This is a genomic window from Nostoc sp. NMS9 (assembly GCF_017114995.1).
Classification (GTDB): domain Bacteria; phylum Cyanobacteriota; class Cyanobacteriia; order Cyanobacteriales; family Nostocaceae; genus Nostoc.
This window is the reverse complement of sequence record NZ_JABXKL010000097.1, coordinates 1-57,671: the sequence shown is the minus strand read 5'-3', so window position 1 is coordinate 57,671 and position 57,671 is coordinate 1. Positions and strand designations below refer to the sequence as shown.

Genomic DNA, 57,671 nt, shown 5'->3' with positions numbered 1-57,671 from the left:
ATACCCTGCCGGATTGCCTGTTAAGCCACCTAGCGACAAAGGCGACTTTTTGGCGGTAGTCGGTGATACAGAACATTTATCTTTGCTGAATGCCTTTCAAAACTCACAAAATATCCCCTCAACCGCCCTGAATAAACAGGAATCAAATTTGCCAGCAGTTCTAACACTGCCAATTCCTTTTAAAGGTTTACTGACACCAGACACCCTACGCAGCGACCATGCGCCGTTTTGGTACCAGGGCGTGGGCGCTGTGCTGGTGACAGATACCGCAAATTTACGCACTCCGCACTATCATAAACCTAGCGATGTGCCAGCGACTATTGAGCGATCGTTCTTCACAGGAGCAGCACAAATTGTAGTTAATGCGACTAGTGCCTTGTTAGAGAAAGACCAGGTTTTGGAAACTCAACCACCAAGCTAACTTATGAATTATGAATTATCTTGACCAAAAACGAAAAGGATACAAGCCCCTAAATTTATTTATGGGGATCATTAATTTTGAATTTTGAATTTTGAATTTTGAATTCGGAGCGTTCGTGCAGCGTCTCGTAGAGAAGCGACGTGACTGGCTTTTGGTTCAGGGAAAGTCAACGTCCAATTATTTTTATCATTTACCTGAGAATACAAACCTTGGAGAATGAGCCGTAGAGTTTTTCGAGTTCTAATAGGCTTCTTTACCAGATAAGTTCCTGGTTGAGCAAAAATATCATCAAAGTTTTGTTTATGACCAAATTGTTTTGAACAGTAACTACCAGCACCTTGGACTGTTAACACAAAAAATGGAGCTTGTTTGTATTCATCAGGAATCATAAAGATTCCATATACATGGTGACGACCACGCCACGGCTGAACAATAACCTTAGTAGCATGTACTTGGAATTTTGTAGTTTTTGATGCGATAAAAGCCTCAAAATTGCAATCAGAATCATTCACAGGCCACCACAGTGTAATAATACTCAGGGAGAGCAGCAAAATTAAAATATATGGGAGTCTGCGACGCATAAAGCCAAGAAAAATTGTTGATGCGGCTGGTAGAATTTGATGAGTAATGATAGTGCAGCTACAGCAGTCAGACTATTCACCTGCAACACCTCTGCAAGACGTTTTAAAGCGCAAAGACAAAACATTAAGCAGTCGGTTAAATTTTCCTGTCAAAAAAAATTGCAGATTGTAGATGCGATCGCTTCCCCTGTTCTAGTAGCTCCGTTACAGTATTAAACCTAGCTGAGAAACAATCGAGCTTTTGTGGCTGTTAACACTGATTTATGCTCAAATTTTTAGCTGTGATGAATTCTACAATTCGTTACTTTTGTTATGCTTGTAATATGGCTGTGTTTGCATCAGCAGATGCTTTGAGGAGATTAGAGCATAGGCGTAAGCCCGCACTTCTCTACGTTCGTGCAGCGTGTCGCAGACAGCCGCTCTTGCTAGCTTGCTTCCACCAAGTGGTACGACAAAGCTCAGTGACTATCGTAGACATTGCCAGCAAGTTAAGATAAAATTTACTTTTATTTCTAAGCAATTATTTGGGTAGTCAAATACACAAATATCCGTTATATTCCCGTAAGTAACAATTGGTATAAAAGTTTATGGGAAAAATTTGGAGAAGTCTTAAGACAGTTGCGGGTTTATTTAGCGCCATCGCACTTACACAGTTCGGGGCAAATACTTCGGCCATTGCTGCTGAGACGGTTGTTGTGCGTTTGGGTTTATTTACAGAATCCATTTCTCTTACTGAGTTGCAAAAGGCTGTAAAAACAGGGAAATTGCCTGGGAGTTTACACTCTTTATCTGAAGAACAACGCCGCTTCTTCTTGGGGGCGCTGGGCATGAATATACCGATGAATGTTGTCACACTTGATAGGTTAATTAATACCCAGATTGGTACAACTATTCTCAATGACTTTGCTACAGCCTTAGCCCGAAAGGACAAAGCTGGGGTACAAGCACTGAGAGCAGGATTGGTATTAGGTTCTACTGCACCGCAAGGTCTTTCTATACTGAGTTTTATTGCTGCTTATCCCAGTAAACGCTTAGAAATTGATTTGCCAAAGGCTTTCGTTGTTGCAGGAAATTTAAATACAGCTTTTTGGCGTACCCAGCAATTCATGTTAGCGTTGACGCGTAGCGGCTTGTCGTCAGACATCGCTTCCCAACTCGACCCTATAAAAGCACATCCGAGAACACCGCAGATTTCTTTCCCTTTTGATCCCAGCCAACCAGGAAGCGCTCAAGTAAAAATACTCAACTTAAGTCTCAACGATCAAAAGCGCGACCGCAAAATCCCAGTTGATATTTACTGGTCAACTGCTGCAACTCCCGACAAACCCGTAATTGTCTTTTCTCACGGCTTCGGATCAGTCCGCACCGACTTGCGTTACCTAGCAGAACATTTAGCATCCCACGGTTATGTAGTAGCAGCTTTAGAACATCCCGGTAGTAATCAGGCAAATGCTAACTTAGCATTACAAGGCAAAACCAGAGTCATGAAGCCTCAGGAGTTTTTGTATCGCCCTCAAGATATTAGTTTTGTCCTCGACGAATTAGCAAAGCTCAACCAAACAGCTAATCATCCCCTGCAAGGGAAACTTGCAACCACAAACGCGATGGTTGTTGGCTATTCTTTTGGTGGTGGTACAGCTTTAGCACTTGCTGGAGCCGAGTTGCAACTAGAACATCTCAAACAACGCTGTAAAAAGAACCTGACTATCTTGAGTTTGGGGGAAAATATGCAATGCATCGCTCAAGAACTACCAGAAAATAGTTATCAACTACGAGATACCAGAATCAAACAGGCGATCGCTCTCAATCCGACAACTTCTCTGATTTTTGGCGAAACTGGGTTAACTAAGATACAAGTTCCTACCATAGTGTTAGCAGGTTCCGCCGATAAAACCACCCCAGCTTTAACTGAACAGATTGTGGGATTTGAAAAAATCCCATCCCCAAAATCGCTAGTTGGTATAATTGGGGGTACTCATCTAAGTGTAAAAGACCCCAGCACCACATTAGATCAGATCGGACAACCAAATACACCGATTAGTGGCGGTGAAGTTGTCGGTGAACAAGCAGCAGATGTTCGCAAGTACGTTAAAGCTCTAACCTTGGCCTTTGCTGCACAGATGACTCCAGAAGCTAAAAACTATGCTATCTTCCTGACACCAGACTATGCCCAGTTTGCTTCAACTGCCGCATTTCCATTTCGTCTAATTACGCAGATTCCTCCTGATGCTATGGCAGTGGTGAAAGAATTTGTTGAGAAATAAGGGACTTCCAATTAAACAAATATAGGACTTACGTATCATACATATTGACTATACTAATTTTGGGATTTTGAGCCATTTCTAATCCCCAGGCAGCAAAATCGGGGTTGCAATCAACACCTGAAATATAAATTTGACTTATGCATATTATGGTTAATTGGTATAGTACGTAAGTCCTAAAATATTTAATTTTGTGAGTAGCTTACTTAAGAATAGGAGTATAGGGAACGGTAGAAGTTGCTGCTCATTCTTCCTCTCCCTACGATTTTTATTTTTAGAAAAAATAAAGCCTACACTACCGGTATTTGCTGCAAATACCTGACGTTGAGATCAACCTAATCGAAAATACAGTACTTTTCATCTAAGTGGAGTAACTACCCCACCCGCTCTATTAGGCATCTTCCCCAATGTATGTGGGAGAGTGTACTTTATTAATTTGTAATCTGCCGTAAGTAATATACAGCTTATGAAATTGGTCTTATACCAAATTCTATGTAAATTTTTTATTTGCTAAAAGTATATTACCTTGATAGTAGCCCTAAAGTTGCTGTTAAATCTATACCAAATTTTTATACTAAAAATAACTATTTACACATAAAATTTATAATGTATTCATAAAAATAACAGAAGCTTAAGAGTGTAAAAAACTAGGAGCGCATACCAAATAATGATCGTACATACGTATCCTATAATAATCGTAAATTATTTTTGAAAAAATATGTCAATTAATTACAGGGTGTGTTAGCAGAGTGTAGCACACCATACATGTGTTTCAAAATTCCAAGATAGTCCTGTAGCTAACATATTACAAACTAATTTCAAAAAAAATGAAAACAAGTTATTTGATGAAAAATATGTTTGTGTCTATATGTTGTATTGACGTAAATTACTTGAAGTTCACAAAACAAAATGGTCAAACATTGTTATCTTCTCCAAGCCACAGATTAACTAAAAATAACCAACAAAGGGCTTGTTTTGTTTACTTAAATAATTAGTTTCACCTACATGTGTATTGTCAAACTAATTTGGGATTCAAAATTAAACAATTATTCCATTTCACTCAAGCTTATGCAACTCTATACAACTCGTGAAATCGAACAACTCCAGCAACACGAAGACCTTTCTGCCTTAATTGAAATTATGCAGTGGGTGAAAAACTTTTTAGGAAGGTCTCATCCTGACTTAGGTAGACCTGGCGCAGTTTGCCCTTTTGTCCCTTACTCTCTCAAATCAAACAGTATTCGTCTAGCAGTTATTCACACAAAAGATTTGTATCCAGAACAATTAGAAGAGATTGTTGGACGCTATCGAGATATATTTCTGCAACTAGATGTTCAAGAGCAAGAATTAGCAATTAATAAAGCTTTTTTACTTATTTTTCCTGATATCCATATAGAAGATGCTTCTAAAGTAATAGATAGTGTCCAACAAAAACTTAAACCTTTGTTTGTTGAGTCAGGACTGATGATAGGAGAATTTCATAAACGTAATGAAAGTCCTGGTCTGCACAACCCAAACTTTCGTCCACTTCGTAGCCCCATCCCCTTGTTGGCTATCCGGTTCATGGTTGAAGCTGACCTCCCTTTTCTTCAGAATCCTGCCGATCCACACTTACGTATTCGGTATCTGCAAGCTTATTTAAAGCATTTTGATCGGAAATTTATAGATGAAACAAAGTTTAAAAATGCTCATCAAGCATTGACTTTAGCAAAAGAACAAATTAAACAAGAAAATTTGGTGAGTTCTTGTATATAACAAATGTTTTAATTCCGGGCTAGTGATTGAGCATGGGGTATGGAGGATTAAAAGTCTTTCCAATTCACTGTACCTTGAAATAAGTGGCATAAAAATGACGAATTTACTGCTAGTTGCAATCGCTTAGTGCAGATAGCATCAAATCATCGTCAGGATGTAAATTATCGTACTACAGTAGAAGCGATCGCTAATTATTAATTTGTCAATCTCAATACTTCAACAACTTCACTCTGTTTTGCAATAATTGCACACACATTTTTGTGAATAGATTTAGGATTGCTATATTATTTGTGATATAAAAAAGCAAATAATTTGGTAAATAAAATGGCAAAAGAAATAGAGCGGAAATATTTAGTGAGAGGAGATAGCTGGAGAGGATTAGCTGAAGGTAGTGTATATCGTCAAGGATACATTGCTACACAAGATAAAGCAAGTGTACGTATACGTATAGTAGGAGAAAAAAGTTATTTGACCATTAAAGGCCCCAATATTAAATATTCGAGATTAGAGTTTGAATATCCTATTCCTGTTAAAGATGCTCAAGAAATACTTGAGGCATTATGTCAACGTCCCTTTATAGAAAAAACCAGATATAAAATAGAGTCGGGTGGTTTGATTTGGGAAATAGATGAGTTTGATGGTATTAATAAAGGACTGATATTAGCAGAAGTTGAACTCATTGATGAAAATCAGCAAATTGAATTACCAACCTGGATTGGACAAGAAGTTTCTGATGACTCCAGATATTTCAACAGCAATTTAGTAAAATACCCTTTTTCACAATGGTAATAGCTGAAATATTGGGAACATCCCAATTTTGTGAAAATACCTAACTAACAGAATTCGCAGCTACACAAACGTAGGCAAAGTCTTTATGCCGGATATCCCGCTTCTGTCACTCTCCGAAAACAAAAATTGAAGGCAACTTTTAAAACTGGCTGAGATTAGGTTTATAGCTTTATTTTCTAATATGGTGCTACAAAACTTAAGCTTATTGAAAACTGAAAAGGAAAAATTTAGGTTTTCAAGCACATTTTACAAAAAGAATTAGGAATTTTGAGAATAGTGGGATAAGTTCGTATTAAACTTTGGACAAAAAAGTGTTCGTATAAATTATTCGTGAACTAAAAATCTAGGCATAATAAATTATCCCAGTTATTTTTCAATCTGAGTTTAATACCTAAAGTCTCAGAACATTTACGCGGCTTTTTATTTATCAGATATTGATTTTAACTGCTTCTTGACAACAGGATGCTTATTTCGTTGCGTAATTTATTCCTTGTAAGTCTCATTAGGAAATATTTTATCTACGGACGTGTAATTGCTTAGTTGCAAAATCAAGAAAGTATAAAAATTCTAGTATATTTTCGCCTATCAATTCAGCATTAGCCCCAATAAGATGTAGCAGAATACATATCACTCGCCAGATTAACAGGTGCGTTCTGAGCTAAATGACCATTAAGAAACCTTTGCTAATCAAGCAACCGGAAGTTGGAAAGCTCATCCGTGAACACCGTGGCATAACTTGTCTTACCCAAGAACAGTTTGCAGCATCTTTAGGCATAACTTATTTGACGGTAAACCGTTGGAAGAAAGGACATGCCAAGCCTTCATCTCTAGCTATGCAAAAGATTGAGGGGATGTTAGAGGAGATGGGTGAGCTGGGGCAGAAAGTGTCGGTGAAGTATTTGTCGAATTAGAAAGCAGGCTGAGAGGCAAATTAATTGAAGTTACTTTCCCCCAATTAACAGGTTATCGCTACGACATAACCACAAACAATTCAATTCTAATTTTACCAATGTTTGCAGATATGCATATTTTGCGGATTACTCAACCTTTGAGTTTGAGTTTACCGTAGCCGATATTTTTTTCACTTTTGAAGACGAGTTTAGGTTAAAAACGCGCAAAAATTCCCAAAATTTTTTTCTTAATTGAGCGCAAATATTTTTCAGTCAACTTTATCTGAACTGTACAATGTTTGATTATTCTACCCCCGCTTTAGCTACCTATCTTAATATTTCTTCGCCAAGAGCAGCTTGCATTAATGGCAGCAAAGTTGCGGTTCTCAATACTGAAGGTGTATGGGAAGTAGAAAGTAATGGGACGAAAAAACTAATTCCAAACTCTAATTACGATGCTCGTGACATTGTAGCAATTGACGGCAAAACTTATGTCTTAGCTGTTCCAACAGGACTAGTAAAAATAAAAACTGACGGAACTAGGCAAAAAATAGTTAGCAATACAGCTAATTCAAAAACACGGGTGAAATTTTTGCAAAATTGGATTATTTACCAGTCTGCAAATACTCTATCAATTTATGACAAAAACCTCAACTTTAAAGCCAAACAGAGTTATGGCGTAACTGAGGTAATGGATTTTGAGTATAAAAACGGGTATCTCTACACTAGTGGCTACCAGCAACAAAAGAGGTTAGGTATTCCCGTCCAGATAGCTTTTCTTTACCGGATGGTTTTCGACGGAGCAAAAATATTTGCTTTGGCAAATTTAGCAGGAAATAACCAAGGCAAGCTTTGGGGCTACAATTCTGCCGATCTTGCTAACGACATGGCAGACACAAGACTTAACCGATTACATATTTTTGAAGACAAGCTTTATGTCCTCGGTTCAGTTTATGGAGGTAACTCAATCTACAGGTGGAATGGCAAAGACTTATTAACAAAGACTTTGATCACGACAGACACTTATACCAATGCTGCACAGACTCGTGATGAAACAAAGGTATATATAGGAACTGTTAATCTGACTAATTTTACTGTCGAGCGTGGCCAGCTAAGTTTTCCAAGAAGGCCTACAACTGGGGGGATGGGAGACGGCGGTAGCAATTTCCCTAAAACTATTTACTCAGATGGCAGTAAAATTTTTGTTGGTTCCTCTGCTGCTTATGCGATCGCTAATAGAGATAATCAAATCTTCTTGGGTAAACGCATCTCGCCTTACCGTGGAGATGCATCTTTTTTAGTTGTCTCCAAAAACCTAATGACTCGCCATGCTTGGGTAACACCGGGAAATGGTGAAGTATTGCTATTTACTGATAAGTTTGCAGTAATCAAAACAGATAATAAAATAAATGACTTGGCTACAAATTTAGGAACTGCCCAAAAATTACCAACAAATACTTATTTCGTTAAGTTTTAATTGAGCAACGAGATTGTCTACAATCTCATTGCTCAATTCTTTAAATTAGGTGGGTTAGCCAATAAACTCAAAATTTAGTGCCAAGTAAACTTTTTAGGAGATGTAATCGTGAGTGCATATAAATCTTCACCTCTGGAAAGAAATCCGCAATAGTCAACCAGTGTCAGAAGATCGAGCTGTCCAAGCTAGGGAAGCCCTTACCCTAAGTTCCTCTCCCAAGCTTGGGCTACAGTGTACACACAAGTCTGAAACAGTTTACTCATCTGGGTTTAAGCGTAAGTTTTACCCCTCCCTAACCCTCCCCGATGCATTGGGGAGCCACTGCGTTGGGCGGGCAATGTCCGACTTGTTCGCGCAGCGTCTCCCCTTGGGAGAAGCATGTGGCGTGAGGGAACTAGATTCCTATTTCCCCCCGTTTATTGGGGGGATTAAGGGGGGTCAGAAGGACTTGTGTGTACACCTTAGCTTGGGAGAGAGATTTAGGGTAAGGGCATTTGATTTATGCAGGAAGTCTATTCTGCAAGCTGCTAGCAAGGGAATTTTGTTGATTCCTGACCCTGATTTACACTTAATTTTGAGTAGACAAATTGGTGATGATGATGCTCATGCGACCGCCTTTTTTCAACGGATTATTGCCTTCACAGGACACGATACCATCGACAATATCCGTAATGAAAAGTTACTTAACGATACACAAGTTAGAGATTTTATTAACAAGCAGTAGTAAGGGCGAATAGTACCTGTATTTTAAAGATAGCGAAAGAATGAAGAATGACAATTTTGTTACTTCGTCTTTCCTAAATTAGGAGTTACTAAACTTAAAATTGAAAATTCGTGGAGGTCAAATCATGTTTTCTGGAAAAATTGAAAAAGAATTATTTGGTGAAGAAATTTGGTCAATTTGGCAAACAACTAAATTACCAGATCATCTACAGTTATTAGTGGATCAAGAACTAGGAAAACGCGACATCTGGGAATTGCAGTCTCAAAAGCCTGACGATCAGCCTATTTATCCAAATCTCTATGATGACTCTAGTCATTCAACAAATATTTAACAAAATAGGTAGTTCTTGCGTAGGGCAGGAGGCTCGAGGAATACTGCCCTACGCAAGAACTACTGCGATACCTACGGCAGTAAATTAGGCGCTGAGAGTAAGGGTTTAAGTCCCCTATTAAAATCTTCTCTTATTACTATAACCAAACTGGCTATGCAGTAAGACTATTATTATTAGTTCCTTTGGGCGATAGAATGGAACTCCGTTGGTGAATTCTCACCATGCTAAATTGAGTTCTGTGCGACTGGTAGAGGGATAAACGGGTTTAAGTCTCCCACAAAATTTTGAATTTGCTGGTCAACGATAAAGTGGTGGGTCTAAATTCCCCACTGATTGCATTCTGAATTTTGACTTCTCTATTTAATTAATGCAAAATCGAATTCATTGGAGCAATTATTTGATGTTGGTGTAGATTAAAACAATCTCTGAATACTGAATCAATGTTCTAGTAGAGTTTCACCCCTTGTTTATAAGCATCTACAAAACTCCTGTAGTCATATTCGACTTGAGTTGCATAGTCCACTGCAAAGTTAAAAATTTCGTCTTTGAATACAGCTTTGTTACCGCTCACAATATCAGTCACTTCTTTGTCAACGCTGACAGGAATAATCGCAGCATCGTAGTCTCGATCGGAGATTGCATGGTTTTTGGCAACCACCTTCCCTGCATATCCCATCGCATCCATAAATTTTGACTTGCTGGTTAAGAACTTATAGTCAAAGTCCACTTGGTAGGGTGATTTTTCACGCACCATAAAGGGGATGCTACTGACAGTAGTATAGCCAACCAAGGGATCGAGATTGGATAACATCGCTTTCGTAGTGATTGTCACCCTTGCCCCTTCTTGGTTTCTGTAGGCTGAACTCGGCAGCAGACCTGGAACTGCGATCGCAACTGCACTACTCCCTTCCTGCTTCATCTCTAAAATGCGATCGTCGTCGGTTGCTGAACTTGGGCCCTCAATCAGTAAGTAATATCGGTACTTACCAAGACTACCAATACCTGAACTTAATTTAAGCCGAATGTCTTTGAGGGTGTAGTAACTGTTGTTGTAGCGCTTACTGCTAGGAATTGAGGCGATGTAGCTGCTCATAGCCCCAGCAATGTCAGAATAGGTGCTGCTGGATACAGGCTGGAGTTTTGAGGCTGTCTTGAAGACACGATTGTTACTGTTATTTAGCACTGTATACTTTTTTAAAAACTTAGAACGGCTCTTATCTGATGCCTTTTGAATTAAATCTTTGACCACACCGTTGGTATTGCTGGATTTCAAACGGTATGACAGTTCATCATTGCTTCCCTTAAAGTCATTCATCTTATTCAAGTAAGCATCCAAGAAATTTCGCACAATATCCTCAGCATCAGTTGAGCTAAGACCGTTTTCTTTAGCTACCAACAGAATGGAGACTGCCATCCGTCGCAAGTCCCAAACGTAAGGGCCAAGATAGCCTTCATCAAAATCGGTGGTGTCAAAAACGTTGTTGTCTTTGCTATCTCTTATCCCTCCAAGATTTTGCAGATGCATGTCTCCTTCTAACCAGATGGCTGAGGTTAAAGAGTTTACAAATCCTGAACTTGGTAAGGTCTGCATATCACGATAAAAAATGTGAGCCGTCCCCCGATAAAAGGTGAAAGGGCTATCTTTAGCTGTCATCTTTTGCATCTTCGTTGCTAGTTCTTGAGGCAATTGAGAAGCAAAGGGATGATTATATTGGTAAATTTCATTCACCACCCAAGTTGAACGGGGAGTTGCAGCTTGAACTGGAAATGTAAACCCCAAAATTAAGATTAAGACAAATACGACGATTGCAGATATGTGTTTAGGCATGATAGTTTCTTAGGCGTAAAAAACAAACTCTTGTGTAAAGAGAATCATTCAACAACAGTTTTTTACCACCTTGAGCCATAGTTGGCAAAGTGATTTAAAGCACAACGCAACAATTATTCAATCTAGTAAATACCTAATTTTCAATACTAATGCCCAATCCCCCATTCCCAATGCCCTTAAAACTTGCTTATTGCATCAAGCTATGAGATATTATATACAAATAACATAAAATCTATCGTATTACCGTAGTTTAAAACTAATGTCTTAGTATTTGGGTCTAAAGGAGTAATTAAAATGACAATTGCACGACAAAACACAGCAGCATCCTTACCAATCACCATTCACGATTCTGAAAGCGCCGATATAACTAACTTTTGGAAGCTTGTGCGACTAGGTGCAAATGGCTTTTGGTGGCGTACTAAGCCATATACAACGATTCTGGGCGTTATGTTGCTAACCTTAGTAAGTCTGATTTTTCTAAGTATGCATTGGTATTACCGCAGACTGTTCCCATATCTCAGCCATCAAGTCATTGGTAGCGATCGTGGGATAAGCAATTAAAAATTAAAAACTAGACATGAAGTTGCAAAAGGATAGGCGATCGTCTCAATCGCCTGATTTTGCTTCCTTTACATTACTTTAGAGACAGTCTCTAAAAACTCAGCTTAATTCTTCTAGTAGAGGAGAGAGCTAATTAAAAATGCATATACTGCAATTACCAAGCAATAGTTTGTATAAGCCCCTAGTTAAAGACCTACTAGGAGCTTTTTTTAATTGACTATCTACCTCAAATGGGTCATATGGCAGTGGTCAGACAGCTTAGGACATTGGCAAATCCTAAGAGAACGGGGCTGTCACACCTATCCATAGCGGACTTGTCCTCAGCAGGATGGTAGCCGCGATATATATATTAAAAAATCTAGTAGCAATTAAACTATTCCTAATGGATATTTATAATTAATTCTGATGGTAGATTAAGTCAGAAATGAAGATCGTTAATATGTACTTGTAAGTCAAAAACGTTTACCAACTTAATAACAATGAATATTCTTGCTTGGATTGTTTTAGGTCTAATTGCTGGTGCGATCGCAAAAGCTATCTACCCTGGTCATCAAGGTGGCGGAATTCTAGGAACCATTTTGTTAGGAATCATCGGTGCTTTTGTTGGCGGTAGTTTAGGTGTATTTTTCAGTACGGGAACTTTATCTCTAGCCGCTCCTAGTCTCAGTATTCCAGGTATTGCGGTAGCAGTTCTTGGTGCAATTGTCGCAGTTTTCCTGTGGAATTTATTAACCAACCGCAGTGCAGTATAAAAAATTGCGGTCAATCAATGACAAATATTTAGCAGATTCATTTAACTATTTTTAACTGTGAATTAAATAAAAAATAGCGCCACCACAATGACAGGTAGGCGTTATTTTTTTGATTGTTTTGCAACGAAAATATCAAAATTAGCCTTAGTAGGGCGTGTTAGGGCTTGGAGGGTGTTTAAAATAAGAAAATCCACCGAACTTAGCACAGATATTGCTAAAAATTCTATAAGAAGATTAGCGATCGCCAAGTGTAAACTTATCTTAATAGTCTTAATTAGCTCTAAGAATTCCTATACCAGCTTCTCTTTCAATGTAATCTGCTAAGTTGATAAAATCTTCACGCGGGTAGCATCTTCCGCCAACTAGATCAAAAGCTAATCTACTGGCAGGATTTTCTGGATTTTCGAGTATATGTATACCCCAGTAGTAAAGTAGGTCGCTAGTCCGAATACAAACTTCTTCAGGATCTATACAATGAAATTTATTATCTATTTTACTAATTTCTTTATAAGCATTAGAATAAACTTCTTTTAAAAGCCTTAAACGCTTAATCCCAGGATCTTTAAAGTTGTTAACTAGTACAAATAAATGAGCTTTATTATTGATTTCACGTATTTCTTTAACAGTATCTTGAATAACTTTACCGTGCTTACTTATTCCCAGTGGATTGAAGGTTGTTGGGATAATACAATAATCTAAACGCTTAACTAACTCTGGGGGATTACGCTCTAATGCTGGCGAGCAATCGCAAATTACTATTTGACAGTCACGGGCAGCATCTTCATCCCAATCCTTCCCATCAAAAACTTGAATAGTTGTACCTACCCCTTTAGGATTGGGAACAAAAACCCCATCACCTACTAATTTTTGCAGATTTTGTTCTGGGTCTAAATCCACAAGTGCTACATTAAATCCTTGCAGCGCTAATGCTCCTGCTAAATGACCTGCTACAGTTGTTTTTCCTACTCCGCCTTTACAGGTAAAAACTCCAAAATAAACTTTTTTTGACGTAGTTTCTTCGGGAGTCTCAGGATTACCTCTGCCCCCAATGACGTAATCACCATCAATCCCAACCAGCTTATTTTCATGGGCAATCCCACAGCGAACTTTAGTATCTTTACCCCAGGTTCTCATTAATGCCAATGCTGGGCCGCCAAATCCTTTTGTAGTTATGAACCAACCAAAATTAAATTTTTTGCCTTCGTCAGAATCTAAAAAGTCAGCAAACTTTAAAAGCTGTGGGGCTGTTACGTTACTTTTTAGCCATTTAACCTGAACAACACCAACTAGGTTTCCTTTTTTAACCACTAGATCGTAGCCAGGTTGATTGGTCTTTGCAGTTTCAACTGTCCAATCTGCTTTATGAATCAATTTTGCTACGTGCTGCTCAAAGTGGGTAAAATCCTGGATGAATTGTGGCTCTAATGATGACGACATAAACAGCTTTAGGTGTTTTGGTTCAATGTGGTAGTATGTAATACAGTATACTCTACCAAAATCAACCCTGACCGTATAGTCGATTTATATACGTAACATGAATCACTATCCCGCGCCTTTCAGAGGAATGCACCATACTTTGAGATAAAATAACAGCAAAGCTATGTCTGATTTAAACGAGTTATAAATACGCTAAAATCTACAGCTTTCATGAAATTTTCAATAAGTTGCACTGGTCGCTACACACAAACCAACAATGTTCAGTTAAGCTGTAAGCGCTATGATTGAGCTTTATTGAACGTCTTATGCATTGGTTGTTATCTGGGCCGTTAAGTACAGAAGCATTGACGGTTAACATTGCAGGGTTGCCTGCATCGTTACAAGGTAAAAAGCTGGTGCAGTTATCAGATTTTCACTACGATGGTTTGCGGCTGTCGGAAGAGATGTTAGAAAAAGCGATCGCAGTTACTAACGAAGCTAAACCAGATTTAATTTTATTAACTGGTGACTACGTAACTGACGAACCGACGCCAATTCACCAACTGGTACTTCGACTCAAAAATCTGCAAAGTCGCAGTGGTATCTATGCTATTCTTGGCAATCACGATATACATTACAGACAGGCAAAAGCCGAAGTTACAGAAGCCCTTACTAGTATTGGAATTCACGTCCTTTGGAACGAAATTGCCTATCCACTAGGAAAAGAATTACCACTCGTTGGACTTGCTGATTATTGGTCACGAGAATTCCATCCCGCACCAGTTATGAACCAGCTAAACTCTGACACACCCTGCATTGTTTTATCTCACAACCCAGATACTGCGGAGATATTACAAAGATGGCGAGTTGATTTACAATTATCTGGTCATACTCACGGTGGTCAAATCGTGATTCCCGGAATTGGCCCTGCGGCGTTGTTTTACGAAAAGCTTGTAAAAAAAATACCCAGAAAAGTGCGGCGTCGAGTCCCGTTTTTAGAAGTAAATGTTTCTGTAGTCAACCATTGGGAATGGGCGCAGGGTTTGCATCGGCTAGGTAAAAATCAGCTATATGTCAATCGTGGTTTGGGAACTTACCTCCCAGGACGCTTATTTTGCCGCCCAGAAGTTACTATAATCACCCTACAAGGTGAGTAAATAATTCCAAATTCAAAATAAAAGAACGCAATCACAGCAGTTATTCTGGCTAATGAGTGCTTGCAAACTCAGTCATAACCTGCTTACTTTCATCGCAGAATTTAAATCAATGAATTAATTGTATCTGAAGTAGATGACATAAATTATTGCATTTTATCAAGTTACATTTTTATTTTTGGTAAGCTGTAAACGCTGGTATGAGGAGTATCGGTTGACTTATGCATTGGTTGTTTACAGGACATTTAAGAGTAGATAAAATAACGGTTAAGATTGCGGAACTTCCTGCATCTTTACAAGGTACAACGTTAGTACAGTTGTCAGATTTTCACTACGATGGTTTGCGACTGTCGGAAGAAATGTTAGAAAAAGCGATCGCACTTACTAATGAAGCTGAACCAGATTTAATTCTATTAACTGGTGACTACGTAACTGACGATCCCACACCAATTCACCAATTGGTGCTTCGACTCAAGCATCTGCAAAGTCGCTGTGGTATCTACGCCGTACTTGGGAACCACGATATCTATTACAGTCACTCCAAAGCAGAAGTTACACAAGCCTTAACCAGCATTGGGGTGCATGTGCTTTGGAATGAAATCGCCTATCCATTAGGAAAAGAATTACCATTGGTAGGACTAGCTGATTATTGGTCACGGGAATTTTACCCCGCACCAGTCATGAATCAACTAGACTCGGTTACACCGCGCATTGTTTTATCTCATAACCCAGATACAGCCAAGATATTGCAACAATGGCGCGTAGATTTGCAACTATCTGGTCATACCCACGGTGGTCACATCGTCATTCCGGGCATTGGCCCTGTAGTACTTTATTATAAAAAGTTCCTCAAACAAATTCCCAAAAAATTGCGGCGTTGGGTAACATTTTTCTTAGGAGACTGCTCGAAAGTAGTCCGATATTGGGAGTGGGCGCAAGGGTTTCACAAGGTGGAAGAAAATCAACTATATGTCAATCGTGGTTTAGGAACTTATAAACCAGGACGTTTATTTTGTCCGCCTGAAGTGACTGTAATTACTTTAATTCGTCATTAGTCATTGGTCATTGGTCATTGGTCATTGGTCATTGGTCATTGGTCATTGGTCATTGGTTGGCGTTGCTGAATCAGAGTATGAATTGACATTTTTCGATATGAATAAACAATGTTTCTTTGCACCTTTGCGTGAGCCTAATTCATACTTTCAATCAGTAAGGCCCATTGGTATAAATAAATGACAAATGACGAAGGACAAATGACAAATGACAAATGACAAAGGACAGCCCTCAGGTCAGAGTGCAATTTAAATACATAAACTCAAAGCAGAAACCGCCTGAAGCTACGATAGATAAATCTCAATAGCTTGGGGCGGTTCCTTGAAGATTGGAGAATTCAGAAATGACTAACTTAAAATTTGGTGGACAGTATTCGCGATCGCTTTACTCAGAATTGCACATCCTTATATTCCAACTAGGCAGGCATTTTCTGGCTGTGCGTTCTAAAACCTCCAAAACAACTCATTGAACTTAAGGCAAAAACACATTCAACGGATGCCACAACCAATCATAGCGATCGCGATAAGATTAGAGCAGGAGGCACAGGCTCTAACTTGAAAGTTTTGTTAAACTTTTAACCTGTTTGTACCTTGGTCTTAATCTAGCATTGTGTTTGTTTAGCTACAAGACACGTTTACTAAACTTGAATACCATTAATTTATCGCAACAATTCAGAAATATTACTTAAAAATTGTCCCACTTGTTATATGTTGGCATTTACGTCAACATACCAAGTGGGCTGAAAGTTCAGAAGCCTTTATTGACCAGAACCGCCTGCGGTAGAAGAACCAGTATTAGATGTACTGTTTGACTGGTCTACTCCTTGAGGTATAGTACTTTTAGAGGTGTCACTTTTCGTACCAGGAGCAACAGTATTAGTAGAAGTATCGTTCTGCGAAGCCGGAGTATTAGTAGTTGGACTCGTCGCCGGACTTTGTGTCGCTTTAGGGGCTGGCTGGGTTACAGAAGGTGCTTTTTCTGCCGCAGGCTGCTGGGGTGGAATAGTAATGTTAATATCCGGTTGGCGAGGTGCAGACGGAGGTGTAACTTGCTGTTGGGGAACAGGAACAGCAACAGGTACAGGTACTTCCCTAGTTCTTTCGATTATCGTCGTTGGTGGTTGAGGAGATGCACTGGGCGTTGGACTACTCTTACTCGGTACAGGAACCACAACTGGCACAGTATTGTTAACTGCTGCGTTATTCTGCTGGTTGAAGTACCAGACCCCACCTATAACCAAACCAAGCAGGGAAGTAATGATAATACCCAACAGCAAACCACCACTAGCATTGTTTTCATCACGCTGGGCTAAATCTGCTTGCTGGTAGCTACGCTCAACATTTCGACCTTGTACGTAACCGTTAGTGTAAGAGTTGGGATTAGCTGTGCTGTTGTTGACTGTTTCAGTGTTTCGTGTCAAATGGGTGTGAGTATTACCATTAGTATCAGTGTAAGATTCTTGCTTAACTTCACTGTTTTTGATTTCGCGTTCATTGGGAATAGACATAGCCGTTGATTTAACTCCTCAGATTAAGATATTGATGAACTAAAGCTTTCTAAAAACAAGAGGTTTTAATGAACTGAAAATATATGTTGCTGATAAATGTTGAGTCTTATTTGCTACTTAACTGTTGGTGATATCAGAATAACCTCTGCGCTCAAACAAGTGGCTCTATCTCCAGGGAGTTAATACTTAATCTTTAGAGAGTTAATACTTAATCAAAGGAAAGAGTATACCAAAGATGGATGTTATTATGCTGTCAATTAATGGATTGATCAAAAAATCTAACAATTTGCTTCAATTCTCTAAATTTTTAATTTGTTGTTAGATATCACATTGCCAAAGCTTGATTGTCATATCTCGACTACCACTAACCAAAGTTTTGCCATCACGACTGAAAGCGACAGAGTTAACCCAATCTGAATGGTTATCCAAAGTGTAAAGTTCTTGTCCCGTGTTAACATCCCATAGCTTCACAGTACAATCTGCACTACCACTAGCAAGATGCTGACCATCGGGACTAAAAGCGATCGCACAAACATAGCTGCGATGTCCGGCAAGAGTGTTAATTAGCTTACCTGTACTACTGTCCCATAGCTTGATAGTCTGGTCATAACTGCTACTAGCTAAAATTTGTCCATCGGGGCTGATAGCAACACACATCACCCAACCTGAATGCCCGTTGAGAGTTTGCAGCAGTTTGTTACTCTTCAAATTCCACAGCTTAATGGTATTATCCGCACCGCCACTTACAAAAATCTGTTGTTTTCGGCAAATAGCAAGGGAGTAAACCAAGCCAGAATGACCTTTGAGGACTTCCAGTAATTGTCCCATCTCTATATGGGAAACCTTGATAGTAGTGTCTGTACCGCCACTCAAGATAGTTTGACCATCTGGACTAATGATTACAGAAAAAACTGGGGTTGAATGTACTTTCAGGGTCTTGAGTAATTTACCTGTAGATACTTGCCAAATCATTATGCTGCTGTCATCACTGCCACTAACCAGAGTTTGGCTATCTGAGCTAAAGGCTAGGCATCTTACCCATTTTGTATGACTAGTGAGAGTATGTAGTAATTTACCTGTGTCGAGATGCCAAATCTTGATAGTATTATCACTACTTCCACTAGCCAAAGTTTGCCCATCTGGACTGATTGCAGTTGTAAAAACCCAGTTCAGATGAGTCAGGGTGTGTACACATTTCCACGGTGAAGGTTGAGACTGTGATTCAGGTGGTGGTGTTGGCGTTGGTGGCTTTGGCGGTGGCGATGTCGGTTTGGGTGGTGGCGGCGTTGGTGGCTTTGGCGGTGCTTTTTTCTGTTTCAGTTCCAGTTCTCTGGCATTTTTCAAATCTGACTTGGCTCTATTTTCATATCCTAGTTTCGAGCAAGCAAGCCCTCGGTATTTGTAAGCTTCAAAGTAGTTGGGGTTGAGACGAATCGCTTGGGTAAAGTCTTCAATTGCTTCAGTATATTTTCCTTTTTGAGCTTTCTCCATGCCCAGTTTGTAGAAACTTTCTGCATTAGATGGAGTGAAATCAATTTTGGTGGAAGTGGAAGCAGATTGATTTGTCTCATTTGGCTGATAAGACTTTAACCTTGCATAAGCTTGATTGATTTCTTTGATTTTTTTTTCTGCTTCTAGCTTTTGCTGCGGTTCAAAAAAACAATCTGGATGCCAAGTCTTAGCCATCTGGCGGTAAGCTTGCTTGACCTCATCAGCAGATGCACCTGGTTTTAACCCAAGGATATTGTAAATATGATTTATATCGAGGACATTGCTCATACTAAGAAATCAGCAGCAAATCTTACTACACTTAGTATTCCCAAGTATAAGTAGTATCTAACTCCATCTCTGGTGTCGCCGTTTGAAGCAGCTTAAACTATATTTGTTCCTTATCTCCAACGCCGATTTAGCCGCAGTAAACTTTTTATCCTCTGACAAAATCTTTCTACCAGAGGTCTAGGTTTTGATACATATCTAGGCGATCGCGATCTACGTGTAGCACCCGGATTTATTAACTCTTCTTCTATTTGTGCAGCTTTATTTAAATCGGAAGCGGCTCTATATTCATATCCTAATTGTGAGCAAACTAGCCCACGATATTTATATGCATCAATATAGTGAGGATTGAGACGAATTGCGTGGGTAAAATCTGCGATCGCATCCTCATATCTGCCTTGTGTAGCATTTTCTACTCCTAAAGTGTAGAAAGTTTCTGCATCCCAACGATTGACAGATATTTTTGGGGGATTTTTAGGCGAAGATGAAGATGGATTTTCAGGAATGGGAGGCTCAGATGGAATTTCAGATTTGAGCCTGTTGTAAGCTGCGTTGATTGATTTGATTTTTTCCTCAGCTTCCTGTTTTTGCCTTTGATCGACAAAGCGATCGGGATGCCAAATTTTCACCAGTTTACGGTAAGTTCGCTTCACCTGTGCTTGAGATGCACCGGGTTTCAGCCCAAGAATTTCATAAGCATCATTAATATCGAAGCGATCGTCGCGCATACTGAAAAAATCGGCAATTAGATAAATCTATGTTAACTATTCCCTTAAATTCTCTCCAAACGCCCCATTCTGGCTATCACTGGGATGGTAGTAGTCGCCGCTTCTTTGAAGGTTGGTATTACCGTGTCACACTACCGGAAATTGGGCAAACATTCGCCTTTATGTACTCTATTGAAGATCCCATCGGTGGTAAACCTTACAGTGGCGGTGCAGCTCAAATCCTCGGCCCGGATGATCAGTACCTCTGCCGTACTTTTCCTGATGTCAACAAATTTTGGGGTAGTCGGGATGTTTTGGGTTTAGGTCATTGGGGTAAAAATAATTTGCAAGTTTCACCCCTATACTTACTCCCAGCAGAGTTTGAGTATCATGTCCAAGAAGGCTATCAAGCTACGGCCACCTTGAATCAAGGAATAATTCGCGATCGCGCCACCAATAATTATTGCCGTTGGCAGTATGAAATTCAACCAGTATACGGTTGGGGCAATCAAAATGCCATTCAGCAATCAACCGCAGGCTGGCTGTCATTCTTGCAGATTTTTGAACCTGGATGGCAAATTTTGATGGCTCACGGTCTAGCCAGTGGGAAGATTGACTGGAATGGCAAAATCTACGAATTCACTAACGCCCCAGCCTACGGAGAGAAAAATTGGGGTGGTGCTTTTCCCCAAAAATGGTTTTGGATAAACTGTAATTGCTTCGAGGGTGAACCTGACTTAGCATTAACTGCTGGCGGTGGACGGCGGGGTGTGCTGTGGTGGATGGAATCTGTAGCGATGATTGGACTGCACTATCAAGGCAAGTTTTATGAATTCGTTCCCTGGAATTCACAAGTAGAGTGGGAAATTCAGCCTTGGGGTAGATGGCAAATGAAAGCTAGCAACTCTAATTATGAAATTGAATTAACAGGAACCACAGATTTATCTGGTACACCTCTACGTGCGCCAACAGCAGAAGGTTTAAGATACTGTTGCCGGGACACCATGCAAGGAAAACTAAATTTAGAGTTACGACAACTAAATGGGAGAAAATCTAAAATAATTCTAAAAGCAGAAAGTTTTCTTTGTGGTTTAGAAGTAGGCGGCGGCTCTTGGGATAATTGTTGGCAGTCTCCCTAAAACTACTGCTATAATGATATATGCTTCGTAGTTGGGGTTGTAGCTCAGTTGGATAGAGCGGACGCCTCCTAAGCGTCAGGTCGTGCGTTCAAGTCGCACCAGTCCCGTTATATTCAGACAATTCATATATACAGCAATTAATATGGTAAGAGCATTGCTGTGCCCCTAACAGTGGTACGCCAGTTCGCCTAAGTCGGGATATCCGTCCACGCGATTGGCTGCTGATTCTGTGCAATTGAGAACTACTCTATATAAAGTTATATAAAGTTGTTAGAACCCTTTGATGAATCGTCCGATATCGGTTAGGATAATCCATCAATTACATCTAATTAGAGGAAAAACTCCAGGCACGCTCAATCGTGCTGTTACACGAAAACCAACCAAATTTATATTTGGGCAGAATTTGGGCAGATTCTTTGGAAGTTTGCTACTCTACTATCAATTGTTTTTTCTTGTATCCAGAGAAAATTGTGCACTAAGTAAATTAAGTTATTGAGCCTTGAATAAGCTACTCTTTACAAATAAATCTTTTCGTTTTATGGCTTTTGTCCTACCAATATTTATGTGGTGGGGATACAAAGAAGTACAAAACCAATTTGTGCAGCCGCAGGCAGTTGTAGTGTTAGGTGGTTCAACTAGACATTTAGAGCGAGAAAAATTTACAGCAAAATTCGTTCGGGAGCATCCAAATATACCGATTTGGATTACAGGCGGCAGTCCACGTACATTCACCCAAAAAGTGTTTACCAAAGCTGGTGTTGATCCTCAACGTTTACACTTGGATTATGAAGCAGTAGATACAGTTACTAATTTTACTACTTTGGTAGATGATTTGCAAGCTCGCGGTATTAAGAGCGTTTATTTGATTACTTCAGACTTCCACATGCGCCGGGCTTGTGTCATTGGCGAAATTATTTTGGGTAGTCGGGGTATTTATTTAAAACCAGTGCCAGTTCCTTCAGAAAAACCCCCTGAATCTATTGAAAAATCTATTCGTGATGGAGCTAGAGCGATAATTTGGTTAGCAACTGGTTACACTGGTGTGGATGCCGCTAAAAATAAACGATAAATCAAACTAATTTTGGATTTTGAATTGGTCAAAATCCAAATGACTAGTGACTACTGTCATTAGTCACTTATATGGTTCGGGAAAAAAACGCCCCAAATTTCTCCACAATTTGATACCCTAGCTTAAACAGATTTGAGTAAAGTTAAAGCGTGGAAATTCAACTTGGGCGGGGAAAAACGGCTCGCAGAGCTTACGGAATAGATGAAATTGCTCTAGCCCCTGGTAATAGAACACTAGACCCCAGTTTGGCAGATACTAAGTGGCGTATTGGCAATATTGAGCGAGAAATCCCGATAATTGCTAGTGCTATGGATGGCGTGGTAGATGTTCGCATGGCTGTACGTTTGTCACAGTTAGGAGCATTAGGTGTCCTCAATTTAGAGGGTATTCAAACTCGCTATGCCGACCCAGAGCCAATATTAGATCGGATTACCTCTGTGGGGAAAGATGAATTTGTTGCCCTCATGCAAGAACTCTATGCCGAACCAATAAAACCGGAATTAATTGAACAACGTATTCAGGAAATTAAACAACAAGGTGGCATCGCAGCGGTAAGTGCGACTCCAGCCGGTGCAAGTAAATACGGTGAGGCAGTCGCAAAAGCTGGGGCAGATTTATTTTTTGTCCAAGCTACGGTAGTTTCTACTGCACATCTGTCACCAGAGTCTTTAGTACCACTCGATTTAGCAGAATTTTGCCGTTCCATGCCCATCCCCGTGGTGTTGGGGAATTGCGTGACTTACGAAGTCACGTTGAATTTGTTGAAAGCTGGGGCGGCTGGGGTACTGGTGGGAATTGGGCCTGGTGCGGCTTGTACTTCTCGTGGGGTGTTGGGTGTGGGTGTGCCACAGGCGACTGCGATCGCAGATTGTGCCGCAGCACGAGATGATTACTATAACGAAACTGGCAACTATATCCCCATTATTGCTGATGGTGGTTTAATCACCGGTGGAGACATTTGCAAATGCATCGCCTGTGGTGCTGATGGTGTGATGATTGGCTCCCCCTTTGCCAGAGCCGCAGAAGCCCCTGGACGAGGTTATCATTGGGGTATGGCAACTCCTAGCCCAGTCTTGCCCCGTGGCACCCGCATTCGTGTTGCTACCACTGGTAGCCTAGAGCAAATACTCATTGGCCCAGCAGGACTAGATGATGGTACTCACAATCTTTTAGGAGCCTTAAAGACCAGTATGGGCACTTTGGGAGTGAAAAATATTAAAGAAATGCAGCAAGTGGAAGTTGTAATTGCACCTTCTTTATTAACCGAGGGCAAAGTTTACCAAAAAGCTCAACAATTAGGTATGGGGAAATAGAATTGGGGGATGGCGGATGGTGCATCGGGCATGGGAATAAGCGAGACAAGGAGAATAACCAATGCCCAATGCCCAATGCTCAATGCTCAATTGTTGAATAAATTTTTCTAGCCCCCTAAACAATTGCTGGAAAAATCCGATATGTCGCTTACAATAGAGATAGCGGAGACGCATGTTTCCGTTCACTCCTCACACCACACTCCGCCCGGACTACTGTTCGGGCGGTTCCTTATGTTTGTAAATAAATTCTAGAGCTTCTTTGCAAATGTACATCCTCGCACTCCCAAGCTGAGGTTTTTGCTATGGTAGAATTTTCACCAAGTTCAGAAATTATTGGCGAAGGTTTTAGGCATGTCAACAGCCGCACAAGTTACCGATTCTAGTTTCAAGCAAGAAGTACTCGACAGCGATGTACCAGTTTTAGTTGACTTTTGGGCACCCTGGTGCGGACCATGCCGTATGGTAGCTCCTGTTGTCGATGAAATCTCCGAACAGTACAAAGGTCAAATAAAGGTCGTAAAAGTCAACACAGATGAAAATCCGAATGTTGCTAGTCAGTACGGCATCCGCAGCATTCCCACATTAATGATTTTTAAGGGTGGACAAAAAGTGGATATGGTGGTCGGCGCTGTGCCTAAAACTACATTAGCTTCCACTCTCGAAAAGCATCTTTGAAACTCAATCGGCAATAAAATCCTCTTGAGTTATCCATTTTGTTCTAACTTTAAGTTAATTTTCGTAAACAAGTTTGAGAGACACGAATTTCCTGTTTCTCAAACTTGTTTACATTTGTATACAATTTCAGAATATTTTTAGGAGTTTTCTACCTCAAAAACAACTGCCTAATTCCCGCAGTACCAATTTCTAGCGCTAACGCCGCTAACAAAAAACCCAAAAGCTGAGTCACGTACATTGATTCTCTACCAGAGGCGTGCGTAGCTTGTTTAATAAAAAGGGTATGCTCAGAATTCAAAATTCAAAATTAATATCAATTCTTTTTTGAAATTGGTATAACTTGCTTCTCTGTAGGAGTATGCGTCTAAATGAATTATTCCTACGTGAATAAAGCTCAACCTCACATATAGGAATCTGATTTAATTCTTGAACTTACTTGTTTAGGGAGAGAACAGGGAACAGAAAAGAAGTGAATATATTTGTACTGAGTTTTTTCAAAAATCAAATAGGAGTCCTATAGAATTGGTATAATAATCTCATAAATAAATTTAGTTACTCTGTAATACAGAAATATTCATATCAGGCGGCTTTTATCAGGATTTGAGCGCAACCTAATCGTAATATTATTCAGTTTGCTAGAACCCAGAGGAAGATTAAGAGCAGCAATAAAACAAGTCTGTTAAAGAAAAGTAACGCTGATGGATTTCTAATTAAGTTCCACAGATTTGGAAGTAGCGATATATTTTGATAATCTATCTTCCATAAATCAACTATTCGTTGTTGAATCTATGAAGTCTTATTTAGCCGCCGCTATTCAATTGACCAGTGTGCCCGATCTACACAAAAATTTGGCACAGGCAGAAGAATTAATAGAGCTTGCCGTGCGTCAAGGTGCTGAATTGGTAGGTTTGCCAGAAAACTTTTCCTATATGGGAGAAGAAAAAGATAAACTCGCACAAGGTGATGCGATCGCTCTTGAAAGTGAAAAATTTCTCAAAAAAATGGCTCAACGCTTTCAAATTACCATCTTGGGCGGCAGCTTTCCACTTCCGGTAGACAATACAGGCAAAGTTTATAACACCACTCTACTCATCGACCCAAACGGTCAAGAACTTTCCCGCTACTACAAAGTACACTTATTTGATGTTGACGTCCCTGATGGCAACACCTATCGCGAATCCAGCACCGTTGTGGCTGGTACGCAACTACCCCCCGTCCATTTCTCAGAAAAATTCGGTAATCTAGGACTTTCTATTTGTTATGATGTCCGCTTCCCTGAACTGTATCGTCATCTGGCAGATAAGGGAGCTGATGTTATGTTTATTCCCGCTGCCTTTACTGCCTTTACTGGCAAAGACCACTGGCAAGTACTACTACAAGCTAGAGCCATCGAAAATACCGCCTACGTCATTGCTCCTGCCCAAACAGGCAATAACTACGCCCGCCGTTTAACCCACGGACACGCGGTCATTATCGACCCTTGGGGTGTAATTTTAGCCGATGCTGGAGAAAAGCCGGGAATTGCGATCGCAGAAATCAAGCCCACTAGGCTCGAACAAGTCCGGCGTCAAATGCCATCTTTACAACATCGGGTGTTCTAGGGACTGGGGACTGGAGAAGAAGCAAGGGAGCAGGGAGTAGGGAGCAAGGGAACAAAGTTTTCCCCTCTGCCTCTTTTCAATGCCCAATACCCAATGCCCCATGCCCCATGCCCAAACCTGAATGAATAAAACAAAAAACCGGGTAAACACCCGGTTTCTGACAACATTAAAACCCTCAGTTTTTGAGGAGCATAGCAGTAATGTGCCCCTATTTATTTGTTGTCAAAATTAAACTTTAGCAGCTGATTTGGTAACAACGTTAAGTTCACCTTTAGCATACTTAGCAGCAAAATCTTCCAAAGAAATTTGCTTAATCTTGCTGGCGTTGCCAGCTGTGCCAAATTGCTGATAGCGTTCAGCACAAACCTTCTGCATGTATGTAATAGAAGGCTTGAGGAAGTGACGGGGGTCAAACTCCTCTGGTTTTTTAGCCAAAGCTTCACGGACAGCAGCAGTAATTGCCAAACGGTTGTCGGTGTCAATGTTTACTTTACGTACACCACTCTTGATGCCTTTTTGGATTTCTTCTACAGGTACACCGTAGGTTTCAGGAATTGCACCACCATATTGGTTAATCAGTGCAAGCAAATCTTCAGGTACAGAAGAAGAACCGTGCATTACCAAGTGGGTGTTAGGCAGACGGCGGTGAATTTCTTCAATGCGGCTGATAGCCAAAATTTCGCCAGTCGGCTTGCGGGTAAACTTGTAAGCACCGTGGCTTGTGCCAATGGCAACAGCCAAAGCATCTACTTGAGTTGCTTCTACGAAGTCAACAGCTTCATCGGGGTCGGTTAGCAATTGCGAATGGTCGAGTGTACCTTCAAACCCGTGACCATCTTCAGCTTCACCAGCACCAGTTTCTAGAGAACCCAAACAACCGAGTTCACCTTCAACGCTGACACCCAGAGCATGAGCTACATTTACAACTTCGCGGGTAACACTAACGTTGTACTCGAAGCTAGCGGGGGTCTTAGCATCAGCTTCTAAAGAACCATCCATCATCACGCTGGTGAAGTTGTTCTTAATTGCTGAGTAGCAGGTAGCAGGCGCATTCCCATGATCTTGGTGCATGACAATGGGAATGTGAGGATAGGTTTCTACCGCTGCCAAAATCAGGTGGCGAAGGAAGTTTTCTCCTGCATAATTACGAGCGCCGCGTGAAGCTTGTAAAATTACGGGGCTATCTGTCTCGACAGCAGCCTTCAGGATCGCCTGAATCTGCTCCAAATTGTTTACGTTGAAAGCTGGGATGCCGTAACCGTTTTCGGCTGCGTGATCCAACAGCAGCCGCAGTGGTACAAGCGCCATAGATAGTCCTCCTAATGTGGTTGTCAGCTAGTCGGTCTGAGAGAAGCGTAATTCTTACGCTAAATCTTAAGAGTTTTTTCAACTTATAGGAAATTATAACTAGTGTCGTGTGTCTATGTTGAAAAAGTTTACGCCATAGTTATTATAAATATGTTCTATACTTGTTCTCTACTGCTGTACTATGCCCCATACTTGCTTTGTATTGCTGTACATTTAGATACTCTATAACTAGTAGCTCTGGTAGCCCAGTATTCAAAATGCTTCTTTCTGCAATTACAAAGAGGAGCGATCGCCCCTTTATATCATTTAATAAACTTTTATATGGGTCGCCCGGGATTCGAACCCGGAACTAATCGGTTAAAAGCCGAGTACTCTACCGTTGAGTTAGCGACCCTTTCGCTGCATTTCGCAACTTTGCAATCATAGCATATACATCTGTAGATTTGTAAAGAGGTTTAGAAAAAATTAGCAGTCAACCTTACAGATGCTGTGTGGCTAGCTCCTGGTGCTAACACAGTCAGGTTATCACCAGTATTTAGAGAGTTACGAGTGGCACTCCACGGTTCTAGACAGTAGAATTCTTTGCCTTTGACTGTCCAAAATACCAGGTAGGTAGAGAAATCATCATAATCCAAGGTGAGTTTTAACTTCCGGCTGTGATCTATCGCGGTGGCTGATTGACTCGTTAACTGTCCAAAGGCAAAATCAATTTCATCATGGCTAAAGTCAAAATTGCCGTCAAAAGAGTGAATTTCCTTAGTTTGATTATCTTGATACTGCTTAGAAGGAATTTCAAGCTCTAACTGAGTTTTATCACCACACAGAAAGTAGGGATGGAAACCAGCTGAAAAGGGCATTGGTGTAGATGATAAATTTTTATACTGCTGGCGGACTTCTAGGGTATTACCTTGAAGTTCGTAAGTGAAAGCCAGTTGAAAATCAAAAGGATAAACAGCCTTGGTTTGCTCATTGCTATTGAGAACTACAGTCAGACTAGCTTGATCTTTAGTTTTTTGTTCCGTTGCTGACCACGGCAATTCACGAGCAAAACCGTGTTGCTTGAGAGTATATTTTTGACCGTTATGAGTGTAAGTATTATCTGGTAGATTGCCACAAATCGGAAACAAAATTGGATTTCCACCTCTGACACTCAACTCAGGATGAGTAAAGCGTTCAGTATCCAGGTAGAAAATTTCTTGCCTTTGAATGCGCCAATGGGTGATGATACCGCCGCGTTCGGGTACGACTTCCAATTGAGAACCAGCGGCTTCGTCAGAAAGAATGTAGGTCTTGTACTGTTGCTGTTGAACTGCAATGCTAAACACAAATTTTAGTCCTAGGTATAGGGATAGTTATGAGTTAGAAGTTGTGAGTTAGGAGTTAACAATTCATAATTTCTAACTCCTAACTCCTAACTCCTAACTTTGTTATTCGTCTTCAGCAAACACGAAACGATATAACTCACTAGGGTCTGGTTCAGGGCTGCTTTCGGCGAACTTAACGGCCTCGTCGATTACATCCTGAATTTTACGGTCAATTGCTTTAATTTCTCCCTCATCCGCCAGATTTTGCTCAACCAAATAAGCTGCCAACTTCTTAATTGGGTCACGGGCGAACCAAAATTCTTTCTCAGCTTTGCTCCGCATTTCATCTGGGTCAGCCAAGGAGTGACCCCGGAAGCGGTAGGTAAGCGCCTCAATTAATGTTGGGCCTTCACCTGCACGGGCACGGGCTACAGCTTCTTGGGCTACGGCTCGTACTGCTAGTACATCCATGCCATCTACTTCCACGCCCACCATGTCAAATACACTGGCTTTTTTATAAATCTCTGGCTGGGAAGTGGCTCGCTCGTGAGACATACCAATGGCCCACTTATTATTTTCGACTACAAACAGAATTGGCAGTTTCCATAGGGCTGCCATATTTAGTGTCTCAAAAAACTGACCGTTATTAGCTGCACCGTCGCCAAAAAAGCAAGCTGTAACTTGGTCAGCATTTTTATCTCCTAGCACTTCGCGGCGGTATTTGGTTTGAAAAGCCGCTCCAGCTGCTACAGGAATTCCCTCAGCCACAAAAGCATAGCCACCCAGCAAGCGATGTTCGGCAGAAAACATGTGCATGGAACCACCGCGCCCTTTGCTGCAACCTGTGGCTTTGCCAAATAATTCTGCCATTACCTCTTTTGCTGGTACACCCGCACTCAGAGCATGAACGTGGTCGCGGTAGGTACTACAAACGAAATCTTCACCCGGTCGCATTGACTGTACAACACCACTGCAAACGGCTTCCTGACCGTTGTACAAATGGACAAAACCAAACATCTTGCCCCTGTAGTACATTTCAGCGCACTTGTCTTCAAACAAGCGCCCTAATACCATATCCTCATACAACCGTAACCCTTCTTCCTTAGTAATTTGCGTAGTAGCAGGATTAAAAGTGGGTAAAGTACGCTCTTGAACCATTATTTTTGAGTATCCCTGTTGTACAACTTAAAGTTACGGTCTTAAATAAGTTGGTCTGATAACACCTCAGCTTTTAACAGGCTAGCGTTTGTAAGACTCAACAATCAAACTTTATTTATGCACCTAAAAAGGGTCTTAGGGAATAGCTGAATTTTTAATTTTTGATTTTTAACTTTTCAGCTCATACCCCGTGAGGATTTGACTCTAACGGCAATATCTGCCGCTTTAGGTTTTCTCTCTCACTATTCCCCTTCACAGACTAGCAATCAAGATAGACTGCTTTCTGCATATCCATTAACAATTTAAAAAAAAAGGAGGCAAAAATCTATAATACCCAAATAGGTAATTGTAATGAGGGGTAAATTATGATATGATTTTTGTCTCCTGTTATCAGGGTAAATCCCCAATAGTGGTATTTTTGTTACTGGCTAGTGGGAAAGTCCCAAAAAAATCAATCATCAATAGATTCTTCCAGCCACAACAATTATGCCGTGATTAAAAGCGGTAGTTGTGGTTTGTGGTATCGAAGGCTGATAATAGTTGTGTTAAACAAAAATACTAAGAATTAAAACAAACAATTGAGGCTTTCTAGGCGAAAGCAAAAAATTAGTACTAGAATGTGACTCAAAATTTCGGGAAGGTACAAAACAAGTTGTTGCAATATACACTTGTAGAGTAAATTCTATACGGCATTTTTATGGCACGGTTTTACAGGCCTGGAACGCTCTAGGTGAATTATGTTGATCACGGTGCAGGGGAAGTAGGCTGTGCGAATTCCGCTAGATTACTACCGAATTTTAGGACTACCGTTAGCGGCAAGTGATGAACAATTGCGGCAGGCATACAGCGATCGCATTGTACAATTGCCACGACGTGAGTATTCTCAGGCAGCAATTTCTTCTCGTAAACAACTCATAGAAGAAGCTTACGTGGTTTTATCAGATCCAAAACAACGCAGTACCTACGATCAGCTTTATCTTACCCACGCCTATGACCCTGATAACCTTGCTGCTGCCGCAGTAGCACTGGAAAATCGTCCAGAAAGCACCAAAAGGGGTAGTGATACCCAGAGTCTGGGTATCGAAATTACTCAAGACGAGTTGGTTGGCGCTTTATTAATTTTGCAAGAGTTGGGGGAATACGAACTTGTACTAAAACTAGGTCGTCCGTACCTGGTAAATAAAAATGGTACTACAAGTGCAAGAAAAAGCAATAATTTAGCAGACGAAGAAATACACGAAAGTGCTGAACATCCGGATGTTGTTCTCACTGTCGCCCTTGCTTGTCTAGAATTAGGTCGCGAACAGTGGCAGCAAGGTCACTATGAAAATGCCGCCATATCTCTAGAAACTGGTCAAGAACTGTTAGTACGCGAAGGGTTGTTCGCCAGTGTCCAGGCAGAAATTCAAGCGGATCTTTATAAATTGCGACCATATCGAATTTTGGAGTTGCTGGCACTACCTCAAGAAAAGACTGCCGAACGAAGCCAAGGTTTAGAATTATTGCAAAATCTCTTAGAAGATCGTGGCGGGATTGATGGCACGAACAATGATGACTCTGGTCTAAATATAGATGACTTTCTGCGGTTTATCCAGCAATTACGTAACCACTTAACAGTCGCCGAGCAGCATAAGTTATTTGAAGCCCAAAGCAAACGTCCTTCTGCTGTTGCCACTTACTTGGCTGTTTATGCCTTAATAGCGCGGGGATTTGCTCAACGGCAACCTGCTTTAATTCGTCAAGCAAGGCAAATGCTCATACGTCTGGGCAAGCGCCAAGATGTACATTTAGAACAGTCTCTATGTGCGTTACTTTTGGGACAAACTGAAGAAGCAACTCGGGTTTTAGAACTTAGTCAGGAGTACGAAGCTTTAGCTTTTATTAGAGAAAAATCTCAAGACTCTCCAGATTTGTTACCAGGGCTGTGTCTATATGCAGAACAGTGGTTGCAACACGAAGTATTTCCCCATTTTCGAGATTTAGCAAACCAGCAAGCTTTCCTAAAAGATTACTTTGCTAACCAACAGGTACAAGCTTATTTAGAAGCACTGCCAACGGATGCAGAAACAACTAATGAGTGGGCTGTAATTAACCCCCAAAATTTTCCCCAGCCGCAGACAAATAATTCGCCTTTTCCTAAGAATTCAAATAGGACTCCAAGGCAATTTAACCACAGCAGAACACCTGACCTAGATTTGCCAGACACACCAGAATATTCAAATTTCTCACCATCTATGTGGAATTCATCTGGAAATGTAAAATCAGAGGTTCCTGCTGCTGAACGGACGAGCAGAGGCACTAATCAGCATTTGAACGGTTCAGCTAAAAGTGCTACACCTGCTCATAACCAAAAGCGTCGGCGGAGAAAACCTACTCCATCTGCTATTCGGGAGCGTGTAGCGGATAATCGTCCCCATTCTCGTCGTCCTCGGCGGCGGCGAACTTTTGCTAACACCATCGAAGGGAAAACACGGCTGGTATGGAGAGTGTTTATTTCTTTGGTGAGTCTATTAGTTTTCTGGGTATTAGCCACAACAACTTTTGGATGGTTAAAAAATCTGTTTTTTCCTACACGATCTGCACCTACTTCACAGTTGTTTGTACAAATAAATCAACCACCAATATCTATTCCCCCTCCAAATAGTAAACCACTAGGACTAGATGGCCCTTTAACAGATGCAGCGGCAGAGGAAATCATTCGCAATTGGCTATCTACGAAAGCCGAAGCTTTAGGGCCGAATCATGAGATTAATAATTTAGAGCAGATTTTAACTGGTTCAGCTTTGTCTCAATGGCGGCTGATTGCTCAACAGGATAGGTCAGACAACCGTTATCGCAAGTACGACCATAGCGTAAAGGTGGCATCTGTAGAGAAAATTGATTTATTCGCAGATCGTGCCGCAGTAGTAGCTACGGTGAAGGAAGCGACGCAGTTATATGAAAATGGTCAGTTTAAAAACTCTTCTAACGAGAATTTGCGAGTTCGGTATGATTTGATTAGACAACGAGGTAAATGGCGTATTCAGAGTGCATCTGTTGTGAATCAGATAATTAGATAAGTTTGAATTTTTAGGCGATGTCTACGACGAAGTGGGTGATCCCAATCCCTGATGAAGAGTAATTCTGATTCTCCAAACTTCTGAGCTGCGGAAGCCGCGCAAGAGAGTTCTCTCTGGATTCTGAATTCTTCTTCAATCGCTCTGACCCTGAAACTGATGTCCACCCGCCTCAATTCTGAGCTTACCTGACTTCCATCCCAGATAAATCGGGGTTTTATTACCATCAGCATTTTGGTAAACAGCAAAATGATCGCGCCAATCGTGGTAGTGTCCATTCCGCCAAACTTTTGGTAAATTATTACCCTGATATTGCAGTTTTACTTGAGCGAAAACCCCTTGATACCCAACTACTCCATGATTAATGTTATTCAGAGTTAAACGCGACTTTTTCACTATAGACTGCTGAAATTGCTCCCAACTGCCGTAGGTTTCTTGTTCACCAACTTCGAGGGTAAATCCACTTACTGTTCTCCCAGTACCCACCGCCGTGAAAATTTGATCGTCAGGATATCGTGACTGAATTTTCTGTATTGCTGTTAAATTAATCCCTATCTTTATCTCTTTTGAGTTCAAGGCTGGACTAAGCAAAACTCAATAAACGGCGTAGATACCATGCCTACCCAAAGTCCTTCTATCAAGTTTGTATTCATACTTTCTCGGTTATATATTTCTTTAGTTACATATATGTTGTTGTAGACAAGCTGAATTTTATAGATATCGATTTTTAGAGCATCAAAACTCCAATAACCCCCATCTCCGGCTTCGATCTTAAGAACAAATTGGTCGCGCTTTCGCCAATATAGTAAGGAGTATGGAAAGAAGGTGACATTTTCTCCTGGCATAACTAATGGAAAATCTGAGTCTAATGGTCTTTTAGTACCACGCCGATAATACTCTTGCAAATGTAGTTGACCGTCTGCTCCCACAAGTCGGGAAATTATAGTAGCAAAAAAGCTAAAGCGGACTGCTGTGGGCGTATTATTAGTAATGCGAATCCCTAACTGCATACGAGTCTTAATACCACGCTTTTTTTCTGGCAGTGTCAACACTCGTTCTGGCATCAAGGTTTCAAAGCGGATACCATCTATTCCTATTGCACTGTTATGAGATCCCACGGGTTCAACAAGGCGGAGATTCACGAATTGAGTCGCCAATTGCACCGTACTCACTGTTTCTTCTGTCAGCGGGTCTGAGCTTGATTCACTTTCACTATAATTACCCCATATAAACCGAAGCTGATACGATCCTGGTTGGGGAATATTGAAAAACCAAGATTTGTCAAGAAAGCGAAAAATTTTTGATGAAGAGTTAGGGCTGTTAATAACTTGAAGTTGCAGATGGTTATTTTGCCAAATCAGCCTTAGAGCCAAAGTAAGGGGTATGTGTAGTCCCGAATCGATTAAACGAGGATCAAATACTCTAGTCTCACTTCGCTTTAGCGATTGGGCTAAGTTTGATACGAGCTGTGTTAACCAAATTCCAAAAGCTGCCTGGGGAGGTATGTTCCTTTGAAGTTCGTCAACAGCTTCATCTAAAGTTATTTGCCCTTGTAATACTTGACCATCTGATGTCAAAAGCTCTGGAATTAAGGTTTGATTGGGGTTGAGATGACAAGGATTTGGCGTGTTATTGATTAGGTAAACCTTAATTTCCACAATTTCTACAGAGATACTGGAATCAGAGCGATTTTCCGGGATAGGTAACACTATAAGATTGGGTTCCCAGATTCTTAAATGCATACCATCTATTTCAAAGAAATTGCTTTCATTTGATTCAAAAGATGTCATATTGCTTACCCTCTAAATTTTTAGTTTTTTACGCGCCATCACATTGATTGGCGTATAGCTTAATGACATTATCCCGAAAAAGACCAAAACCACAGCTAAAACTGTCACCAATAGATTACGTATGTAATACTTCAAGGCTGTTTCGTGAATATTTTATGGAAACAATGTTTCAACTAGAAACTGAAAATAAATTCTTTATTGCAGGGCTACAGTTGAGTAATCAGAAAGCATTAAGATAAATGTATGATCCTTTTGAGGATGTGATAACCCAATATTTACTCAACTATTAAAACAGCATCTACTGAATTAATAAACCAAACTTTATAAAATTCATCTAAAGGAAATGGTAACGAAAGAGTTTAATTTAAAGATTAAGCAGAGCATTAAGGATACATTTAGTTTGTTGGTCTTGTTGAAATGTATAAGGTTGTCTGGTTATCTTGAACGGTCTTCATGAAAATAGCCGCGATCGCCTAAAATAAATACTCACACTAGCTTGTGAAAAGGTTTGTAGTGAGCCATTTATCTGATACAGCCAGCGTTATTCCCCAGAACTTTCCAACACCCCTAACAGACTTTTCAACATCAAATAAGCAGAAGTCCCTCCTGGATCTTGATGTCCGATGCTTCGTTCTCCCAGGTAGCTAGCCCGTCCCTTTTTTGCTTGCATCGGTATAGTTTCTTGCAACCCTTTTTGGGCTGCTACTACAGCCTGTTGCATAGCTTCCAGCGTTCCCTTCCTTTCTCCTACAGCTTGCCCAAAAGCGGCTACAGATGGAGACAGCACATCCACCATTGTTTTGTCTCCTAGTTGCGCTTTGCCACGTTGCAGTACCCCGTCTAAGCCTGCTTGGAGTAATCCTAAAACATCTTGTTCTGTTAATTCTTGCTTACCAACTACTGCTGTACTGGCTCGTAAAAACCAGGTGCCATAAAGAGGCCCACTAGCACCGCCAATAGAAGAAATTAAGGTCATACTCACAGCTTTGAGAATACTGCTGATGTCCTTGTCTGTAAGAGTTGGTAACTGAGCACTTACTTTTTTAAAGCCGCGATCCATATTGATCCCATGATCCGCATCTCCGATCACAGCATCTAATTCTGTCAAATATGCTTTATTCTGCTCTATCTCAGTTGCATAAGCTTGCAACCATTGTAATATCTGCGCCTGAGTCAACATATTAAAATAATTCGTAATTCATAATTATGAAATTCCCCAGCGCCAACTTGGTGTTTTTACTGGTGCATCCCATAACCGGATCATCTCATCATCTAATTTCAGCAAGGTAATGGAGCAACCTTGCATTTCTAGAGATGTGATGTAAGGGCCTATCAAGTTTCGCACAATTTGCAATCCTTGGTGTTCGCAGATTTGGGCGAGTTTGCGGTACACAATATACAGTTCAGAAATCGGGGTTCCACCCATACTATTGACAAAAGCTAATAAGCGATCGTCTTTGGCAAATGGGAGATTTGTTAGTTCTACATCTACCCATTCTCCTTTGTCTTCATCCCACTCGCGGAGTGTGCGGCTGTATGCTGCATCCTCGATAAGCGATCGCGTCAAAATTTCGGTAATCTCGTCTACTGATTTGATAGCTGTACGTTCTGTTCCTGGCTCACCGTGGATACCGATACCTAATTCAATTTCGCGATCGCCCAATTCAAATGTCGGCGTTCCATTCGCGGGCACTGTACAAGATGTTAGAGCAATTCCCATACTCCGTCCATTCAGATTTACTCGGCGACATAAATTTGCTATTTGTGGCAAATCATACCCTGCCTCAGCCGCCGCGCCACAAATTTTTTCCGCCAGTATTGTTGTTCCTACACCCCGCCGTCCTTGGGTATAGAGACTATCCTTGACTGCTACATCGTCATCAATCAAAATATTTAGCGATCGAATGCCTTCACCACGGGCTAACTCCGTTGCCATCTCAAAGTTCATGACATCGCCACTGTAATTTTTGACGATATAAAGGATACCAGAGCCTCCATCTACTTGCTTGGCTGCTTCTAGCATTTGGTCAGGAGTAGGTGAAGTGAAAACCTCTCCAGGACAAGCTGCATCAAGCATTCCTTTGCCCACGAAGCCAGCGTGCATTGGTTCATGTCCACTGCCACCACCTGAAATAATTGCTACTTTACCTGGAATAGGTGCATTGGCTCGATAGACAAAGGCGGGATCGTAGTTCAGTTTAATTAAATCGGAATGAGCCGCCGCCATACCTTCTAGACTTTCCCGCACAAAGTCTTCCGGCTTGTTGATCAGCTTTTTCATAATCCGTGTTTGGTTAAAAGCGTGCTAAAACCCAGGTTATAGCGTTTCTGGTTTGTATGCAATACAGTCTGACCTCTCTCCTTGAAGGCTACCGTGTACACACAAGTCTTTTAGAGTGGCTCCACGACTTTTAATCCCCCAACCCCCTCTTGAAAAGCAAAGCTGTTTCATTCCCTCAAAGCTCAAAAAAGACTTGTGTTATGAACGAAAGTACTTGTGTTATGAACGAAAGTACTTGTGTTGTGAACGGAAAGACTTGTGTTATGAACGAAAGCACTTGTGTTGTGAACGAAAGCACTTGTGTTATGAACGAAAGCACTTGTGTTGTGAACGAAAGCACTTGTGTGTACACCGTAGCCCTAAAGGAGAGAGACTTTGAATTTTTCCCCTTCCCGTGCCGGGAAGGGGGTTAGGTTTTTCGTGGGTTTTGCCATATAACCGAATAATTATGAATTATTTGGTCAATTCAAAGATTCCATCAACTCAATACACTTGTGCATCTGCTGGTGCATGGTTTCCCGATCAGCATGAAACCTTCGCCCATGACCTGGTAGCACCCACTCAAAAGAGTAATTAGCCAAGTTACGCATTGATTTAGTCTGTTCTGACCAAGAATACCAGCAAGCACCGTGGAATGCAGTCAGTTGGTGCAAGCTTTCTGACCAAGCGAGATGATCGCCACTGAACAGAAACTTATTTTTGTAGAGTAGGACGGTTTGTCCTTTGGTATGACCGGGAACTGGGATAATTAATAAATCTGGAGTCAAGGCAAATGGTTCAGAACCAGTTAGCTGTATTTCCACATTGCGAGTATCGGCAGTAATATCATCAATGTGGAGGATGCGATCGCACTGAAAATGCTCGGCAAACTTTTGATGATCTGCCACATCATCCTTATGAGTTAGGTACATATAACGAATTGGCCCCAGTTCTTCTAAACGCTTGACTAAAGGCGGCGTAAACCGGGGAGAATCCACCAAAATGTTACCTTCTGGAAGTTGAATTAAATAGCTAGTAGCACCGTAAGATTTTTCAGAATGATAGCCGCAGTGGTAAACATTTTCCGCTACTAATATTGGAAACTTTTCTTGAGCTACTTTGATATCTTTTGGCTTTTCAACTGTGCCAATAGAACTAGTAGGACAAGCTAAAAGTGCTTCAAGCGCTGCTAATCTTTCCGCATCATTGGTTGGTTGATGATAAACAGCCGATTGATCATCAACATCATAAAATACTTCAGGAGCCATCCAGCGACAGGTATCACAATCAATACAGGTACTATCTACATAAAAATCGCCGTTGACATTTTGAGGACGACGCTGATTTAAATGAGCCATATTAATCCTTTTGCTTCCAGGCGCTTACTGGGGAGCGATAAACTCTATATCACTACGCTAGCAAAAGTAACTTGAGACTGGAGACGCCACTAGAAGTAAATCTGCTCAAAAATATAAAGACTCGTGAAACCCAGTAAGCATAAATTGGGAAAACTGAACATAGACACTATCTGCTGATATATTCCCAAATATGCTTTACTGTTCTAATTCCAGTTGTTTAAATCCCTTTAACTCTGATGACAATAAGTTTTGCATTAAGTGTGGACAAACACTCACATCATTACTCAGAAACCGTTTCCGGGTAATACGACTTTTGGGTGAGGGTGGATTTAGCAGAACTTATGAAGCCAGGGATGCAGATAGAATAGATGAACCTTGCGTAATTAAGCAATTTGTCCCTCAATTTGAAGGAACAGCTGCACTTGAAAAAGCTACAGAGTTATTTAAGCAAGAGGCGAAGCGTCTGTATGACTTGGGAGAACACCCGCAAATTCCCCGCCTGATTGCTTATTTTGAACAGGATAAGCGGCTTTATTTGGTACAAGAGTTGATTCCGGGGCAGAATTTATTACAAGAATTGCAGCAGCAGGGAGCCTTTAGCGAAGAAAAGATCAAACAGCTTTTAACTGATTTATTGCCTATCCTGAAGTTTATCCATGAACGCGGTGTAATTCACCGAGATATCAAGCCAGAAAATATCATGCGCCGTCTGGATGGCAATTTAATATTAATTGATTTTGGTGTTTCTAAACAAATTACAAAAACTTTTGTAGGTGTTGGCACAACAGTAGGAACGCCTGGATATACACCATTAGAGCAAATGCGTGGTCAAGTTTTCCCTGCAAGTGACCTTTATAGTTTGGGTGTAACTTGTATTCGGCTGTTAACGAAATGTTTACTAAAAGCAGATGGTTCTGATGAACTTTATGATGCGCTCAGGGGTTGCTGGATATGGAAAAAATACTTACCGAAAGGTAGAAGTATTACTTCTGAATTTGGGCAAGTTTTAGATAAGTTAATTCAGGATGATGTGAAGGAACGCTATCAATCTGTTGATAAAGTAATACAAGCTATTAATGCTGAGAATCTAAATTCAGCTGTAGGGATAGATTATACAATTTTGCAAAAGCTACTAGCATCTGGCAAATGGAAAGAAGCTGATCAAGAAACCTGGAAGCTTATGCTTAAAATATCTCATCGAGAAAAAGAATGTTACCTCAGAGTAGAAGATATAAAAGAGTTTCCCTGTCAAGACCTCTTAACTATTGATCGCTTGTGGGTGAAATACAGTAATGGGCGCTTTGGTTTTAGTATCCAGAAGCAAATATGGGACAGCGTTGGGGGAAAACCTGACTTAGATTTGGAAACCTGGAAGTATTTTGGTGAGTCTCTAGGATGGCGGATTAAAAATAATTGGAAGCCTTATGATTTTCTATCATTTATATTAACTGCTCCGGCTGGACAACTACCCAGAGCAGTATGGAGTATGAGATTAGATGGAAGAAGAAAAAGACTCTCTGCCCTTACATCAAGGCTTGTAAATTGTAAAATCTAGTAGTTAAGGAAAGATTCGCTATGACTGAAATTGTATTTCTCGTTGAAGATGATCCTGATGGTGGTTATACAGCTAGAGCTTTAACCGAGTCAATTTTTACTCAGGCTGACGATATAGAAACATTACGGGAAATGCTGCGTGATGCGGTTCACTGCCATTTTCCTAACGAACAAAACCGTCCCAAAATCATTCGGTTACACATAGTTCGTGATGAGGTAATAGCTTCTTGAAGCTCCCACGAGATTTATCTGGTTCAGAATTAGTTAACGCTCTTGCTCGTCTAGGATACGAGGTGACTCATCAAAAGGGTAGCCACATTCGGTTAACTACTCAACAGAATGGCGAACATCATATTACGGTTCCCGCCCATGACCCGATTAAAATTGGCACTCTTAACGCCATACTCAAAGATGTTGCAGCTCATGCTGGTTTAACTCGTGACGAATTGCTTGCGTTGCTTTTTCCATAGCTATTAAAAATAGATAAATAGGTGAGTGTAATTAATTTTTAAGAAATTCACTCATAACTGAAACTTTACTGACGAGTGCAAATCCGCCAAAGTCTAATTATATATGTATATTTTTTAATTTCCAAAAATGCGATCGCGCCTCTTTACCAAACGCGATCGCTAAATTTTCCATCCCCTAAGCTATAAAATGCAACTGATTGATCGCTGCATTAATTAGATTATGGGTAATGGGAAGGCTATCCACTACCATCCCCAGACACAACAGCATCATGTAGGAGATGGAATAGAGAAACAACTCTCTAGCTACAGTGCGATCCTCTGGATTTTGCAACAAACGCCAAGATTTGTGGATAAATAATCCTCCCAGACTTAGGGCGATCGCAGCATAAAGAATTCCACTTGCGCCCAAGGGATAAAACAACAACACGGTTGCAAATACTGTCACCAGCGTGTAATACCAAATCTGCTTTACAGTTGCCGTAGTACCTTCAATCACAGGTAACATTGGTATCCCAACTTTTGCGTAGTCATCTTTAATCATTAGAGCTAGCGCCCAGAAATGGGGTGGTGTCCACAAGAAGACGATGGCAAAAATCAGCCATGCTGACCAGCTTAATGTCCCCGTGACAGCAGCCCAACCCACTAACGCCGGAATTGCCCCAGCCGCCCCACCAACAACGATATTCTGGGTGGTGTGGCGTTTTAGCCAGTGGGTATAGACCAAAATATAAAAGACGATGCCAGAGAAAGCTAACAGGGCGGCTAACACGTTGGCAAATACTGCTAGGAGTGTAAAAGAAATCGTTGCCAGTGCGATCGCAAAAATTAGAGCATCGCGTGGCTGCACCTTACCCGAAGGTATCGGACGATGGCGCGTCCGCTCCATGTCATAATCAATATCCCGATCATAGACACAGTTAATCGTCTGGGCGCTTGCAGCAGCCAAAGTGCCACCAGTGAGAGTTACTAGCAACAGCAATGGGTCTACTTCTCCCTTAGCAGCAATCCACATACTTCCAGCCGTGGTGATCAAAAGCAACGGAATAATTCGAGGCTTTGTTAGCTGGTAATAACTTTGAACTACCTGGAAAAATGTTTCGTGATGGCGAGAGACATTAGTCTCAATCATTTTGGCTCTGGTTCCTTATTTTTCAAAAACTTATATGCAGCCCCCGCTCAAGCTGGCTCTTTCAGGCAAATGAAAACACAGATTTTCTACACCTGCATGGGTCGCAATACTCGCCGTTGCAGCTCTATCGTTTAGTGGGGAATGGGAACTGGGGAGATTAGGGAGAAGAACCAATGCCCCATACTTCTCTACGAGAGCCTGCGCCAACGGCTTACCTCAGCTTCACTCGGCACAAGTTGCTCAGTACAAGTGCCCCATGCCCAATGCCCAATGCCCCACTATTTACTCAGCACTCAGCACTGGCTCAACGCCCCGCTATCGCTGACGTGACTCAGTTAGTGCTGAGTCACGTAGTGATAAAACTGTAAAAGCCACCAAAGTACCTAGCAAAGTAGCTCCTATAGCTTGATGAGAGACTGTGAGAGGCTCGACTTGGAGGTGTAATTTGAAAGTGGCGACTCCCAACAAGATTTGTAAGATTAACAACGCACCAGCCATATTTGCCAGTCGCCGCAAGGCTGGATGTAGTGCTGGTGTCCGCCAACAGATAAATACCATTGCCAAGGTTGCCACTGTTGGCGGCACCAAACCAGCAATATGGCTGTACATTACAGTACAAAGTTGAGAACCGCCGAGGCATTGGTGTAGCGCCCAGCGAGAGCCTACCAAAGCACCTAGCAGACTTTGCAGGTAAACCAGAACAGCAGCAGTTAAACCGACCCAAGGCAACTTACCAACGGTTCCATTCCCCTGATAGGGTGTGAGTGCTGTGCCGATAATCAGGAGGGTGGTAAAAAACAACAGCGCCGTTCCTAAATGGGCGGTAACGATATCAAACCGCAACAGTTCGGTAACGGTGAGTCCTCCCAAGATACCTTGGAAGACGATTAGAAATAGGGCGAATGTAGATGCCCAAGGCAGCCAAGAGGGTAAGAAACGACGACGCCACCAGGATAAACCGAAAAGTGCGATCGCGCTTACACCAATTAAAGCCGCATCCAATCTGTGAAACCACTCCAAAAACACTTGGAGATTCATTTGCTTGGCTGGCACGAGTTCGCCATAGCATAAGGGCCAGTCTGGGCAAGCAAGCCCAGCATTCATGACGCGGGTGGCACTGCCTATGGCCATCAAAATTAAGGTGGCTATGCACATTTTCCACACCAAGCGCCGAATCATTTCCTTGGGCTTTTGCTGCTCAACTGCCGCTTCATTTTGTTGTTGTAGGACAAATTCGCTCATGAATGATACCTTCTGCCCGCTCTTGGTGGATCTCTTAAAATTTTCAATTTTCTTTTAGTGTCCCATCTCCACCCTAGCGTATAGGCTATGGGTTTATAGATTAGCACTCACTTATACTTTGAATCACTCCAGCAAGGTTTTGCCTGAAGCTTTAGGTATTTTTCAAGATGTCAAAAATTGATTAATCACAATTAATTTAAGCATTCTAAATTTTTCGTTAAATTTTTTCACTGATTTGCATCTATTTTTGGCGTTGTATGATAGTAAACTCATACTCAAAATTAGTGAAATAGGCAAAAAAATTAATAAAAATTTCAGACCTTTGTTCCCCATGTCTGACAGCCTAGACTACCTTAGTAAGTGAGCAGCTTTAAGATAACGTAGTAAATTCAATTAAGTAAGCCGTGAAGATTCCAAGTTCAATCTGGACATTACTCATTGGCATCGTGCTAACGCTCGCCAGCCTTTGGTACGGTCAAAATCACGGTCTGTTGCCAGCAGCAGCCACGGATGAAGCCGTCTTGGTGGATGGTCTGTTCAATGCGATGATGATCGTTTCTACAGGGATATTTCTGCTCGTTGAAGGTATTTTAATTTACTCTGCATTTAGATATCGTCGGCGTGCAGGTGACAATGAAGACGGTCCACCAGTTGAGGGCAATGTACCTCTAGAAATTCTCTGGACGGCGATCCCAGCAATTATCGTTATCGGTATTTCTGTTTACAGCTTTGATGTGTACAACGAAATCGGTGGCTTTGATCCCCATGCTATCCATGAAGCACCGATGAATCAGGAGTCGATGAAAATGCCAGGGCATGGAAGTGCAATAGCCGCAACTTTAAGCGATACCCCTCCCAGCACCGAACCCAACCTTAATCAAGAAAAATCTGATGAGGCAATGCAAGACCCAGCTACGGCAGAAGTCCGCAACGCTGACCAAGTTCCCCAACTGCGGAATGCCCCAGGTGTAGGTATTGTAGCTCCGACAATTGGAGGAACTCCTGATAAAGCAGGTAAACCAGCTGAATTACAAGTCAACGTCACTGGTCTACAATATGCCTGGATTTTCACCTATCCTGAAACTGGTATAACTACAGGTGAAATGCACGTCCCCATCGGGCGAGAAGTGCAAATCAGTATGACCGCCAACGATGTCATTCATGCCTTCTGGGTGCCAGAGTTCCGCCTGAAACAAGATGCGATTCCTGGTAGGCAAAGCGAGATTCGCTTCACTCCCCAAAAAGCAGGAGATTATACCCTGATCTGTGCTGAACTTTGTGGCCCCTACCACGGTGCAATGAGAGCGCCAGTAGTTGTTGAGCCACAAGAAGCCTTTGATAAATGGATGCAAGAACAGCTAGTTGCCAGCAAAGAAACGCTAAATCAAGCCATTGCTGTTAACCCTGCGGATCTATCCCCAAATGAATTTCTCGCTCCTTACACCAAGGATATGGGAATTAAACCAGAAATCCTCCATCAAGTTCACCATTAATTAATAGTCCATCTTAAAAGTGCAATAACTCAGCACTCAGCACTCAGCATTCTTATGACACAAGCTCAGTTGCAAGAAACTGCCAATATCCCCGCTCTTAGTGAGGAGCCAGGGATCAGAAAATGGCAAGACTACTTTGGCTTCAACACCGACCATAAGGTGATTGGGATTCAATACCTAGTCACTACGTTCATTTTCTACTGCATTGGTGGGGTGATGGCTGACTTGGTTCGTACAGAACTGCGAACCCCAGAAGTCGATTTTGTCACCCCTGAAGTCTACAACAGCTTATTTACGCTGCACGCCACGATCATGATTTTCTTGTGGATAGTGCCAGCTGGTGCGGGTTTTGCTAACTTCCTCATCCCCTTGATGATTGGGGCAAAGGATATGGCATTCCCACGCTTGAATGCTGTTGCCTTTTGGATGATTCCCCCTGCGGGTTTATTGTTGATCGCTAGTTTAGTGGTAGGCGATGCACCAGATGCGGGTTGGACTTCCTACCCTCCCCTGAGCTTGGTAACAGGTCAAGTAGGTGAGGGAATTTGGATTATGAGCGTCCTCCTACTAGGTACGTCATCGATTTTAGGGGCAATCAATTTCCTTGTCACATTGCTCAAGATGCGTATCCCTGGTATGGGGGTTCATCAAATGCCCTTATTCTGCTGGGCGATGTTTGCTACCTCGGCACTGACTTTGGTATCTACGCCAGTGTTAGCAGCAGGTCTGATTCTGCTTGCCTTTGACTTAATTGCCGGGACAACATTTTTTAACCCAACTGGCGGTGGCGACCCAGTAGTATACCAGCACATGTTCTGGTTTTACTCCCACCCAGCGGTTTACATCATGATTTTGCCTTTTTTTGGGGCAATTTCGGAAATTATCCCCGTGCATTCCCGCAAGCCGATTTTTGGCTACAAAGCGATCGCTTATTCGTCTCTAGCCATTAGCTTTTTGGGGCTAATTGTTTGGGCACACCACATGTTTACCAGCGGTATCCCCGGTTGGTTGCGGATGTTCTTTATGATCACCACCATGATCATTGCCGTACCCACAGGAATTAAAATTTTCAGCTGGTTAGCAACCATGTGGGGTGGAAAAATCCGGCTTAACAGTGCCATGCTGTTCGCTATTGGCTTTGTTGGCACCTTTGTGATTGGTGGGATCAGTGGCGTGATGTTGGCGGCAGTGCCTTTTGACATTCACGTTCACGACACCTATTTTGTGGTGGCGCACTTGCACTACGTGCTATTTGGTGGTAGTGTTCTCGGCATTTATGCGGCGATTTACCACTGGTTCCCGAAAATGACGGGACGGATGGTGAACGAATTTTGGGGTAAGGTTCACTTTGCCTTAACAATAGTTGGTCTAAACATGACCTTCTTACCAATGCATAAGCTGGGATTAATGGGCATGAACCGCCGTATCGCCCAGTATGACCCCAAATTTACCTTTCTCAACGAAATCTGCACTTATGGCGCTTACATACTAGCAGTTTCGACATTCCCCTTCATCATCAATGCGATTTGGAGTTGGTTATACGGTGAGAAAGCTGGTAATAATCCCTGGAGGGCACTTACCTTAGAGTGGATGACAACCTCACCGCCAGCGATCGAGAATTTTGATCAAACCCCAGTACTGGCTACAGGCCCCTACGACTACGGTTTGGAAAATGCTAATGAAGGTGTACCTTTATCCGATCCCAATCCAATCTTATCTGGTGGGCCAAACTCAGTATTAAGAGCAGAACCCGACCCAGCGGTTGCCGCCAATCCCGAAGACCGGAAATAGAGTTAGGAGTTATGAGTTATGAATGATGAGTTATGACTTTAATAAAGTTGTTAGTTCAAAATTTTTAACTCCTAACTTTTAACTCCTAACTTTTAACTCCTCATTCCCCACTTATCAAAATTCATGCAAAGTCAAACTATTGACCCAGCTAAAACGGAACTGAATCATCACCACGCGGCGGAAGCGTCTGTCGGTCATCATGAAGAACATCCAGACCATCGCCTGTTTGGGCTAATTGTTTTCCTGATTGCTGAAGGGATGATTTTTATGGGACTGTTCGGAGCCTACTTGGCTTTCCGTGCTACCTTACCTGCATGGCCGCCAGCAGGTACCCCAGAATTAGAACTATTGCTACCTGGAGTTAACACCATCAATCTAATTTCTAGTAGTTTTGTCATGCACAATGCCGACACTGCTATTAAAAAGAACGATACACGGGGTGCGCAAATCTGGTTAGCAATTACCGCTGCAATGGGTGCTATTTTCTTGGTGGGTCAAGTATATGAATATACCCATTTAGAATTTGGTTTAACTACCAATTTATTTGCCAGTGCATTTTACGTTTTGACTGGTTTCCACGGATTGCACGTTACTATCGGCGTTTTAGCAATTGTTGCTGTGTTGTGGCGATCGCGCGTTCCGGGTCACTATAGTAACGAAAAGCACTTTGGTATTGAAGCAGCCGAAATCTACTGGCACTTCGTTGACGTGATTTGGATTATTTTGTTCGGATTACTGTATCTACTGTGAGTATTAATTAATTAGTTGTTCAATCCACGCGGACAACTTAATAAGCCCCCACTAGGGGGCTTTTTTAATTAACAGAATAAAAATATCAGTGAAAAAGATTGTAGAGAAGTAGCAGTGCTATGTCTCTACAAAGGTTATGAATAATGCATATTTATCGTTTACTTAAAAAAGTTAAATAAAAAATATATTAAAACAAGCGTAGACTATTCCCACTATTACTTTTGCTAGATGCAACTGAGTTATCGCAAGTGATATACACATTTTGCATCTAAATGAAGTACATCCTTACCCCCCTTGTAAAGCTACGGTATATACACAAGTCAAATTACCCCCCTTAATCCCCCCGATGCATTGGGTGGAAACAGGAATCTAGTTCCCTCACGCCACATGCTTCTCCCAAGGGGAGACGCTGCGCGAACAAGTCGGGCATTGCCCGCCCAACGCAGTGGCTCCCCAATGCATCGGGGAGGGTTAGGGTAGGGTAAAACTGACACGAAAAACCAGGTGAGTAAACTATTTCAGACTTGTGTATACACCGTAGCTTTGTAAAGGGGGGAAATTCCCAATCTAGTTCCCTCCCCAATACATACGGGAGGGTTAGGGAGGGGTATTTTTGTACTTCATTAACTTGCAATCTGCTGTATATGCGAGTTAAGTAAAAGGTGGGAAAGGTCGGAAAAGTAGGATGTTTTGGAGAAAGTATTGAATAACCAGCTAATATACTGTAAATTGATATCCCAAGGACTAAGTAAACCAATAAATAAAGAAAGTTCGCAAATTGATGCGAATTTAATTTAAGGAAATGCAGTCCTAATATTTTTTCTAGCCAAAAAAGTGGAAACTTGAAGTTCTTCCAGATATTGCAAGCATTGTAATTCGCAATTTTGCTTTATCATTTAAGTAGCTCGTACCAATTCAAAAAACGTTTACGACAGATAGCCCAACGCGCACTCTCGCCTTGCTAAGAGTAGGTAGGGATGGATTATTTTTTAACAATTGGTATCAGTATCACATATTAATTGTGGTATTTCGTGGAAGCGAATACGTATTATAGATTTGCCAGAATTATGAGTAGATCGCGATCGTAAAATAGACTTCTTGCATAAATCAAAAAAAGAATCCCACCCCGCCTTTGACTTACGTCAAATTCTCCCCTCCCCGCCTGCGGGGAGGGGTTGGGGGTGGGGTGTTAGGGGACTTTTGCAAGAGGTCTAATGTGTGAGTGATTGAAAAGTTACACCTAATTTACCTCAAAAACCATCACTCGATATTTAGCTCAAGAACTTATCCGATCTTTTTTAGTTTTTTCGTCGAACTCACATTGATCTGACAACGCGATCGCGATTGATAATGGCTAAAATCTGGTAACAAAATTGCGGCGAACACTGTCAGGATATTTGTGCCTTTAAATTTTACTATTCAAAGTTTTGTCAGTAATCAAACTTAACAGTTAAAATAAATAAAGATCCTGACTGCTGAATATTGTTTTATGCCCACAGTTTCAAGACTGTGGACTAGTGTTAAACTTACTTAAGTGATAAAATTACAGAAGTATTTCATAAATTAATTTTGTATTAAAATACCTATAAAGGTATTAAAGAAAGCAATCAATCAACTAAGTATCCAATTTATCCAAAGCATAGGTCGCCTGATGGCTAACTGCCGCAAATACCAGCAAATCTAGCAGCAAGCAGTTATTCATAACCTCACCCAAGCTCTGAATGGTCAGTAAATTAAGAAGTAGTATACGCCACATGAGCCAGAACCCTCTAGTGAGAAAAACACTCCGAAGTCGCTTTGAAACTGTCAAAGTGATGGAAAGTGGAGAATCTGATAATACTTACTTGTTAGGGGGTGCTATACGTAATAGACATCGATTCTCTCTCAAAAGAAAAACACTTCGGAATCGCTTTGAGATTATTAAACAACTAGGAAGCGGAGGTTCTGGTGATACCTACTTGGCCATTGACTTAGATTTACCAGGACAACCTCATTGTGTCGTCAAACATTTCGACCCAAAAGATTCCAACCCTGTTGTTCTACCTATCGCTAAAAAGCTATTTGATCGGGAAGCGGAAGTTTTATACCAGCTAGGCAACGACCACGATCAAATTCCCAGACTGTTTGCCCATTTTAATGAAGATGGAGATTTTTATTTAGTCCAGGAATTTATTGACGGTCATGCCTTGACTCAAGAAATTGTACCAGGTCAGCCTCTTAACGAGAATACAGTTTTAAATTTATTAAAAGACATCCTCGAAGTGCTGGCTTTCGTCCACCAACACGATATTATTCACCGAGATATTAAGCCTCAAAACTTAATGCGGCGGTCATCCGATCAGAAGATTGTGCTAATTGATTTTGGCAGTATTAAGAAAATTGGTGCTTTGGGAGCAGGCTTAACAATTGCTGTTGGGACTCCTGGCTATATGCCAAGCGAACAGGCTAAGGGAAAGCCAAAACTTTGCAGCGATATCTATGCAGTCGGGATGATTGGGATTCAAGCTTTAACAGGTTTAATACCTGAGCAACTACCAGAAGATCCCAGCACTGGAGAAGTTATCTGGCGCGATCGCGCCCAGGTAAGTGATGCTCTGGCAAATATTTTAGATACAATGGTTCGCGATCGCTACAACCAACGGTATCAATCTGCCACAGAAGCTTTGCAAGCCCTTAATTCTGATGTAGCGTTGTCACAGCCTTCACAATCTGCTGATATCAGCCACAAAGCTGATGATACCTATTTGCTAACTTATAAAAACTTTATTTTGCTGCTGGGTATCGGTCTTGGTGCAACCACTAGTTTGATAGTAATAATTTTAATTTACACATTTATTAATACGGGAACATCACTTCCAAACCAACCTACTCCACTAAAGAGTTTTCTAGAAAAATTTGTTGAGTTCCCATTAACTAATATGAATAGTCTAGTAGCTAAATCAGCAGCTAACAAAAGAATCAATTAAAGCAATTGAGCATTGCAAAAACTACCAAATAGCAAATTTAATTTCACTACATTAGAAAAAGTTAATCATCTAGCAGCAATCATAAAACTGCTTATTAACTAGCTATTAGAGATTTACTTTAAATTTAAATATTTAAAGATTACTGTAGGATAAATACTTAGATATTCTTGTAAGATAAATACAATAAACAAAATTTCAAAATATGGACAATACAAATCAAAGAAAAGCTTTAATTAACAACGAAATCGCCCTCTTTCTCAGAGGTTTGATTATTGGTAAAGTTCTAACACTTATGGTTATTGGCGGATTACTTTGGTGGTTATTCAAGCCAAATTTCTTGTCCCGCAACAGTGTTAACTCTCCCTCAAATCAAAATTTCAACAGCGTCTCTAATAATGGATCAACTTTTCAGACAGTTGCTGATGTTCCCCCTGCCTCATTCAACTACGGAGGTAGTACCGCTTGGGCATCTATCCGGCAATTGGTAGATTCTCAGATTCAGAGCGATCGCCCGGAACTACAATTACGCTACGTAAACCCTGTTAATGGTAGTCCTGGTTCTAGCTCCGGTATTCGGATGTTGCTTGATGGGAAACTAGACTTTGCTCAGTCCTCCCGTCCCCTTACAGATGAAGAACAAGCTACGGCAAAAGAGCGAGGCTTCACCCTTGAGGAACGCCAGGTGGGTATGGATGGGATAGCAGTGGTAGTCAATCCATCACTCAATGTGCCTGGTTTAACTGTTAACCAATTGCAGCAAATTTATTTGGGGAAAATTAGAAACTGGAATCAAGTCGGTGGGCCAAATCTACCTATCACAGCTTTTTCTCAACGACCAGAGAATGCAGATACAGTAATATTTCCTAGCAACAGCGACTTAAAGGGGCAAGCACTTGGCTCTAATGTGCAATATGTCTACTCTGCTACAGAAGCAGTGCGCCAACTCAGTAAAACCCCTGGTGGTGTGTATTACGCTTCTGCTCGTTCAGTAGTCTTTCAATGTAGTGTGAAGGCTTTGCCATTGGGTAGCACTTCCGGTCAGCTAATTCCCCCCTATCGGGAGCCGATGGTTTCGCCTGAGCAATGTCCACGTCAGCGCAACCAGCTAAATACTCAGGCGATCAAAAATGGCAGCTATCCGAAGATTGCTAATTTGTTTGTGATTATTAAGCAGAACAAAGGTCCAGAACAGCAGATTGGAGATGCTTATGCCAATCTTTTATTAACCGATCAGGGACAAAGAGCAATTGAGCAAGCTGGTTTTGTTGGAGTTCGCTAGTAGATTTCAAGGACAATTGAGCAAGCTTCCTAGAGATACCCAACTTCTTAAACAAGTTGGGTATTTAGCAATACAGTTCAGTTAAGCCTTTCTTCCTTTTCTTTGCGTACTTCACTGACGAGACGCTGCGCGAATGCGTACTTTGCGGTAGCCTGCGGCAAGCCGCTTTGCGTCTACGTTCAAAAACTTGACTTTCACCAAGAGTTTTAGCCTTAACTGAACCGTATTGGGGTATCTAGGGAAAGCGATCGCTTTTTTATCTATTCACTGCTTGTTCAATATTCATGTATTCATCACTTGAGTTGAAGTTCACTCAACAGCATAAGAAGTAAATTGGCGCTTAAAAGGAGAATGAAACCCAATAACAATATCAGAAGGGGGTACACCTAACTCAACCAATCGTTCAGCAACAGACTCTTCCGTACCGTTATACTGAATCCATATTTTCCCATCTTGAATATCAAAATGCATGACCGGGCCAAACACCCGCTTATCTCCTTGCCAGCCAACGTAAGCTAGTTGATAATGGTCGTTTTCGTTGTCTAAAATTAATTGTGATTTGACAGTATCAGTATCAGTATTAGACGTGATTTGTTGATGTTCGCTCAGAATTTGTTTGATAAATTGTCGATAGCGTTCTATTTTATCCATAGCCGAATTTCCTCACGTTTGGGGTCGTAAATTATCAACTTAATTTGGTAACGATCAAGGGTGCGCTGGACAAAAGAAAGTTGGAAAAAGTCTTGATATGTTTCGATCGGAACGGCTAGATAAAGCACTCTATCTGCTTCTTTCTCTTCCAGCCAGGACTTACGCAAAATTATGAAAAAACGAACCACAAAGGACGCAAAGGACACGAAGGAATAGGAGTTTTAGAGGGTTTTTGCGTAAGTCCTATCTTCAATAGCTTGGCAGTAATTGAGATATTGTCCGAGTGCAGTATAAAATTCACTGATATCTGAATCTGCAATAAAACTCTTAATTTCAACAGCTATTTTCTCTGTATTCCGTTCTGCGGCAATGGCATTTTCAGCTGCTAAGTCTATTTGTAGTTTAATCGCTTCACTAACACGAATTGTAAAAGGGTCATGAGTAATTATCCACCCATCTTTGATTAATGCTTTTTTTACCTGTTGATGGAAAACATCTTTAGCCATTTTGCTATCTCTAGATTAGAGTCTCAAAATGAAAATATTCTATTTTTATGATATTTTAGCGTTTAGCTTAACTCAAAATTAGATTTTTGCTCTATGCAGTGCGTTCCCCGAAGGGGTTGTCGAAGACATCGCACTCTCCATTATTCTGCATTGCTGCGGCAAGTTTATCTAGATTTTGACGAACAGTGACACTACGGTGATGATTTACACCCCAGACTCGTTCATAAATATTTAAAGCTTGCAAATAAAGCGGTTCTGCTTCACCGTAACGTCCACTTTCACGATAAATTTCTGCCAGATTATTGAGACTTTCGGCAACATTGGGATGATTTTCTCCCAATAGGTGCTTATCAAGTTCTAAAGCTTTTATACATAAGGGTTCCGCTTCATTGTAACGTCCCTGCTCCCTGTACATATAACCCAGAGCATAGATAGTATCTGCTAAAAGCGGATGCGCTTTTTGTAATAGACGCTGCTTGAGTTCCAATGATTCCAAAAACAAAGATTCCGCTTCACTGTAGCGTCCTTGAGCGCGGTATATTAAACCTAAATTGTGCAAATCTGTTGCAACATCAGGATTTTCTTCTCCCAAAAATTGCTTATCTAGTTCTATTGCTTGTTGTGACAAAGGTTCCGCTTCACTGTAACGTCCTTGATGATAATAAAGTAGCGCTAAATTATTTAGTATGAGAGCGAAAGAAAGATGATTTTCGCCAACCAGACGTTTTTCAAGTTCTAATGATTGCAGATACAGAGGTTCTGCTTCGTCATAACGTCCTTGTTCATCATATAGTAATGCCAAATTGTTCAGACTCACAGCAACATCAGCATGGTTTTCTCCCCACAATCCTTTCCTCTGTTCCAAAGCTTGTTGATATAAGAGTTCTGCATTATTATATTGTCCAGTTGATTTGTAAAGTCCTGCCAAATTATTCAGGCTAGTAGCAAAAGCAGGATGGTTCTCTCCTAACAGGCGTTTCCTCAGTTCTAAAGCTTGTTTATATAAGGGTTCGGCTTCAGTGTAGTTTCCTATTGCACGATATATTCCTGCTAAATTGTTGAGGCTATTAGCTAAGTCTATCTGCAAACCTAATTCATTTTGTAGCTCACTCGCCTGACGCCAATATTTAATTGCTAATTCCTGTTCTTCTTGATAGTTTTGAGATTCCCCCCGATCTAATCTGCTGTGGTAAATATCGCCCAATCTTGAGTATAACGTAGCCAAGGTGGGGTCTTTAGTTCCCCGTTCTTCTTCTACTTTCTCGATTAACCTTTGTAAATCTTGAATGGGTAAGAAAAAGCGATTAGTTTCATTAGTATCTGTACTAGCTAATTCTGTGTCTCTAAAAACAAAGCGGATATTTTCTAATTCTTTACCAGGAATAGCATTTGTCTTTTTAGATTCAAACCGAAATACACCATTGCGCCAACTCCAAAAATCAGGGGCTTTTTTAATTAGGTTGACTAAAATTTGGTTAGTTACCCAAAGCACGATCGCAAATGGAAATTCGCGCAATCCTTCCCTTGTCCACTGTAAATAACCAAAAAATTTCTCCTGTTCTGATTGCTCATTTCCCAATCTGAGAAAATAAAGTTGCTCAGCACCCGTCACAGTAATCACCGCCGGGTTCTGCTGACGGAGATACTCTTCTTGTTGTACTAATTGGTTAAGAGCAGCTTTGAGGCTAGGTTCCTGACGTGCTAAAGTTACTCGATATGTACGGAAAGCAGGTTGTAGTTCAGCTTCATATTGAGCAATAATCTCATCACGAAAGCTAGCATCATCACAAACTGCAATCAATAAATTTAAGCCCCGCTTTTGAGCTTCAATAGAAACAATTAAATCATCATACGCATCTTGATTTTCTCCTTCATCATCTAATAATTCTTCATTTAACATTAATGGCTCCCTGTCTTCTCAAACTTTCGATAATAATTGGATGAACATCATACCAAGTTTCATCAGTGCGATATTCTAGAACATACAGCCCATGTAACAAATCTAAAAACTCTGCTTGTTTAGGGTCATTGGGCATAAATTGTTCATACACACTCTGCAAAATATCGATATCAACTTTTCCTAAGCGGATGGAAAAATCATTGCGAATTTTATTGATTGCTTGAAGAAGAATTTTATCATCAATAATAACTTTGGCTGAGGGATTTCGCCGGATCGTTCGCAAACATATCCGGCAACATTCCTTAGAAATCCGAATTAACTCTCGCAATACGCCACCACTGTAAATTACGATTTTTTCAGCCGTCTCTGCCGCGATTAATTCACTGGGAATCCGCTTTTGTAAAACTTCACCGAGAATCTTTGTTGTTTCCGGGCGAGGTTGGGCATTTTGGAAGCGATTTTTCCCTTTATCAAATATTTTTAAGACAGGCATTGCCACAACTTGATCGTTGGTTTCAGTGGCAATTATTGTGCTAATAAATGTTTCTCGAAGGACTGCGATCGGGATAGTGTAGATAATTTGAAAGTTAGGTTGACAGAGAGCTTTAATGTTATCTCGATAAATTTCGTTAACTCTGCCTAAATCAAGCTTATCTAAATCATCAATAATTACTAAAACGTTTTGTTTAGTTGCAGCTTGAATTAGAGCAGCAATTTCATTAATTCTGGCAACTAAATCTGATAACTTGCGTTCAAATTCTTGCTTAATTTCATCCCGAACGCTTGCATCAGCTTTTAATTTAGAGCTAATCAATTTTAAAAGGTCAAAACCTATACTAGCTTCTGCTTGCAAATTTAATTCTTCAGTGCGAGTGCGGGTAGCAAACCACTTATAAAGAGCTTCTTTAGTAGATTGTGGAATATCAACTTTGCGTGCTTCTGCCTCTGTCATTAAATTAACTGCGATCGCAAACAGTATATTAATATGATTAACTGCCGACATTTCAATTTTGTCAGCAATAGAAAAGAGAACTACAAAATATTTATCTTGAATTTGTCGGCTAAACTCAGCTAACAAAGTAGACTTACCACATCCTCGATGTCCTGTAAAGACAATTTTGCCATCTCCATTAGGACTATCTTCCACTAATTGGTTCAGGTCTGCAATCAAATCATCACCATATTCGACTCGAAATCTTTCCATTTCGTTCCGTTCCATTAACGGAAACAGTTCGAGATTGCTGTATGCTTCTTGAAAGGAGTTTAATAAATCTTGAGACATTGGATAGTGCTGTTAACGTGCTAACTATTCATATAATGGCTCATGATTTTTGAAGCACAAGTTTAGGTAATGTCTAGGATAGAGTATGCCTACATAACTTCTCAAATTCCGTTAATAAATAACTACTAAGTGAGTGGTATGTTATGTCTTAAAAAGAGATGCCCTAATCCTCAAATTTCAACCTATCAATAAGTAACAGAGGTCAATAATCAATAAGACTGAATGATAGATTATACATTCGATAATTCAGATTGAATGATAGATTATACAGATAACATCCTAAAAGCTACTTAACACATAAATAAAATAAAATTTTAAGTTATAAAAATAAATTTTTAGTCTGCTTCGTCTTATCCCCCTCTAGCCGATGCGATAGTTCCCTCCCCTTTCCAAGGCTACGGTGTACATACAAGTGAAATTACCCCCCTTAAAAAGCTATCCATTATAAACATCTTTCTTAACAGAAAAGTTGACAAAAGGGAGAGACTGTGAGTTTCTATAGCAAGAAACAGAGCCTTACCTTAGTCAGCAGATAGAAGAATGGATCACACAAGAACTAGAAACAATGGAATTAGGGGACAAAAGAAGAACCAAAAGGTTGATTAAAATAGTCGAAAATTTAAGTGCTAAACCAGAAGCAAGTATTCCACAAGCCAGTGGAACATGGGCGCAAACAAAAGCCACCTATGACTTTTGGGATTCACCATACATCAAACCATCAATGATTAGACAAGGACATATCAATGGGACAGTAGAGCGAATTGGCAAGCATCCAGTAGTCTGTTTTTAGGTCGCAAAAGCGATGGCTTTCCTGGTGTGAAAGTTCTCTGGCGTGGATTGAGTCGATTACATGATCTGGTTGAGGGTTGGCTTGTTTGTCAGTCTCTCAATAGTTAATTATTGCTTCATCTTCTCGTCAGTTTGTTCTAGTGTTTTTGCTCTAACATTCCCGATAATTAGTTTTTTACGCCGAGTTAGTTATGAGATCATCATACTTTTTGAAGTTCTGTTGATTCTCATGTCCATTTTCCAGAATAACTGGTGCTTTTTTCATCTTCCTCTTCTGATATATAGCTACTTACTTCTGTCAACTTTTGTGTTAAGAAATATGCTTATAATGGATAGCTTATAAAGGGGGGAAACTTGAAATCTTGCCCCCTCCCCTTCACAAAGGGAGGGTTGGGGAGGGGTGATTCAAGGATTTTTGCAAGAGGTCTATTAACTTATATTCATTTGTTATATATATCGTAATCTCTTTTTGAAAGCGATCGCACTACATGAAGAGGTGGCAAAAAAATGCGATGTCTAGCGACAAGTCGCCTTGCATCTACGGACTCTTAGCTAGATTAAGTTTCATCATTAGGGATATCATTTTCATCTGATTTGATAGCTTTTATCACCTGTTGTACTATCTTTGGATGTAACACTTTTCCTGCATGAAAAGGAAGTACTACCCTAATGTCATTTAGACGATATACTCTGTGACTACCTTTACTTCGTATTAAAGTAAAACCCGCATTTAAATAGTAGATTTTCGGCTTCCTTGGCTGTTAGACGCGGTAGTTTAGGCAAGTTGTACCTCTAAAAACATTGTGAAAATTTCTTTGTTTAAAAGTACCTGTTTCTCTGATTCTGATAAAGTTTCTAAGTAAAGTCCAACCGCTTCTTCTATATTTTCTTTTACCTCTGCCAATGAATCCCCTTGACTTTGACAGCCTGGAAGTTCTGGAGAATAAGCATAATAGCCATTTTCATCTTTTTCGATAATAATGTTAATTTTGTAAGACATAGAAATTGTTTATTGTTTGGTTTAATCTAAATTTTAGCAATATTATAGCGATCGCACTAAATTAACGCTTTGTAAAAAAAGGCGATCGTATTCTTAACTTAGCCATAAAAAAGAATGCTTTCTGATCTTTATCATAAACAAGACAAGATACCCGACTTCTCAAATAAGTTGGGTATCTGTTTGATTACGGTTTGATTAAAGATTCCTCAGACTTGCGATATTTAGCAATTAACCTACGTCTTTTGAGGGGTGAATAAACCAGCATGGAAAGTGCAGGTAAACTAGTTGCGGTTAGTGCTAACAAAATAAATGGATTTAAAAAACCTGCTATTATTCCAGTTCCTACACTAGCTCCAAATCCTAATATTAGTAGTATCAGCACAGTTGTAAATAAGTCTTCAGCCAAATCTATAACCCATTCCACAGCCCAAACCACAGCCCAACCCACAGCCCCACTCACAGCCCAAGCCACAGCCCAACCCACAGCAGAAATCACAGCAGAACTCAAACTCCCAGCAGAAATCACAGCCCCACCCACAGCCCAGCCCACAGCCCAACCCACAGAGTATCCTTGCTTTAGTGCGGAAGAACCTATAAAAGACCCACACATAAGTGAGATAATACCCCAAAATAGAATCCACCCATATCCAAAAGTTTGTAAAAACCAGCTTGCAACCGCACTTCCAGCATAAGTTATAAACCAAGTTGTAGCCATAGCTACCACCAACCCACAAATAAGATAAACCCAACAATCTTTTTGTGAGTAAAAATGCATCCTCAATTTTCCAACGTCGGCGATACAGTTAGGGTATCAAACCACTCAAATCCATAGAAGCCCATATCTGTAATTAGTAA

At 40.9% G+C, this 57,671-nt stretch carries 51 protein-coding genes, 2 tRNA genes and 3 pseudogenes (1 of these 56 running past the window's edge); 30 read left to right on the top strand and 26 right to left on the bottom strand.

Features of this window, described 5'->3' with window-relative positions:
- A protein-coding gene (locus tag HWQ40_RS32360; protein WP_292786073.1) for a M28 family peptidase crosses the window boundary here: on the top strand, positions 1 to 421 show its end. The gene continues 635 nt to the left of window position 1, outside the view; the window shows 421 of its 1,056 coding nt (coding positions 636-1,056); the start codon falls outside the window, past its left edge; it ends in the stop codon at positions 419 to 421.
- Positions 422 to 492: 71 nt separating this feature from the next.
- Here the strand turns inward: HWQ40_RS32360 and HWQ40_RS32355 are convergent, their stop codons facing one another.
- Entirely contained in the window at positions 493 to 1,002 is a 510-nt protein-coding gene (locus HWQ40_RS32355) for a hypothetical protein (RefSeq protein ID WP_292786071.1), read from the bottom strand.
- 39 nt (positions 1,003 to 1,041) lie between these two features.
- Between HWQ40_RS32355 and HWQ40_RS32350 the strand changes: the two genes are divergently transcribed.
- From HWQ40_RS32350 to HWQ40_RS32315, 8 genes are all read left to right on the top strand, one after another.
- Positions 1,042 to 1,218, top strand: a complete 177-nt coding sequence (locus tag HWQ40_RS32350; protein WP_292786069.1) for a hypothetical protein — start codon at positions 1,042 to 1,044, stop codon at positions 1,216 to 1,218.
- A gap of 371 nt (positions 1,219 to 1,589) precedes the next feature.
- On the top strand, positions 1,590 to 3,266 hold the full coding sequence (locus HWQ40_RS32345; protein WP_292786068.1) for an alpha/beta hydrolase: 1,677 nt from the start codon (positions 1,590 to 1,592) through the stop codon (positions 3,264 to 3,266).
- 1,065 nt (positions 3,267 to 4,331) lie between these two features.
- Positions 4,332 to 5,018, top strand: coding sequence for a DUF6875 domain-containing protein (locus HWQ40_RS32340; protein ID WP_292786067.1), 687 nt, complete (start codon positions 4,332 to 4,334; stop codon positions 5,016 to 5,018).
- A 324-nt stretch (positions 5,019 to 5,342) separates the two neighbouring features.
- A complete protein-coding gene (locus HWQ40_RS32335; RefSeq protein ID WP_292786065.1) occupies positions 5,343 to 5,807 on the top strand; it encodes a CYTH domain-containing protein in 465 nt (154 codons plus the stop codon).
- Positions 5,808 to 6,469: 662 nt separating this feature from the next.
- Positions 6,470 to 6,718 carry a helix-turn-helix transcriptional regulator gene (locus tag HWQ40_RS32330; protein ID WP_292786063.1) on the top strand — a complete coding sequence of 83 codons (249 nt, stop codon included), beginning with the start codon at positions 6,470 to 6,472 and terminating at the stop codon, positions 6,716 to 6,718.
- 274 nt (positions 6,719 to 6,992) lie between these two features.
- The gene (locus HWQ40_RS32325; protein WP_292786061.1) at positions 6,993 to 8,174 is read left to right on the top strand and encodes a DUF5050 domain-containing protein; all 1,182 of its coding nucleotides are present in this window, start codon (positions 6,993 to 6,995) and stop codon (positions 8,172 to 8,174) included.
- Positions 8,175 to 8,286: 112 nt separating this feature from the next.
- Positions 8,287 to 8,898, top strand: a complete 612-nt coding sequence (locus tag HWQ40_RS32320; RefSeq protein ID WP_292786060.1) for a hypothetical protein — start codon at positions 8,287 to 8,289, stop codon at positions 8,896 to 8,898.
- A 124-nt stretch (positions 8,899 to 9,022) separates the two neighbouring features.
- Positions 9,023 to 9,229, top strand: a complete 207-nt coding sequence (locus HWQ40_RS32315; RefSeq protein WP_094353064.1) for a hypothetical protein — start codon at positions 9,023 to 9,025, stop codon at positions 9,227 to 9,229.
- A gap of 445 nt (positions 9,230 to 9,674) precedes the next feature.
- On the opposite strand, the gene HWQ40_RS32310 is transcribed toward HWQ40_RS32315, so the two are convergent.
- Entirely contained in the window at positions 9,675 to 11,057 is a 1,383-nt protein-coding gene (locus HWQ40_RS32310; RefSeq protein ID WP_292786058.1) for a DUF2252 domain-containing protein, read from the bottom strand.
- 294 nt (positions 11,058 to 11,351) lie between these two features.
- On the opposite strand from HWQ40_RS32310, the gene HWQ40_RS32305 reads away from it, so the two are divergent.
- A complete protein-coding gene (locus HWQ40_RS32305) occupies positions 11,352 to 11,618 on the top strand; it encodes a hypothetical protein (protein ID WP_292786057.1) in 267 nt (88 codons plus the stop codon).
- 479 nt (positions 11,619 to 12,097) lie between these two features.
- Positions 12,098 to 12,370 carry a GlsB/YeaQ/YmgE family stress response membrane protein gene (locus HWQ40_RS32300; protein ID WP_185584679.1) on the top strand — a complete coding sequence of 91 codons (273 nt, stop codon included), beginning with the start codon at positions 12,098 to 12,100 and terminating at the stop codon, positions 12,368 to 12,370.
- Between the two features lie 270 nt (positions 12,371 to 12,640).
- Here HWQ40_RS32300 and HWQ40_RS32295 read toward each other — a convergent pair whose 3' ends face one another.
- Positions 12,641 to 13,807: an AAA family ATPase gene (locus HWQ40_RS32295; protein WP_292786054.1), complete on the bottom strand. Its 1,167-nt coding sequence runs from the start codon at positions 13,805 to 13,807 to the stop codon at positions 12,641 to 12,643.
- Between the two features lie 305 nt (positions 13,808 to 14,112).
- On the opposite strand from HWQ40_RS32295, the gene HWQ40_RS32290 reads away from it, so the two are divergent.
- The 3 genes from HWQ40_RS32290 (at position 14,113) to HWQ40_RS32280 (ending at position 16,462) form a co-directional block, all read left to right on the top strand.
- On the top strand, positions 14,113 to 14,943 hold the full coding sequence (locus HWQ40_RS32290) for a metallophosphoesterase (RefSeq protein ID WP_292786053.1): 831 nt from the start codon (positions 14,113 to 14,115) through the stop codon (positions 14,941 to 14,943).
- A gap of 218 nt (positions 14,944 to 15,161) precedes the next feature.
- Complete coding sequence (locus HWQ40_RS32285; protein WP_292786052.1) at positions 15,162 to 15,995, top strand: metallophosphoesterase; 834 nt, start codon at positions 15,162 to 15,164, stop codon at positions 15,993 to 15,995.
- A gap of 341 nt (positions 15,996 to 16,336) precedes the next feature.
- Positions 16,337 to 16,462, top strand: a complete 126-nt coding sequence (locus tag HWQ40_RS32280; protein ID WP_292786051.1) for a hypothetical protein — start codon at positions 16,337 to 16,339, stop codon at positions 16,460 to 16,462.
- Between the two features lie 288 nt (positions 16,463 to 16,750).
- On the opposite strand, the gene HWQ40_RS32275 is transcribed toward HWQ40_RS32280, so the two are convergent.
- The 3 genes from HWQ40_RS32275 to HWQ40_RS32265 all read right to left on the bottom strand — a co-directional run bounded on the left by HWQ40_RS32275 (position 16,751) and on the right by HWQ40_RS32265 (position 20,004).
- Positions 16,751 to 17,500 carry a hypothetical protein gene (locus tag HWQ40_RS32275; protein ID WP_292786049.1) on the bottom strand — a complete coding sequence of 250 codons (750 nt, stop codon included), beginning with the start codon at positions 17,498 to 17,500 and terminating at the stop codon, positions 16,751 to 16,753.
- Positions 17,501 to 17,818: 318 nt separating this feature from the next.
- Positions 17,819 to 19,279: a DnaJ domain-containing protein gene (locus tag HWQ40_RS32270; protein WP_292786047.1), complete on the bottom strand. Its 1,461-nt coding sequence runs from the start codon at positions 19,277 to 19,279 to the stop codon at positions 17,819 to 17,821.
- A gap of 110 nt (positions 19,280 to 19,389) precedes the next feature.
- Positions 19,390 to 20,004, bottom strand: a complete 615-nt coding sequence (locus tag HWQ40_RS32265; RefSeq protein ID WP_292786046.1) for a DnaJ domain-containing protein — start codon at positions 20,002 to 20,004, stop codon at positions 19,390 to 19,392.
- A 29-nt stretch (positions 20,005 to 20,033) separates the two neighbouring features.
- Here HWQ40_RS32265 and HWQ40_RS32260 point away from each other — a divergent pair, with 29 nt between their 5' ends.
- From HWQ40_RS32260 to trxA, 5 genes are all read left to right on the top strand, one after another.
- The gene (locus HWQ40_RS32260; RefSeq protein ID WP_292786045.1) at positions 20,034 to 21,122 is read left to right on the top strand and encodes a tocopherol cyclase family protein; all 1,089 of its coding nucleotides are present in this window, start codon (positions 20,034 to 20,036) and stop codon (positions 21,120 to 21,122) included.
- 33 nt (positions 21,123 to 21,155) lie between these two features.
- A tRNA-Arg gene (locus HWQ40_RS32255) sits at positions 21,156 to 21,229 on the top strand.
- Between the two features lie 431 nt (positions 21,230 to 21,660).
- Positions 21,661 to 22,191, top strand: coding sequence for a YdcF family protein (locus HWQ40_RS32250; RefSeq protein WP_292786043.1), 531 nt, complete (start codon positions 21,661 to 21,663; stop codon positions 22,189 to 22,191).
- Between the two features lie 149 nt (positions 22,192 to 22,340).
- The gene (locus tag HWQ40_RS32245; RefSeq protein ID WP_292736881.1) at positions 22,341 to 23,504 is read left to right on the top strand and encodes a GuaB3 family IMP dehydrogenase-related protein; all 1,164 of its coding nucleotides are present in this window, start codon (positions 22,341 to 22,343) and stop codon (positions 23,502 to 23,504) included.
- Positions 23,505 to 23,855: 351 nt separating this feature from the next.
- A complete protein-coding gene (trxA, locus tag HWQ40_RS32240; RefSeq protein ID WP_104909616.1) occupies positions 23,856 to 24,179 on the top strand; it encodes a thioredoxin in 324 nt (107 codons plus the stop codon).
- A gap of 148 nt (positions 24,180 to 24,327) precedes the next feature.
- On the opposite strand, the pseudogene HWQ40_RS32235 reads toward trxA, so the two are convergent.
- Positions 24,328 to 24,417, bottom strand: a pseudogene (locus HWQ40_RS32235) (MarC family protein); the annotation flags it as partial.
- 550 nt (positions 24,418 to 24,967) lie between these two features.
- On the opposite strand from HWQ40_RS32235, the gene HWQ40_RS32230 reads away from it, so the two are divergent.
- Positions 24,968 to 25,780, top strand: coding sequence for a carbon-nitrogen hydrolase family protein (locus HWQ40_RS32230; RefSeq protein WP_292786041.1), 813 nt, complete (start codon positions 24,968 to 24,970; stop codon positions 25,778 to 25,780).
- 228 nt (positions 25,781 to 26,008) lie between these two features.
- Here HWQ40_RS32230 and fba read toward each other — a convergent pair whose 3' ends face one another.
- From fba to pdhA, 4 genes are all read right to left on the bottom strand, one after another.
- Positions 26,009 to 27,088 (bottom strand): class II fructose-bisphosphate aldolase, encoded by a 1,080-nt coding sequence (gene fba, locus HWQ40_RS32225; protein ID WP_229485451.1) that lies wholly within the window; start codon positions 27,086 to 27,088, stop codon positions 26,009 to 26,011.
- 322 nt (positions 27,089 to 27,410) lie between these two features.
- A tRNA-Lys gene (locus HWQ40_RS32220) sits at positions 27,411 to 27,482 on the bottom strand.
- 61 nt (positions 27,483 to 27,543) lie between these two features.
- Positions 27,544 to 28,413, bottom strand: a complete 870-nt coding sequence (locus HWQ40_RS32215) for an aldose epimerase (protein WP_292786038.1) — start codon at positions 28,411 to 28,413, stop codon at positions 27,544 to 27,546.
- 102 nt (positions 28,414 to 28,515) lie between these two features.
- Entirely contained in the window at positions 28,516 to 29,550 is a 1,035-nt protein-coding gene (gene pdhA, locus HWQ40_RS32210) for a pyruvate dehydrogenase (acetyl-transferring) E1 component subunit alpha (RefSeq protein ID WP_292786036.1), read from the bottom strand.
- Positions 29,551 to 30,317: 767 nt separating this feature from the next.
- Here pdhA and HWQ40_RS32205 point away from each other — a divergent pair.
- Positions 30,318 to 32,609, top strand: a complete 2,292-nt coding sequence (locus HWQ40_RS32205; RefSeq protein WP_292786034.1) for an IMS domain-containing protein — start codon at positions 30,318 to 30,320, stop codon at positions 32,607 to 32,609.
- 132 nt (positions 32,610 to 32,741) lie between these two features.
- Here HWQ40_RS32205 and HWQ40_RS32200 read toward each other — a convergent pair whose 3' ends face one another.
- The 6 genes and pseudogenes from HWQ40_RS32200 to HWQ40_RS32180 all read right to left on the bottom strand — a co-directional run bounded on the left by HWQ40_RS32200 (position 32,742) and on the right by HWQ40_RS32180 (position 38,014).
- A complete protein-coding gene (locus HWQ40_RS32200) occupies positions 32,742 to 33,182 on the bottom strand; it encodes a hypothetical protein (protein ID WP_292786032.1) in 441 nt (146 codons plus the stop codon).
- The gene (locus HWQ40_RS32195; protein ID WP_292786030.1) at positions 33,179 to 34,396 is read right to left on the bottom strand and encodes a hypothetical protein; all 1,218 of its coding nucleotides are present in this window, start codon (positions 34,394 to 34,396) and stop codon (positions 33,179 to 33,181) included. The genes HWQ40_RS32200 and HWQ40_RS32195 overlap by 4 nt, the downstream gene beginning before the upstream one ends.
- A gap of 541 nt (positions 34,397 to 34,937) precedes the next feature.
- Complete coding sequence (gene dhaL / locus HWQ40_RS32190) at positions 34,938 to 35,576, bottom strand: dihydroxyacetone kinase subunit DhaL (RefSeq protein ID WP_292786028.1); 639 nt, start codon at positions 35,574 to 35,576, stop codon at positions 34,938 to 34,940.
- A gap of 24 nt (positions 35,577 to 35,600) precedes the next feature.
- Positions 35,601 to 36,677 carry a dihydroxyacetone kinase subunit DhaK gene (gene dhaK / locus HWQ40_RS32185; protein WP_292786026.1) on the bottom strand — a complete coding sequence of 359 codons (1,077 nt, stop codon included), beginning with the start codon at positions 36,675 to 36,677 and terminating at the stop codon, positions 35,601 to 35,603.
- Positions 36,678 to 36,859: 182 nt separating this feature from the next.
- Positions 36,860 to 36,928 (bottom strand): annotated as a pseudogene (locus HWQ40_RS35785) (hypothetical protein); the annotation flags it as partial.
- A 210-nt stretch (positions 36,929 to 37,138) separates the two neighbouring features.
- Positions 37,139 to 38,014: an MBL fold metallo-hydrolase gene (locus HWQ40_RS32180; RefSeq protein WP_292786024.1), complete on the bottom strand. Its 876-nt coding sequence runs from the start codon at positions 38,012 to 38,014 to the stop codon at positions 37,139 to 37,141.
- Between the two features lie 190 nt (positions 38,015 to 38,204).
- Here HWQ40_RS32180 and HWQ40_RS32175 point away from each other — a divergent pair, with 190 nt between their 5' ends.
- Genes HWQ40_RS32175 through HWQ40_RS32165 form a run of 3 tightly spaced genes read left to right on the top strand, consistent with a single transcriptional unit; the run spans position 38,205 to position 40,038 of the window.
- A complete protein-coding gene (locus HWQ40_RS32175; protein WP_292786022.1) occupies positions 38,205 to 39,569 on the top strand; it encodes a serine/threonine-protein kinase in 1,365 nt (454 codons plus the stop codon).
- 20 nt (positions 39,570 to 39,589) lie between these two features.
- Positions 39,590 to 39,799 (top strand): 2-oxoisovalerate dehydrogenase E1 subunit beta, encoded by a 210-nt coding sequence (locus tag HWQ40_RS32170; protein ID WP_069071816.1) that lies wholly within the window; start codon positions 39,590 to 39,592, stop codon positions 39,797 to 39,799.
- Positions 39,796 to 40,038 carry a type II toxin-antitoxin system HicA family toxin gene (locus HWQ40_RS32165; protein ID WP_292786018.1) on the top strand — a complete coding sequence of 81 codons (243 nt, stop codon included), beginning with the start codon at positions 39,796 to 39,798 and terminating at the stop codon, positions 40,036 to 40,038. Before HWQ40_RS32170 ends, HWQ40_RS32165 begins: the two co-directional genes overlap by 4 nt.
- Before the next feature lie 175 nt (positions 40,039 to 40,213).
- Here HWQ40_RS32165 and HWQ40_RS32160 read toward each other — a convergent pair whose 3' ends face one another.
- A complete protein-coding gene (locus HWQ40_RS32160) occupies positions 40,214 to 41,167 on the bottom strand; it encodes a heme o synthase (protein WP_292786016.1) in 954 nt (317 codons plus the stop codon).
- Between the two features lie 315 nt (positions 41,168 to 41,482).
- Entirely contained in the window at positions 41,483 to 42,409 is a 927-nt protein-coding gene (locus HWQ40_RS32155; protein ID WP_292786015.1) for a heme A synthase, read from the bottom strand.
- Between the two features lie 404 nt (positions 42,410 to 42,813).
- Between HWQ40_RS32155 and HWQ40_RS32150 the strand changes: the two genes are divergently transcribed.
- The 5 genes from HWQ40_RS32150 (at position 42,814) to HWQ40_RS32130 (ending at position 50,688) form a co-directional block, all read left to right on the top strand.
- A complete protein-coding gene (locus HWQ40_RS32150) occupies positions 42,814 to 43,902 on the top strand; it encodes a cytochrome c oxidase subunit II (protein ID WP_292786014.1) in 1,089 nt (362 codons plus the stop codon).
- A gap of 54 nt (positions 43,903 to 43,956) precedes the next feature.
- The gene (gene ctaD / locus HWQ40_RS32145) at positions 43,957 to 45,693 is read left to right on the top strand and encodes a cytochrome c oxidase subunit I (protein ID WP_292786012.1); all 1,737 of its coding nucleotides are present in this window, start codon (positions 43,957 to 43,959) and stop codon (positions 45,691 to 45,693) included.
- 123 nt (positions 45,694 to 45,816) lie between these two features.
- The gene (locus HWQ40_RS32140; protein ID WP_229553420.1) at positions 45,817 to 46,443 is read left to right on the top strand and encodes a heme-copper oxidase subunit III; all 627 of its coding nucleotides are present in this window, start codon (positions 45,817 to 45,819) and stop codon (positions 46,441 to 46,443) included.
- Between the two features lie 1,754 nt (positions 46,444 to 48,197).
- The gene (locus tag HWQ40_RS32135) at positions 48,198 to 49,409 is read left to right on the top strand and encodes a serine/threonine-protein kinase (RefSeq protein ID WP_292786008.1); all 1,212 of its coding nucleotides are present in this window, start codon (positions 48,198 to 48,200) and stop codon (positions 49,407 to 49,409) included.
- 202 nt (positions 49,410 to 49,611) lie between these two features.
- Positions 49,612 to 50,688, top strand: a complete 1,077-nt coding sequence (locus HWQ40_RS32130; protein WP_292786007.1) for a substrate-binding domain-containing protein — start codon at positions 49,612 to 49,614, stop codon at positions 50,686 to 50,688.
- A 309-nt stretch (positions 50,689 to 50,997) separates the two neighbouring features.
- On the opposite strand, the gene HWQ40_RS32125 is transcribed toward HWQ40_RS32130, so the two are convergent.
- The 4 genes and pseudogenes from HWQ40_RS32125 to HWQ40_RS32110 form a co-directional block, all read right to left on the bottom strand.
- Positions 50,998 to 51,339, bottom strand: coding sequence for a XisI protein (locus HWQ40_RS32125; protein ID WP_292786006.1), 342 nt, complete (start codon positions 51,337 to 51,339; stop codon positions 50,998 to 51,000).
- Positions 51,327 to 51,845: pseudogene (locus tag HWQ40_RS32120) on the bottom strand (element excision factor XisH family protein). Before HWQ40_RS32120 ends, HWQ40_RS32125 begins: the two are co-directional and overlap by 13 nt.
- 91 nt (positions 51,846 to 51,936) lie before the next feature.
- Positions 51,937 to 53,745, bottom strand: coding sequence for a tetratricopeptide repeat protein (locus tag HWQ40_RS32115; protein ID WP_292786004.1), 1,809 nt, complete (start codon positions 53,743 to 53,745; stop codon positions 51,937 to 51,939).
- On the bottom strand, positions 53,735 to 55,027 hold the full coding sequence (locus tag HWQ40_RS32110) for an ATP-binding protein (protein ID WP_292786003.1): 1,293 nt from the start codon (positions 55,025 to 55,027) through the stop codon (positions 53,735 to 53,737). Before HWQ40_RS32110 ends, HWQ40_RS32115 begins: the two co-directional genes overlap by 11 nt.
- A gap of 532 nt (positions 55,028 to 55,559) precedes the next feature.
- On the opposite strand from HWQ40_RS32110, the gene HWQ40_RS32105 reads away from it, so the two are divergent.
- Entirely contained in the window at positions 55,560 to 55,817 is a 258-nt protein-coding gene (locus HWQ40_RS32105) for a transposase (RefSeq protein ID WP_366934042.1), read from the top strand.
- Between the two features lie 556 nt (positions 55,818 to 56,373).
- On the opposite strand, the gene HWQ40_RS35780 is transcribed toward HWQ40_RS32105, so the two are convergent.
- The 3 genes from HWQ40_RS35780 to HWQ40_RS32095 form a co-directional block, all read right to left on the bottom strand.
- A complete protein-coding gene (locus HWQ40_RS35780; RefSeq protein WP_334981432.1) occupies positions 56,374 to 56,487 on the bottom strand; it encodes a hypothetical protein in 114 nt (37 codons plus the stop codon).
- A gap of 104 nt (positions 56,488 to 56,591) precedes the next feature.
- Positions 56,592 to 56,816 (bottom strand): type II toxin-antitoxin system HicB family antitoxin, encoded by a 225-nt coding sequence (locus HWQ40_RS32100; RefSeq protein ID WP_292786002.1) that lies wholly within the window; start codon positions 56,814 to 56,816, stop codon positions 56,592 to 56,594.
- A gap of 184 nt (positions 56,817 to 57,000) precedes the next feature.
- Entirely contained in the window at positions 57,001 to 57,591 is a 591-nt protein-coding gene (locus HWQ40_RS32095) for a hypothetical protein (RefSeq protein WP_292786000.1), read from the bottom strand.
- Positions 57,592 to 57,671: the final 80 nt, after the last annotated feature.

Coding starts and splice junctions, on each gene's coding strand:
- HWQ40_RS32175 (WP_292786022.1), top strand. CDS start 38,205: ATGCTTTACTGTTCTAATTCCAGTTGTTTAAATCCCTTTAACTCTGAT.
- HWQ40_RS32155 (WP_292786015.1), bottom strand. CDS start 42,409: ATGAGCGAATTTGTCCTACAACAACAAAATGAAGCGGCAGTTGAGCAG.
- HWQ40_RS32170 (WP_069071816.1), top strand. CDS start 39,590: ATGACTGAAATTGTATTTCTCGTTGAAGATGATCCTGATGGTGGTTAT.
- HWQ40_RS32310 (WP_292786058.1), bottom strand. CDS start 11,057: ATGCCTAAACACATATCTGCAATCGTCGTATTTGTCTTAATCTTAATT.
- HWQ40_RS32330 (WP_292786063.1), top strand. CDS start 6,470: ATGACCATTAAGAAACCTTTGCTAATCAAGCAACCGGAAGTTGGAAAG.
- ctaD (WP_292786012.1), top strand. CDS start 43,957: ATGACACAAGCTCAGTTGCAAGAAACTGCCAATATCCCCGCTCTTAGT.
- HWQ40_RS32280 (WP_292786051.1), top strand. CDS start 16,337: ATGACTAACTTAAAATTTGGTGGACAGTATTCGCGATCGCTTTACTCA.
- HWQ40_RS32285 (WP_292786052.1), top strand. CDS start 15,162: ATGCATTGGTTGTTTACAGGACATTTAAGAGTAGATAAAATAACGGTT.
- HWQ40_RS32250 (WP_292786043.1), top strand. CDS start 21,661: ATGGCTTTTGTCCTACCAATATTTATGTGGTGGGGATACAAAGAAGTA.
- HWQ40_RS32290 (WP_292786053.1), top strand. CDS start 14,113: ATGCATTGGTTGTTATCTGGGCCGTTAAGTACAGAAGCATTGACGGTT.
- HWQ40_RS32130 (WP_292786007.1), top strand. CDS start 49,612: ATGGACAATACAAATCAAAGAAAAGCTTTAATTAACAACGAAATCGCC.
- HWQ40_RS32350 (WP_292786069.1), top strand. CDS start 1,042: ATGAGTAATGATAGTGCAGCTACAGCAGTCAGACTATTCACCTGCAAC.
- HWQ40_RS32295 (WP_292786054.1), bottom strand. CDS start 13,807: ATGTCGTCATCATTAGAGCCACAATTCATCCAGGATTTTACCCACTTT.
- HWQ40_RS32335 (WP_292786065.1), top strand. CDS start 5,343: ATGGCAAAAGAAATAGAGCGGAAATATTTAGTGAGAGGAGATAGCTGG.
- HWQ40_RS32340 (WP_292786067.1), top strand. CDS start 4,332: ATGCAACTCTATACAACTCGTGAAATCGAACAACTCCAGCAACACGAA.
- HWQ40_RS32095 (WP_292786000.1), bottom strand. CDS start 57,591: ATGCATTTTTACTCACAAAAAGATTGTTGGGTTTATCTTATTTGTGGG.
- HWQ40_RS32115 (WP_292786004.1), bottom strand. CDS start 53,745: ATGTTAAATGAAGAATTATTAGATGATGAAGGAGAAAATCAAGATGCG.
- HWQ40_RS32140 (WP_229553420.1), top strand. CDS start 45,817: ATGCAAAGTCAAACTATTGACCCAGCTAAAACGGAACTGAATCATCAC.
- pdhA (WP_292786036.1), bottom strand. CDS start 29,550: ATGGTTCAAGAGCGTACTTTACCCACTTTTAATCCTGCTACTACGCAA.
- HWQ40_RS32110 (WP_292786003.1), bottom strand. CDS start 55,027: ATGTCTCAAGATTTATTAAACTCCTTTCAAGAAGCATACAGCAATCTC.
- HWQ40_RS32345 (WP_292786068.1), top strand. CDS start 1,590: ATGGGAAAAATTTGGAGAAGTCTTAAGACAGTTGCGGGTTTATTTAGC.
- dhaL (WP_292786028.1), bottom strand. CDS start 35,576: ATGTTGACTCAGGCGCAGATATTACAATGGTTGCAAGCTTATGCAACT.
- HWQ40_RS32315 (WP_094353064.1), top strand. CDS start 9,023: ATGTTTTCTGGAAAAATTGAAAAAGAATTATTTGGTGAAGAAATTTGG.
- HWQ40_RS32265 (WP_292786046.1), bottom strand. CDS start 20,004: ATGCGCGACGATCGCTTCGATATTAATGATGCTTATGAAATTCTTGGG.
- HWQ40_RS32355 (WP_292786071.1), bottom strand. CDS start 1,002: ATGCGTCGCAGACTCCCATATATTTTAATTTTGCTGCTCTCCCTGAGT.
- HWQ40_RS32270 (WP_292786047.1), bottom strand. CDS start 19,279: ATGAGCAATGTCCTCGATATAAATCATATTTACAATATCCTTGGGTTA.
- trxA (WP_104909616.1), top strand. CDS start 23,856: ATGTCAACAGCCGCACAAGTTACCGATTCTAGTTTCAAGCAAGAAGTA.
- HWQ40_RS32300 (WP_185584679.1), top strand. CDS start 12,098: ATGAATATTCTTGCTTGGATTGTTTTAGGTCTAATTGCTGGTGCGATC.
- HWQ40_RS32305 (WP_292786057.1), top strand. CDS start 11,352: ATGACAATTGCACGACAAAACACAGCAGCATCCTTACCAATCACCATT.
- HWQ40_RS32195 (WP_292786030.1), bottom strand. CDS start 34,396: ATGACATCTTTTGAATCAAATGAAAGCAATTTCTTTGAAATAGATGGT.
- HWQ40_RS32275 (WP_292786049.1), bottom strand. CDS start 17,500: ATGTCTATTCCCAATGAACGCGAAATCAAAAACAGTGAAGTTAAGCAA.
- HWQ40_RS32125 (WP_292786006.1), bottom strand. CDS start 51,339: ATGGATAAAATAGAACGCTATCGACAATTTATCAAACAAATTCTGAGC.
- HWQ40_RS32325 (WP_292786061.1), top strand. CDS start 6,993: ATGTTTGATTATTCTACCCCCGCTTTAGCTACCTATCTTAATATTTCT.
- dhaK (WP_292786026.1), bottom strand. CDS start 36,677: ATGAAAAAGCTGATCAACAAGCCGGAAGACTTTGTGCGGGAAAGTCTA.
- HWQ40_RS32260 (WP_292786045.1), top strand. CDS start 20,034: ATGTTAACTATTCCCTTAAATTCTCTCCAAACGCCCCATTCTGGCTAT.
- HWQ40_RS32100 (WP_292786002.1), bottom strand. CDS start 56,816: ATGTCTTACAAAATTAACATTATTATCGAAAAAGATGAAAATGGCTAT.
- HWQ40_RS32160 (WP_292786016.1), bottom strand. CDS start 41,167: ATGATTGAGACTAATGTCTCTCGCCATCACGAAACATTTTTCCAGGTA.
- HWQ40_RS32135 (WP_292786008.1), top strand. CDS start 48,198: ATGAGCCAGAACCCTCTAGTGAGAAAAACACTCCGAAGTCGCTTTGAA.
- HWQ40_RS32230 (WP_292786041.1), top strand. CDS start 24,968: ATGAAGTCTTATTTAGCCGCCGCTATTCAATTGACCAGTGTGCCCGAT.
- fba (WP_229485451.1), bottom strand. CDS start 27,088: ATGGCGCTTGTACCACTGCGGCTGCTGTTGGATCACGCAGCCGAAAAC.
- HWQ40_RS32180 (WP_292786024.1), bottom strand. CDS start 38,014: ATGGCTCATTTAAATCAGCGTCGTCCTCAAAATGTCAACGGCGATTTT.